The organism is Frigoriflavimonas asaccharolytica (genome assembly GCF_013294015.1).
In the GTDB taxonomy this organism is placed as follows: domain Bacteria; phylum Bacteroidota; class Bacteroidia; order Flavobacteriales; family Weeksellaceae; genus Frigoriflavimonas; species Frigoriflavimonas asaccharolytica.
In genome coordinates this window covers 1-46,010 of the sequence record NZ_JABSNO010000027.1, presented here as the reverse complement: position 1 = coordinate 46,010, position 46,010 = coordinate 1, and the positions used below count along the sequence as shown (strand labels likewise).

The 46,010-nt window shown below is 32.2% G+C and carries 42 protein-coding genes; 20 read left to right on the top strand and 22 right to left on the bottom strand.

What is annotated here, in order from left to right; genetic code table 11:
• Positions 1-564: 564 nt before the first annotated feature.
• The 16 genes from HNQ03_RS13990 to HNQ03_RS13915 form a co-directional block, all read right to left on the bottom strand.
• Entirely contained in the window at positions 565-1,245 is a 681-nt protein-coding gene (locus tag HNQ03_RS13990; RefSeq protein WP_173780318.1) for a type 1 glutamine amidotransferase domain-containing protein, read from the bottom strand.
• A gap of 482 nt (positions 1,246-1,727) precedes the next feature.
• Positions 1,728-2,888, bottom strand: a complete 1,161-nt coding sequence (locus HNQ03_RS13985; protein WP_173780317.1) for an iron-containing alcohol dehydrogenase — start codon at positions 2,886-2,888, stop codon at positions 1,728-1,730.
• Positions 2,889-2,907: 19 nt separating this feature from the next.
• Positions 2,908-3,903 (bottom strand): NADP-dependent oxidoreductase, encoded by a 996-nt coding sequence (locus HNQ03_RS13980; protein WP_173780316.1) that lies wholly within the window; start codon positions 3,901-3,903, stop codon positions 2,908-2,910.
• A 147-nt stretch (positions 3,904-4,050) separates the two neighbouring features.
• Positions 4,051-4,632, bottom strand: a complete 582-nt coding sequence (locus HNQ03_RS13975; protein WP_317170381.1) for a TetR/AcrR family transcriptional regulator — start codon at positions 4,630-4,632, stop codon at positions 4,051-4,053.
• 249 nt (positions 4,633-4,881) lie between these two features.
• Positions 4,882-5,745, bottom strand: coding sequence for a hypothetical protein (locus HNQ03_RS13970; RefSeq protein ID WP_173780315.1), 864 nt, complete (start codon positions 5,743-5,745; stop codon positions 4,882-4,884).
• A complete protein-coding gene (locus tag HNQ03_RS13965) occupies positions 5,745-6,572 on the bottom strand; it encodes a HipA family kinase (protein WP_173780314.1) in 828 nt (275 codons plus the stop codon). Before HNQ03_RS13965 ends, HNQ03_RS13970 begins: the two co-directional genes overlap by 1 nt.
• 90 nt (positions 6,573-6,662) lie before the next feature.
• Positions 6,663-7,175 carry a hypothetical protein gene (locus tag HNQ03_RS13960; RefSeq protein ID WP_173780313.1) on the bottom strand — a complete coding sequence of 171 codons (513 nt, stop codon included), beginning with the start codon at positions 7,173-7,175 and terminating at the stop codon, positions 6,663-6,665.
• Positions 7,147-7,401: a hypothetical protein gene (locus HNQ03_RS13955; protein WP_173780312.1), complete on the bottom strand. Its 255-nt coding sequence runs from the start codon at positions 7,399-7,401 to the stop codon at positions 7,147-7,149. The genes HNQ03_RS13960 and HNQ03_RS13955 overlap by 29 nt, the downstream gene beginning before the upstream one ends.
• A gap of 21 nt (positions 7,402-7,422) precedes the next feature.
• A complete protein-coding gene (locus tag HNQ03_RS13950) occupies positions 7,423-7,905 on the bottom strand; it encodes a hypothetical protein (RefSeq protein WP_173780311.1) in 483 nt (160 codons plus the stop codon).
• 301 nt (positions 7,906-8,206) lie between these two features.
• Positions 8,207-8,506: a hypothetical protein gene (locus tag HNQ03_RS13945; protein WP_173780310.1), complete on the bottom strand. Its 300-nt coding sequence runs from the start codon at positions 8,504-8,506 to the stop codon at positions 8,207-8,209.
• A gap of 74 nt (positions 8,507-8,580) precedes the next feature.
• Positions 8,581-9,660: a phosphomethylpyrimidine synthase ThiC gene (locus HNQ03_RS13940; protein ID WP_173780309.1), complete on the bottom strand. Its 1,080-nt coding sequence runs from the start codon at positions 9,658-9,660 to the stop codon at positions 8,581-8,583.
• 11 nt (positions 9,661-9,671) lie between these two features.
• A complete protein-coding gene (locus tag HNQ03_RS13935) occupies positions 9,672-10,970 on the bottom strand; it encodes an SIR2 family protein (protein ID WP_173780308.1) in 1,299 nt (432 codons plus the stop codon).
• A gap of 15 nt (positions 10,971-10,985) precedes the next feature.
• Complete coding sequence (locus tag HNQ03_RS13930; RefSeq protein ID WP_173780307.1) at positions 10,986-12,380, bottom strand: restriction endonuclease subunit S; 1,395 nt, start codon at positions 12,378-12,380, stop codon at positions 10,986-10,988.
• Positions 12,373-13,992: an HsdM family class I SAM-dependent methyltransferase gene (locus HNQ03_RS13925; protein ID WP_173780306.1), complete on the bottom strand. Its 1,620-nt coding sequence runs from the start codon at positions 13,990-13,992 to the stop codon at positions 12,373-12,375. Before HNQ03_RS13925 ends, HNQ03_RS13930 begins: the two co-directional genes overlap by 8 nt.
• A gap of 291 nt (positions 13,993-14,283) precedes the next feature.
• The gene (locus HNQ03_RS13920) at positions 14,284-14,589 is read right to left on the bottom strand and encodes a GIY-YIG nuclease family protein (protein WP_173780305.1); all 306 of its coding nucleotides are present in this window, start codon (positions 14,587-14,589) and stop codon (positions 14,284-14,286) included.
• Positions 14,590-14,698: 109 nt separating this feature from the next.
• The gene (locus HNQ03_RS13915) at positions 14,699-17,773 is read right to left on the bottom strand and encodes a type I restriction endonuclease subunit R (RefSeq protein ID WP_173780304.1); all 3,075 of its coding nucleotides are present in this window, start codon (positions 17,771-17,773) and stop codon (positions 14,699-14,701) included.
• A 585-nt stretch (positions 17,774-18,358) separates the two neighbouring features.
• On the opposite strand from HNQ03_RS13915, the gene HNQ03_RS13910 reads away from it, so the two are divergent.
• Positions 18,359-19,000: a DUF6266 family protein gene (locus HNQ03_RS13910; RefSeq protein ID WP_173780303.1), complete on the top strand. Its 642-nt coding sequence runs from the start codon at positions 18,359-18,361 to the stop codon at positions 18,998-19,000.
• 73 nt (positions 19,001-19,073) lie between these two features.
• Here the strand turns inward: HNQ03_RS13910 and HNQ03_RS13905 are convergent, their stop codons facing one another.
• The 3 genes from HNQ03_RS13905 to HNQ03_RS13895 form a co-directional block, all read right to left on the bottom strand.
• Positions 19,074-19,334: a helix-turn-helix domain-containing protein gene (locus HNQ03_RS13905; protein WP_173780302.1), complete on the bottom strand. Its 261-nt coding sequence runs from the start codon at positions 19,332-19,334 to the stop codon at positions 19,074-19,076.
• A gap of 783 nt (positions 19,335-20,117) precedes the next feature.
• Positions 20,118-20,369, bottom strand: a complete 252-nt coding sequence (locus HNQ03_RS13900) for an AraC family transcriptional regulator (RefSeq protein ID WP_173780301.1) — start codon at positions 20,367-20,369, stop codon at positions 20,118-20,120.
• Positions 20,370-20,489: 120 nt separating this feature from the next.
• Entirely contained in the window at positions 20,490-21,134 is a 645-nt protein-coding gene (locus tag HNQ03_RS13895; protein WP_173780300.1) for an SOS response-associated peptidase, read from the bottom strand.
• 660 nt (positions 21,135-21,794) lie between these two features.
• Here HNQ03_RS13895 and tssD point away from each other — a divergent pair.
• The 11 genes from tssD (at position 21,795) to HNQ03_RS13840 (ending at position 34,377) form a co-directional block, all read left to right on the top strand.
• Positions 21,795-22,202, top strand: a complete 408-nt coding sequence (tssD, locus tag HNQ03_RS13890; RefSeq protein WP_173780299.1) for a type VI secretion system tube protein TssD — start codon at positions 21,795-21,797, stop codon at positions 22,200-22,202.
• A 253-nt stretch (positions 22,203-22,455) separates the two neighbouring features.
• Positions 22,456-24,417 (top strand): type VI secretion system Vgr family protein, encoded by a 1,962-nt coding sequence (locus HNQ03_RS13885; protein WP_173780298.1) that lies wholly within the window; start codon positions 22,456-22,458, stop codon positions 24,415-24,417.
• 11 nt (positions 24,418-24,428) lie between these two features.
• Positions 24,429-26,594, top strand: a complete 2,166-nt coding sequence (locus tag HNQ03_RS13880) for a hypothetical protein (protein WP_173780297.1) — start codon at positions 24,429-24,431, stop codon at positions 26,592-26,594.
• Positions 26,549-27,487: a hypothetical protein gene (locus tag HNQ03_RS13875; protein WP_173780296.1), complete on the top strand. Its 939-nt coding sequence runs from the start codon at positions 26,549-26,551 to the stop codon at positions 27,485-27,487. The genes HNQ03_RS13880 and HNQ03_RS13875 overlap by 46 nt, the downstream gene beginning before the upstream one ends.
• A 259-nt stretch (positions 27,488-27,746) precedes the next feature.
• A complete protein-coding gene (locus HNQ03_RS13870) occupies positions 27,747-28,403 on the top strand; it encodes a phage baseplate assembly protein V (RefSeq protein WP_226927524.1) in 657 nt (218 codons plus the stop codon).
• An 11-nt stretch (positions 28,404-28,414) separates the two neighbouring features.
• Complete coding sequence (locus HNQ03_RS13865) at positions 28,415-28,618, top strand: hypothetical protein (RefSeq protein ID WP_173780295.1); 204 nt, start codon at positions 28,415-28,417, stop codon at positions 28,616-28,618.
• 138 nt (positions 28,619-28,756) lie between these two features.
• Positions 28,757-29,983 carry a hypothetical protein gene (locus HNQ03_RS13860; protein WP_173780294.1) on the top strand — a complete coding sequence of 409 codons (1,227 nt, stop codon included), beginning with the start codon at positions 28,757-28,759 and terminating at the stop codon, positions 29,981-29,983.
• On the top strand, positions 29,964-30,332 hold the full coding sequence (locus HNQ03_RS13855; RefSeq protein WP_173780293.1) for a hypothetical protein: 369 nt from the start codon (positions 29,964-29,966) through the stop codon (positions 30,330-30,332). Before HNQ03_RS13860 ends, HNQ03_RS13855 begins: the two co-directional genes overlap by 20 nt.
• A 145-nt stretch (positions 30,333-30,477) precedes the next feature.
• The gene (locus tag HNQ03_RS13850; protein WP_173780292.1) at positions 30,478-31,368 is read left to right on the top strand and encodes a hypothetical protein; all 891 of its coding nucleotides are present in this window, start codon (positions 30,478-30,480) and stop codon (positions 31,366-31,368) included.
• A gap of 428 nt (positions 31,369-31,796) precedes the next feature.
• Positions 31,797-33,704, top strand: coding sequence for a polymorphic toxin type 23 domain-containing protein (locus HNQ03_RS13845; protein WP_173780291.1), 1,908 nt, complete (start codon positions 31,797-31,799; stop codon positions 33,702-33,704).
• A 100-nt stretch (positions 33,705-33,804) separates the two neighbouring features.
• Complete coding sequence (locus HNQ03_RS13840) at positions 33,805-34,377, top strand: hypothetical protein (RefSeq protein WP_173780290.1); 573 nt, start codon at positions 33,805-33,807, stop codon at positions 34,375-34,377.
• A gap of 130 nt (positions 34,378-34,507) precedes the next feature.
• Here the strand turns inward: HNQ03_RS13840 and HNQ03_RS13835 are convergent, their stop codons facing one another.
• Positions 34,508-37,564, bottom strand: a complete 3,057-nt coding sequence (locus HNQ03_RS13835) for a DNA polymerase III subunit alpha (protein ID WP_173780289.1) — start codon at positions 37,562-37,564, stop codon at positions 34,508-34,510.
• A gap of 6 nt (positions 37,565-37,570) precedes the next feature.
• Positions 37,571-38,716, bottom strand: a complete 1,146-nt coding sequence (gene dinB, locus HNQ03_RS13830) for a DNA polymerase IV (protein WP_173780288.1) — start codon at positions 38,714-38,716, stop codon at positions 37,571-37,573.
• 147 nt (positions 38,717-38,863) lie between these two features.
• Between dinB and HNQ03_RS13825 the strand changes: the two genes are divergently transcribed.
• Complete coding sequence (locus HNQ03_RS13825) at positions 38,864-39,607, top strand: XRE family transcriptional regulator (RefSeq protein ID WP_173780287.1); 744 nt, start codon at positions 38,864-38,866, stop codon at positions 39,605-39,607.
• A gap of 567 nt (positions 39,608-40,174) precedes the next feature.
• On the opposite strand, the gene HNQ03_RS13820 is transcribed toward HNQ03_RS13825, so the two are convergent.
• Positions 40,175-40,696, bottom strand: a complete 522-nt coding sequence (locus HNQ03_RS13820; RefSeq protein ID WP_173780286.1) for a 3'-5' exonuclease family protein — start codon at positions 40,694-40,696, stop codon at positions 40,175-40,177.
• A 610-nt stretch (positions 40,697-41,306) separates the two neighbouring features.
• Between HNQ03_RS13820 and HNQ03_RS13815 the strand changes: the two genes are divergently transcribed.
• The 7 genes from HNQ03_RS13815 to HNQ03_RS13785 all read left to right on the top strand — a co-directional run bounded on the left by HNQ03_RS13815 (position 41,307) and on the right by HNQ03_RS13785 (position 45,791).
• Positions 41,307-41,477 (top strand): hypothetical protein, encoded by a 171-nt coding sequence (locus tag HNQ03_RS13815; protein WP_173780285.1) that lies wholly within the window; start codon positions 41,307-41,309, stop codon positions 41,475-41,477.
• Between the two features lie 209 nt (positions 41,478-41,686).
• Positions 41,687-42,073, top strand: coding sequence for a hypothetical protein (locus HNQ03_RS13810; protein ID WP_173780284.1), 387 nt, complete (start codon positions 41,687-41,689; stop codon positions 42,071-42,073).
• Between the two features lie 366 nt (positions 42,074-42,439).
• Positions 42,440-43,261, top strand: a complete 822-nt coding sequence (locus HNQ03_RS13805) for a DUF1269 domain-containing protein (RefSeq protein WP_173780283.1) — start codon at positions 42,440-42,442, stop codon at positions 43,259-43,261.
• A 34-nt stretch (positions 43,262-43,295) separates the two neighbouring features.
• Positions 43,296-44,006 (top strand): 2,3-bisphosphoglycerate-dependent phosphoglycerate mutase, encoded by a 711-nt coding sequence (locus HNQ03_RS13800; protein ID WP_173780282.1) that lies wholly within the window; start codon positions 43,296-43,298, stop codon positions 44,004-44,006.
• Between the two features lie 11 nt (positions 44,007-44,017).
• Positions 44,018-44,563, top strand: a complete 546-nt coding sequence (locus HNQ03_RS13795; protein ID WP_173780281.1) for a hypothetical protein — start codon at positions 44,018-44,020, stop codon at positions 44,561-44,563.
• A gap of 192 nt (positions 44,564-44,755) precedes the next feature.
• Complete coding sequence (locus HNQ03_RS13790; RefSeq protein ID WP_173780280.1) at positions 44,756-45,256, top strand: Dps family protein; 501 nt, start codon at positions 44,756-44,758, stop codon at positions 45,254-45,256.
• Between the two features lie 76 nt (positions 45,257-45,332).
• Positions 45,333-45,791, top strand: coding sequence for a TspO/MBR family protein (locus tag HNQ03_RS13785; protein ID WP_173780279.1), 459 nt, complete (start codon positions 45,333-45,335; stop codon positions 45,789-45,791).
• Positions 45,792-46,010 lie beyond the last annotated feature (219 nt).

Sequence of the window (46,010 nt, the reverse complement as noted above, 5' to 3'; positions counted from 1 at the left end):
TACATAAAGATACGTTTTCTTGCAGATATAAACAAACTTTATAACTTCTAAATAACTATTAATCAGTTGTTTAAATAGTTTTTAATGGCTGACTACATATAAATTTACAATTTTATAAATGTTTTTTTAACCACAAAAGAAACAAAAGCAGAAGCTTAAATAAGGCTCCTTAAAGTTAAAATAAGGCTTATAAATTCTTATTTTACCTTTAAAAAGATTTTTGAATTCCTTTACGCTGCAAAACACTTTTGTTCCTTTTACTTCATTTTTTTTATTAATTTTTCAATGGATTCAGTGAATCTTCGATTTGTGGTTTAATAAAATCGTTATTAAATTTTTAACCACAAAAGGAACAAAAGCAGAAGCTTAAGTAAGGCTACTCAAAGTTAAAACCATGCATAAAACTCTCATTTTCGCTTTAAAGAGACCTTAAGTTTTCCTTTTCACAGTAAAAAACTTTTGTTCCTTTTGTGGTTAAAAAATAAGCCATCAAATAGAAAATGTTCCGAAGCACAATTACCTCGGAACATTTCTATTTAAAGAATTGTGAATAATAGCTTCAAATTATTTTTGAAGTTGATTCAATAACATTTCAGCTACTTTCTCAGAAGATGCAGGATTTTGACCTGTAATCAATAGACCATCTTCTACAGCATAAGTCTCGAAATCTCCTTTTTTACTGTAAATTCCACCATTGGCTTTTAGCATATCTTCTACTAAAAATGGAACGACATCCGTTAACTGTACCAATGCTTCTTCAGAGTTGGTGAAACCAGTTACTTTTTTACCTTTTACTAATGGTTCTCCATCAGTATTTTTCACCATTTTCAATGCAGCTGGTGCATGGCAAACAAAAGATACCGGTTTATTAGCGTTGTAAAAACTTTGAATCAAATCTGCAGAAACTTCACTTTCCGCTAGATCCCAAAGTGGACCGTGACCACCTGGATAAAATACTGCGTCGTAATCTTCAGATTTAACGTCTGCAAGAACGTGAGTTTTGCTCAATTTTTCTTGAAGTTCAGCATCTGCTTTAAATCTTTTCGTCGCTTCTGTTTGATTTTCTGGTTTGTCACTTGTTGGGTCAATTGGTGGTTGTCCACCTTTTGGCGAAGCTAAAATTACATCAACGCCTTTATCTACTAAATAATAGTAAGGTGCTGCAAATTCTTCTACCCAAAATCCTGTTTTTTCGCCAGTGTTTCCTAATTCATCGTGTGATGTTAATACAAATAATACTTTCATAATGTTTTTTTAATTTTTTTAATTTTAATCTCTAAATTCTTAGAGCTTGTTTAAGTTTTTTACGAATAATTTTTTAACCACAAAAGGAACAAAAGCTGAAGCTTAAATACATCTTTTTAAAGATAAAATAAGCTGAGTTCTTATTTTTCCCTTTTTTGATTGGTTTTATGTAGGTCCATTTTTAATAATAACATTGCTAAATTAACACAATGTTGTCATTGACTTCGTCGAATCTTCGATTTCCGTAGGAAACCTAACGAAGTGGTTCGACGAAGTCAATCTAAATGCATTGTCAGACAGGACGCTAGATTCCTACGGAATGACAAAAAATAGTGTCAAAAACTTATTATGATAAATTACGGATACCTAATAATTTACAATTTTATAAATCTGGTTTAAAGATTTCCAACTTCCGTCTTCCAACTTCAGTCTTCCGTCTCCCAACTTCCATCTCCCAACTCCCGACCTCCGTCTTCCAACTCCTAATAACTCATCTCAATAATTTTCTGAGCATCGCTTGGTTTTAGTGATTTGTGCTCGCCTAATCCTTCCCAACCTCTTTCTGTAAAACGTTTAGCAACGTTGCTTCCAGTTCCTTCATAATCTTTTGTGTAGTCAGATAATTTAATATCAATACCTAAAGATTTAAAGAATTCGTCGGTTTTTTCTATTCCAGCGTTTGCTTTGTCTTCTAAAGATCCCTCTGTAACATTCCATACGCGTTCTGCATACTGTGCTAATTTTTCTTTCTTTGTTTCAAAGTTGTAACGGTAATGATTTCCCGCCAAAATAGCCAAAGTTCTTGCGTGGTCTATGCCATACATTGCCGTCAATTCATGGCCCATCATGTGAACTGCCCAATCTCCTGGTACACCTTGTTGGATTAATCCGTTCAGTGCCATCGTACAACTCCACATAAAGTTAGACGCTGCTTGGTAATCTGTAGGATCTTTCATAATGGCAGGTGCAACTTCTACCAAAGTTTGCATAATGCTTTCTGCAAAACGATCTTGCAACAATGCTCCAATTGGATAAGTCATGTATTGTTCCATCACGTGGGTAAATGCATCTGCAATTCCGTTTGCCAATTGTCTTTGTGGTATAGATTTAATCACTTCTGGATCTAAAATTGAAAATACAGGGAACATTCCCGGTCCACCAAAAGCCAATTTCTCTTGCGTTTCTGCTCTCGTGATTACAGAACCAGAATTCATTTCAGAACCTGTAGCTGGTAATGTTAGAACTGTTGCAAAAGGCAATCCTTTGGTTATTGGTTTTTTATCTGTTAAAATATTCCATGGTGTTTCACCTTCATGAAGCGCTGCAGCAGATAAAAACTTAGTGCCATCTATTACAGAACCACCACCAACAGCTAGCAAATAATCAATCTTTTCTTCTTTAATGATTTTCAGCGCGTCTAATAAAACGCTGTATTCTGGATTGGCAGGAATACCGCCAAATTCTAAAACTGTGAAATCTGCAAGAGCCGTTTTCACTTGTTCGTAAATTCCATTTTTCTTAATACTTCCACCACCGTAAAGCATTAATACTTTAGAATTAGCTGGAATCTCTGTTGCCAAATTTTCTATCTGACCTTTACCAAACAAAATTTTTGTTGGATTTCTGTATGTGAAATTATTCATCTTATTATCTATATTTAAATTATATTTTTACGATCATTTTTCCAGTATTCTTCCCTGAAAATAAGTCGATAAAAGCTTGAGGAATTTGATCAAAACCTTCTACAATTGTTTCTGAAGATTTCAGTTTTCCTTCAGCTAACCATTGCGCTAATTGCTTCACGGCTTCTGGAAATTTCTCTGCGTAGTTGCTCACGATAAAGCCTTGCATCAATACACTTTTCTTAATTAAAAAACCCTCCACTCTTGGGCCTGTTGGAACCTCTGTTTCGTTATAAGTAGAAATGGCTCCACATACGATAACTCTACCAAATCTATTAATATTGGTATGTGCAGCATCAGAAATATCTCCACCTACATTATCATAATAAACATCTACTCCATTTGGACAAGCTTCTGCGATAGCTTTTGTCATATTTTCTGTCGTGTTGTAATTGATGGCGTCATCATAGCCGAATTCAGATTTTAGAAATTCTACTTTTTCATCTGTACCAGCTATTCCCACTACTCTACAACCTAATATTTTCCCAATTTGTCCTACCACGCTTCCTACTGCACCAGCTGCACCAGAAACTAAAATGGTTTCACCTTTTTGCGGTTTTCCTATTTCCGTTAGACCTAAGTAAGCCGTTAAGCCTGTCATTCCCAGAATTCCTAAATAATTAGAAAGTGGCGCTATTTGATCATCTACTTTTGTTAAATGCTCTGGATTCACGCTTTGCAACTCTTTCCACTCTAGCGAACCAGATACAAAGTCGCCTACTTTAAATTGATCGTTCTTAGATTCTGTTACTTCTGCTACTACGCCAGAACTCATGGCTTTTTGCAATTCAAAAGGTGGAACATAAGATTTTGCATCGCTCATTCTGCCGCGTAAATAAGGATCTACAGAAACAAATTTCGTTTTCAATAGCACTTCACCATCCTTCATTTGGGGCATTTCCACTTCTTCAAATTTAAAATCTGAAAGCTGTGGTTTCCCAACTGGCCGACTATTTAATGTGATTACTTTATTCATTATATTATTATTTATAATTAAATTACTATTTGATTTTTACTTTTATTATTTTTAGTTCGCATCTATATACTTTGTACATTGTACTTTATACAAGATACACCGCACTTCACAATAACTAAACGTTCATTCTTTTTTTTAATTAAAAAATTAGGTTTTTATCGCATCCCAAGCTACTTGAAACATATTTGCTTTCATAGTTTCATCTATTGTGAAGATCCCACGTTGTTGCATTTCTAATAAAAAGGATAGCGGATAAATGGTGTGTGCGTACAAGGCATAAATTGACAAAGGTTTTATTATCCCTTCCGATTTTCCTTTTTCCCAAAGATCCAAAAGCGGCTGCAAATTTTTAAGCCCTTCTATTCTGATGGCTTCATCTATCATCGGACTTGTATCGCATTGCGATAGAAAGTTGGCTTCACTGATGGTATTCAATTTATAGTGCGCAATATTGTTCCAGATAATCTCAAAGCCTTTTTTCACCGACATAGATGCCTCGTAATTGGTAAAAGCAAAATCGCTATAAGATTTTTTAACTTCTAGATACAAGGTATTGATGAGGTCTTGTTTATTTTCAAAATAAAGGTAAATAGTAGCTGGAGCAACACCCGCCAATTTGGCAATTTTTGCCATGGGTGCGTTATGAAAACCATGATTGTTCACCAAGGTTAAGGTGGCTTGCAACAAGGCTGCTTTTTTATCTACTATTTTTACTTTTTTATCCATCATGCTATACGCTCTCCGTTTTCAGAGTACAAAGATATAAAAAAGAATGAACGTTCATTTATAAATATGGGAATATTATAAATTGCAGGGGGAATTTTTAAAATGGGGAGCTTGGAAGCTGCTTATAAGGGTTCTAAGAATAAAATTATAAGAATTGGGAAGCAGATGTAGAAGGTCTTTATTTTGAATAAAGAAGATCTTTATAAAATTTACAAGATATTGATATTTCAATAAATTTTAAAAAATACAATTTTAATAATTCTCTTGCAGGAATTTCCGCGCATCAGTTTTATCAACTATTTCAGCAACTTGTTCTACTTCTTCAGAAGATATTAATTTAAAGGTAGATACGTCTTTCATTTCTTCCCAGAATTTATGTGCTGGAGTTTTGTATAAAGGTTCATCAGCTATTAAAAAGAATTTATTATTATTTAAATTCTTATCATATTTCTGACTTAGTAATGCAATTAAGGTAACATAATGAGAGACGTTTTTTTCTAGCGTTTGTACAGTATGATCTAACGAAAGGGATTTTGCCCCAACAAAAGATCCGTTTAAACCTAAACAATCCATTTCGTAATTAAAATAAATACTCTTTAAAACAGAATTATCTATTGTGATTTCAGTATGAATTCTATTTCTTACTTTACTTATCAGTCGATCTTGTACGTTTTGTTCTAATAAAGAAATTGATTTAATATCTTGAAAAACTTCATTCTTTCCACCGATATTTTTTTCTATCAATAAAGAATACAATTTTGAAAACTTCAAATCATCAAAATCATCATTTAGTGCAGAAGCTTTTGAAAATTGTAAAATTCCATTAGCATAAACATTTAAGTAATTGATATAGTCTTCCGTTATAAATGATTCAAACGTAAATAAATTACTTTTTTGAGTTTCACTGTTCAACTGTTTTAAATAAGTTGATAATTGTTTAATTACAAAATCAACAGAGTTTTCTTTATCACCAAGAAGTTTTTTTGCAATATTTTTCTTGTGTTCAGATACTTTTAACCAATATTTATTACCTCTACAGACGAGTAAGCCAATAGATAAAGAATCGCCAACGATGGTATTGGTCGAAAGTTTTAGTATGGTGTAATAGGTTTTCATTATGTTGTCTTTTCTAAATAATCTGCAAATACTTTTTTATTTCTTTCTTCATTGAAGAGAAAGTACTGTAAATTGATTGCGTCTTGCTCGCTAAAGTTCCATTCTTTTGGAATATAGCTTATTATTTCATCGAAATATTTCTCACATTTAGAGATGCAAAGGTAGAAATAATCTTTATCTTCATTATCCCAATTTCTATTTTTATGTTTATATTTTTTGAAACTAAGTGCTAAATCCGTTACCAAAAGGTTTTCGTTGGCTATTGGCATAAAGTCTTCAGGTTTTAAATCCTGATATTTCATCGTACTAAAGATATAACAATGATCTATTGGAACAATATTAAATTTTTCATATTCGTTCTCCAAAAATATGAGATTTAAATTAGTTGGTTTACGATCGTCATTTTCCACCCAGATGTCGAAAAGTCCGATTTTAAATAAATCGTTAAAATCAACGAAAACTTTTTCATCGAACTTATTATTTATTTTAAAAAATGCAGTACCATCAAATGCACTCTGTAACCAACTACTTCCGAAAATTGGTTTCTGATAATAAGATGATTTGTGATGACTTTTTGAATATTCCGGCAATAACAAATCAGGCGAGAAATCTAAAATTGCAATGTCTGGCGTTTTTAAATCCCATAATTTTAGAAAGCAATTTGCTATAAGTTCATTTATAATATCTGTAGCAGGATTTAGTGCCTTACTATTTTTTGCTAAATAGGCTTCGTAGTTTTCCGCAATTACTTTTATAGGGCTATTTCCTGTGGTACGAATTTCTTCGCCACAGGAAATAACTTTGTAATGTAGGATTTTTTGCAACATATCTACAAAATATTAATGAGTCATTTTTAATTAAAAATCATACTTAAAGTAATGAAATATTTTTTTTCAATTATAAATTAATAATTAGAATTAATTTGTATAAGTTTCTAATTCAGAAATTTCTTTAGAAACTGTATCCAAAATTAATTTTCTTTTTTCTTCAAAATCTTTAGAATTTATAAATGTTCTTCGTAAGTAAATTCTAACCATAACGACATTCATATTCATTAAAGAGAATTCTTTATTTACATTTTCCCACTTCGCATCAAATTTATATTCTTCTTTATTTTTTTGTGCAATTAGTAAACATTTTAAATCTGAATCTTTAAATGTTTTATTTTGATAAATATCTGCTGTCGCATAAATATCTTGAGAAATAAGTGTTTTTAACTTTACGTCAACAGATTTTTTTATTATTTCTATTTGCTCAAATTCATTAAAAGGCGCTGTAGTAAGAATAATTTTTGCTTGGTAAACTCTTTTAAATAATTTTCTATCTAATAATTCATACAAAACATCCTTTTCAACTTGATCTTTAATAACTTCTTTTTTAATTGTGTAGCGTAAAAAAATTTCATCTCCATTTTTTATATAAAAACTCATTAAATCCTTTCAATTCGTTTTTGTTTTCACTATTTAATTTATTATTACAGGTGATTTGTAGTTTTTTTAGAAAATCTATTTGTCTTTTATTTTTTTCAGAGTGGTACAACTCTTTTACAATGAGACAATTTGAATTTAAAAATCGCTTTTCTATTTCTAATATAGTAGATTCACATTTTTGAATCAATATATTTATGTCAGCTGGAAATTCTTCTTTATAATTCATATTATTTTATATATAATTTTTTTACACAAACAACCGCTTCGGCTTATCTAAATAAAAAGACTTCCAACCTTCATTTTTAATCTCATCATGCCATTGGTTTTGTATTAATACACTGCTACTAAATATATCATTCATCCCCTTTTTCCAAGAACTCCAAATACGTTCATCTATTCGTCTTTTAGAATACCAATAATACTCTTCTGAACAGAGATTAAAATAATCATTGATTTTAAATGTAATAAAAGCTTTGGTAAATTCTCCAAACTTTTCATTGTTTGCAGCATTATTAAATTGTTCTTCTTCTTCCGCAGATAAATTTATTACAAATTGCAAAAGATCATTAAGTTTGTCATATCTGCTATTAAACTCAATAAAAAGTTGCTTTTGCAAATTATCATTGCTCAATTCCCTTGTCAATTTATTATGACGATAAGCCAACCACGAAGCAACAATTGCTAAAATTATTGCTCCAAAACTCTTTGTGACATTTAGAAATTCTTCCATCGTATATTTTATATTGGATAAATATTATTTTATTGAAATAAGCTCATTAATAATATCATTTTTAAACTTACTAAAGATTCTTTTATGGTAGTTTTCATTATTTAATTCAATTCCGAAAATCAAGCGATACTGTTCTTCTTTCGAAATATCTAAATTAGGAAACTTTTTTTCTTAGAGAATATTAAGATAATTGATAGAGAATTTATATGGAAGATCAATAATATCTTAAAATTCTTTATCACTTTTACAAACTTTCTCCTATCATGTAATACCACCAAATAAAATACTTTGAAATTAATTTTTATTTAATTATTTCGATTTGATGTGAAAAATGGGAAAGTAGCATTCTTTCTAGAAGTTGATATGCTCTCAAATTTGCAAAATCACTTCCACCACTATGGAATACGAATTCTAAAATACCCTTTGGATCATCTATTTTATATTCAAAATAAAATTGATTTCGATATTGATCTCCTTTGTGAGAAATCAATTTTTTTGTAGCGTCATATTCCCATGTTGTAATTTCATTTGAATTAATTTTATCATTGATATCATTTTTTAGCTGCTGTGGATTTTTTGTAGAAAGTTTTAAGTTGGTCATGTTTATCATTTTTGATTAGGAAGTATTTTTCGATATTTGGCATTATATGTATTGATTTAATATTGATTCATTTTTTAATAAATTATTTTTAAAGGACAGACATGAGAACACCTGCTACAACCAGCAGTGTTTTTATCGTAGATACAAGTTTGATTATCTACTCTATTTTCAACAATCATCTTATCATATGAGGCATCATTAACCTTATCGATATTTAGAATGTGAGCTGCAATTTTTGAAGCTTTTATTGCTTCAACGGATGATTCTGTAGAGGGAATCTTCCCTGTATGTTCTTCTCTCGTTACCGATGTAATAATATCTACACAACCTAACATTCCGAGAATTGAGGCGCCAATTACACTTGAAATGTGATCCTGTCCAATCGCAATATCGGTAGGTATTGGACCTAAAGGCATAATAGGAAAATTCATTTCATTATAATATTTAGAAACTTTTTTTAAGGTTTCTATCCTACTATGACCTGGACCTTCAATTATGACACAAACACCTTTTTCAGAGATGTATTCTCCTATCTTTTTTTGAATTCTAAATTCTTCAATTTGGCAAGCATCTAAACTATCAAAAATATTTGCAGAGCGGAAGGAAGCTCCTATACTTATAGTTGCACTATGTTTTAGACATAGTTTAATAATTTCATCTAAAATTTCAATATAAATATTTTCAACAGGCTTTCTTTTTAACAAATCTTTAACGACTATTGCTCCACCTCTTGAAGTAATTGGAACAAGACGGCTTCTTGATAATTCAATTAGATTTGAAGTGGGTGTTGGGTGAATTGTAATAAATCCAACACCCGCTTCTAATTGCTCCTCGACTTTTTCTAATAGCCCGATCTTCGAAATTGAATCGTTTAAAATCTTTACTTGATAAATTGGTAAAGTACTAACAACCGTATTCTCAAAACTATTTATAATTTCTTTATACAATTGATTTTTTGAAGAATAAAGACTTAAATCGGAAATAATCTCAGGTTGGTAAAACTCTTCCAAATTCATTATTGTCTCGAGTTTTTTTATCTGTTTACCAATATCTTTTTGAGAGGTACAACCTGTAAGAACTGAAACGATAGTTTTATGATCTCTACCTACCTTTGTTACACCATTTTTGAATTTTAAATTAGCTGTTCGGTTCAATTTTTTATCGATTAAAATTGTTTATTCAAAATGTTTATCAAATCTAACATCTCAATCTTTCCTGCCTTTAATTTCATATCATATGCAGAATCCAAACTATCAATTTTATCAATCAATTTCCATGTTTTGGATTTTTTATTTTTGAAGAATGGGATAACCACGCAGCCCATTTCCTGAGCTACCTTAATTTCCGCACAAGTTCCCATACCTCCGTCAAATGCTACAACAACCTGCGATGCTTTCATTAACGGTTTTCTAAAATTTTTTAGTTGTGGTAATAGACTAGAATCATTTGCAAACTTTGAATTTGCAGCGTAAGGATTAGGAAAATATTTTATCCTATTTTGATAATCTATTTTTTTTTTTATACAGCGAGTAGTAAATTTGGATACAACAGTTCTCATAATACCTTGTGATTGACCATCAATAAGAATTAAATTACCTTTGACAATATATTTTATCAACAATTTTAAGTCATCAATTTTTTCATGTGTATGGCTTCCTGTTATAAAAACGCTATTGCCTCTAGATTTTAAAGCAATTTTTTTAAGCAGTGTAGAAAAATCGTCATGATCCTTATAAAGTACCGGAAAAATATTATATCGTTCTAAATTATTGCACCACAACTTAAATTTTTGATCACTTTTATCTTTTAATAATATGTAATGTTTTATCTTGTTTTTATCTGACTTTAAACGTCGTACTTCTGTTAAAATATTTTGAATGTTTGGATCTCCGTAATTATAGCCCATAAAAACAAAAGAATTCTGAAGCAAGTCAACTTTAAGTCGTTGTACTATCGTTGGTTTACGAATGAAAAAATCCTCGTAATCCGATTGAGTTATAACGATGTCTTTTATATTTCGCTTTATACTGCCATGAATTTTTATAATTTCGATTTTATCTTTCGCTTCAACAAAAGTAAAAACCTCTTTATCAGATATTTTCAGTTCGTAATTATTTCTGAATGTTTTTTCAAGTAAATCATCATAATTGGTTGTCCAGATTGTTTTAATATTAGTAATTTTAAATATATCATGATAATGATTCGGCTTTTTATTCGAAAAGTCATCATTGATAGCGCCATACAGATCTTTTTTAGATTTCTTATTCACATAATATTGCGCTAACGAAGGTAAATCATCTGTATCTTCAACTTTGTCAATGCCAATTTCTTTCACAAATTTTTCGATCAAACCTTTCCAATCGGGTAAACCTGAAGGGACTGAAATACCTGAACCAATAAAGTATACTCCTTTATTGTTATAGAGTGAATGAGAAAATACATCTGTGAATTCGTCTTGTGTCATTATACTTTGAATTTATTAAACTTTTTTATATACCCCTCTCTCCTCCGCAACCAAACCCAAAACCTCACCATCACTTTCACCAACTTTCACCTGCCCATTCATCAACATCGGTAATAGCCAATCCCGCAATGAAGCGAGTTCTTGGTTTTGTTTGAGATTGTTTTTTATTTTTTCAAATGATGTAACCACTTGATTAGAATACTTTTTTAAAATTTCATTATCTGGAATTATTACATCTAGATTTTTGATTTTATCTTGTGAAAGATTATCTCTTGCAGAACCTGTACTTAAGTTTATTAAATATTGGTACATGTCATCTAAAACAAATTTTGTATAGTGAAAAAATTCTTTTTCTTTTGGCATAACTGCACAGACTGCTTGATTTGTTGTTGCTTCAAAGGAAATGATACTTGTTTTTCCTGCTGTTGCTCCATACATTGCCATTAATATTGTATTTGCTGGAAAATATTTAGCGCTTGAGTTTTTCAGTGCAGCTTCAGTTATGAAGTTTTTAGTGGAAATAATAAAGGGACTATTAAGTTCGCCGCTATTAACCCAAGGAATTTTACCATTCTCATAATATTCTTTTGTTGTAGATTTTGGCGTTCCACCAGAGCCAGTCTGTGCTATTTCTGATATCTTTTTCACTTCCCACCCTTTCGGAATCTCTCTTTTCAAAACTGCATTATAAACCATTTCTCCGCCAGAAGATTTGTAGCCTCGACTACGCTCGGCTACCAATCGACTACGCTCGGCTACCAATTGACTACGCTCGGCTACCGTTCCGTTTTGATTTTGTGTTCCCTGAGCGTAGTCGAAAGGTTTACCCTGAGCGAAGTCGAAGGGGAAATCAAACTGCACAAACCAATAATCATAAAGCGTTTTTGCCATTTGCTCTAATTCAATATTGATTTTATTATTCAACTCAATCTTATCGTCTAAAGCAGACAGTACAGCAGCGATTTTGAGTTGGTTTTCTATTGTAGGTAAAGTAATAGGATACTTATACAGAGAAATAAGATCGACTCCAGTTTGTCCGCCAGTTCTTGCCGATAATTTATCTACATATTTAAATACTTCATCTTGTTTTAAAAAATAATATAAATAATCGTTTAATATATTATTTAGTGGTTTAGCTTTAAGTAGGGCTACATTGTAAGCACCTTCCATTCCTCTAAAGATTTGAAAAATTGGCGGCCCATATCTTCCAATCATTATATCATCTTTTACAAAAAATTTTGTAGTTGAATTCTCATGAATGTAAGTCGGAAATGCATTTGTTTTAAAATCACGAGTCTGTACCAACCGCACATAATTTGTCAATTTTATATTAGAAAATGTTGATTTTGGTGGCTGATTACCTCCAATAAATTGACAAACCTCTGCAATAGTTAATTTAGCATTATTCATACAATAATCCTTTTAATTGTTTCTGAATTTTTTGATCAAGCGTATTTCCTTCTGCAAAAAGACCTGCCAAATTATTTTCAAAAGTCTGCATTTTATTTCCAAATTCTTCCGCTGTTATTTCTATATATTCAATTTTCACTTCAAAATATTGCCCTGCAGAAAAAGAATAATTCTTGGCTTCAATCTCTTCTTTACTTACCACAACAGACAAATCTTCTATCGCTTCCTTTTGATTAAATGTAGAAATAATTTTATCTTCTTCCGCTGTGCTTAAAACTGTTCGTTGGTTTTTGCCTTCTTTTATGGTATCGCCCAATTTAGAAGCATCCATCAAAACTATATGTTGGTTGTCGGTTTTCTTGTCTAAAAACAGAACAGAAACATTAGTTCCAGTGCTTGCAAAAATATTACTTGGCATACTTACCACACCACGCAGCCAACCATTGGTAATCAATCTTTCGCGGATCTTTTTTTCAATTCCCTTCTGCGCAGTGATAAATCCGGTGGGAACAACAATAGCTGCTTTTCCGTTTTCACTTAAAGTATGCATAATATGCTGAATGAACAATAGATAAATCTCCATTTTATCTTTATCTTTTGCTTTGATTTTAGGAATTCCCGCAAAAAATCTTTGTTTAAATATATCTTTCCCCAAATCTCCGTGAAAATCTGAAAAATCTAACTTAAAAGGCGGATTAGAAACAATGTAATCAAACTTTGAATCTAAATAAGACGGTTGCGCAATGGTATTGGTTTTAATGATATTTGGGATAGAATGCGTGAGATTGTTCAACACCAAATTCAACCTCAACATATTGCTGGATTTCTGGGAAATATCTTCGGAATAAATGGTGCAATTTTCTTCGCCAATTTCGTGGGCAAGACTCATCAACAATGTTCCCGAACCTGCACTTGGATCATAGCATTTCACGCCTTTCACCGGATTTGGCACCATAATCTTCGCCATTATTCTCGCAACTGCGTGTGGTGTGTAATATTCTGCATATTTTCCACCAGAATCGGTATTGTAATCTTTAATTAAATATTCGAAAATAGTCGCAAAAAAATCATATTTCTGCTTAAACATTTCTTCAAAACTAAATTCAAATAATTTGTTGATCAACGCTTTACAAAAAGCATCGCGTTGCGAACTGTCGGAAATAAAGTTGCTTAATTCATCAAACAAAATATCTTTTGCTCCGGTAGAAGATTTTACAGAAAATACATCTGCATTTTCTATACTTATTTGCCGAAGTGTATCATCAAATAATTTTGCAAAGTCGCCACTGTTTTGTGCACCGTGCAAATGCGACATCAAATGTTCTGGCTGCAATCTTGGAATATTGGGATCTAATGAAGCCAACAAAAATTGATATTCTCCTTCTGGCAAATCTTTCAATGCCTGAGAAAAATTCTTTTCATCGTTTACCAATGAAGGTTTTTCTAATTTTACGGCATATCGAAATTTATCATTCAAGAATTTGTAAAGAAAAACCTGGGTGATGATTTTAAATTCGTTGCCATCATTTCCCAAACCGTAGTTGGCGCAAACACTTTTTAAACCATCAATTAATTGTTTGGTTTTGGTGATGAAATTAATATCGTCTGTCATTTATATTTTTATATTTAATTATATTTATCATATCCGGCTTCTGCTGGCTTCGACTACGCTCAGCTACCAGTAGAAGACTTTCCATTTTTCGCTGCGGTGACTGAGCGCAGTCGAAGTTCCTTTGGCTTCGGCTTCGCTCAGCCACCAATAGAAGACTTTCCATTTTTCGCCGCGGTGACTGAGCGCAGTCGAAGGCACATTCTCTGGCTTAGGCTTCGCTCAGCTACCAGTAGAAGACTTTCCATTTTTCGCCGCGGTGACTGAGCGCAGTCGAAGGCATCGCAGTCGAGGTCACTTTTTATTTTTATAATGAGATTCATTCATGCACTCTGCTGCTTTCTTTAATTCTTCATCCCAGCCATTCATCAATGCTTCTTTCTTTTTTCTACTCCATCCTTGAATTTGTTTTTCTCTAAAAAAAGCTTCATCAATTCTTGGATATTCCTCGTAATAAATCAATTTTACAGGCAAGTGCTTTCTTGTATGGTTAGCACCTTCACCAGCTTGGTGTTGCTGAAGTCGTGTATCCAGATCTATGGTGCTTCCTGTGTAATAAGAACCATCAGAGCATAGCAATATGTATGTATAGCCTTTCATTTATTATTCATTTTTCTTACGGTGACTGAGCGCAGCCGAAGTCCCGTTCTATTGCTTCGACTTCGCTCAGCCTCCGTGGATACTTTGGTGACTGAGCGCAGCCGAAGTCTTATTGATATTGATATTGTTGCAAATATTCCGTTGCAATCAGATTATTAATGGTTTCTGTGGTAGGATAATCCAACGGAATATTTTCATTGGTTTTAAATTCTTTTACCACCAACTGCATCAGATAGCGTTTAAAATACGCCTCATTATTTCGCAAATCATCTTGATTGATCAGTTTTTCATCCACCTGATTTTTCACTTGCATCAACGCACGATGAAGTTGCGATTCTTTAGCATTTAAAGTTTGCTTCTCGGTCAATCGTTTGTGAATACGAGAATATTTTTCGTCGTTTTCATATTTGGCTTTTAGTAAAGCATTTTTGCGGTTGAGTTCTTTGGCTTTATCGTAGATTTTTTGCAACAAATGCATATTTGCTATCATATCTTCTTGGGTAACTTCGCTCAAATTTTTCTTTTTAAAAAGCCGTTCCAGTTCTTCACGCAGAGTTACAAAGTGCAAATCCTTTTGATCAAAATTATGTTGTAAAGATTCTCTGGCTTTTCTTAAAATATTTTTAAATTCATCTGCAAGAACAAGTTCGCTTTCATCAATTTTTATAAATTGAAAAATAATATCTTCTAAAGCCGTATTCAATAGGTTTTTAGAATTTTCTGCATTGCCAATACTTTCTACAAAATTGAGATTATCTACCCGATTTTGAGCAATAAGCAATAAACCATTTAGCACATTAAAATCTTCAATTCCATGCAATGCATCATAGCCATTTACCGCAATAATGTTTTTGAGTTCTTTTGCAGTTCTTAAGGCTTTTATTAAACGTAAAAGTTCTGTTTTATCTGTTAATTGCTCAATCTGCTGCGAGAAAAGTTCTCTATTTTCTGTATTGTAATGAAATAAGGTTTCTTTAATTTCTTTTAATTCGTCTTTTATTTCCTGCTCGGTTTTAAAAAGGTAAGAATACATTTCCATCTCATTGCCCAACTGATTCTGTAATTCATCAAAATACATTTTGTTGGTGCGGTCAAATGCTTTAGAAATATCTGCGAAATCTACCACATAACCGTATTTGTAATCTTTGTACGGACGATTAACCCGCGTTAAAGTTTGCAGTAAATTATGATCTTGAATAACTCTGGCTAAATATAATTTTTTTAACCTTTTAGAATCAAAACCAGTGAGCAACATATTGTAAACAAAAAGCAAATCTACCTTTGATTTTTTGTAAGCACTAATCAAATCTTTGCGTATTGTTTTATCATTTTCATCGTGAAGAATGAGTGCTGCCGTTAATTTTGGTTTTTCGTCTTTGCCATATTTCGGTCGAGATTCTGCAACCATCAGCAAACTTGCATCGGTTTCCTGTTCGCCATATTGCTCTTCAAACAAGCGGAATAATTCTTTTGCTTGTGGCGCAGAATCACAAACGACCATTCCACCTAAAGAAGTATCTTGATTATCTCGCCTGAACTGAATTAAATCTTTGGTAATATAGTCTAAAAGTGGTTCTGCAAATTTAGGATCTGCATAAATTTCTTTTGCAGTAACATCACCTTTCAGCACTTTAATTTTATTCATCACTTCCTTCATCTGAAATTTGAAACTTCCTTCAATTTCTTCCCGAATTAAGCGTAAAGTATAGCCATCTGCAATAGAACTGTTATAATAATATTTATGAAAATAATTTCCAAAAAGCATTTTGGAATCGTAATCTTTTGCAACTTCACGCAGTAATGGTGTTCCCGTTAATGCAATGATAACGGCATTTCTATCAGAATTAATGAGATTGGCTAAATAGTTTCCTTTCGGATTATAACTTCGGTGTGCTTCATCTAAAAAGAAAACACGCTGTGTATTAATATCATAATCTAATCGTTCAGTAGAAGTGGCATCTTCGCTAAATTTCTGGATATTAACCACTGTAATTTCTGGTACACCACTATCATTGTGAAGTGCGCCAACAATTTTTAAATCCTTTACAAAATCTTGTCGGGAATTTACTTTATTCACCTTTAAACCTCGATTAGAAAATTCGCCCGATGCTTGAATTAATAAATCCAAACGATCTACAATGAAATAGAATTTAGGGATGATCTGCTTTTTAGCAAAATAATCTGTTAAATGTTTAACATTAAAATAAGCCAGGGCGGTTTTTCCCGAACCTTGTGTATGCCAAATAATTCCTTTGTTCTGACCTTGTTCTAATTTTGTAGCGATAGCAATGGTAGCAAATATCTGCGGATAACGCATAATATGCTTTTGGTATTTCACTTTTCCTACTTGATCTTCTTGCACATAAGCAATCGCATATTGCAAAATAAATTGCAACCTTTCTTTACTTAGAAGTGAAGTTAAAATTCTATTGGTTGGCGTATCAATTTGTTTATTTACAATAAATTCTGGATTGTGTTTGATGACCAAAATATTATTATCCTTCAAAACCAAATTCTCTGTTTCCTCTGATAAAATCTTTAAAGTTTGAGTGACTGGATATTCTAAATCTTCTCTAAAATAATTGAAATTTACTTCATCGTAAGAAGGCGTTCCGTAAAATGCACCAAATATAGGATCTACAATTCCATCCTCATATTCCATATTATTGGAAAAAATAAGAAGTTGCGAAATATTTACAAATCTGCGGAAATTTTTATTTTTAAATCTTGTATTAATTCTATTTCTCTCCGCAATAACTCCTTCTTTATTATGCGGTTTCTTAACCTCAATAAAAGCAAGCGGTAAACCATTAATTAAAATGGTAATGTCTGGACGAAATTCTTCATCACCAGATTTGCAGGTGAGTTCTGTAGTAACATGAAATTTATTATTACTGAAATTCTCAAAATCGATTAATTTTATACCTGAAGTTGAAACCAATCTTTCATAAAAGGTTTTACCGAGATCTTCATAATCTAATTCTAAATTGATTTCATCCAATAGACGTTTGGCCTCATCTTCTTCAATGCCATTTATTCTACAAATTTGATGCAAAAAAATTGAAGGAAAAATATTATTCTCCTCTATCCTATTCTGATCTTTCAGCGAAATATATTCATACCCCAACTTCATCAAATGCAAAAGCGCAGGGATTTTGACACGGGAATCTTCAGTAAATTTCATTCAATGTGCGACTAATGTTTTAAAATTCAATATTTGATAGAGCCAATTTACAACAATAAAAAAAACAAGCATTACGGTTTCCCGTAAAAACAGTAAATAAAGTGAAATTTTCAATAAAATAGCTTTCCTAATCCCACCACCTTCCTCCCACCTTCGTTCGAGATTGCTTCGACAATCCTTTCCAAAAACCCCATTGTTTGGGGAGAAACCCGAAGATCTATCGAAGAATCCCGAAACAAAGCCTAAAATTTTAAAGGGTGAAAGCAGACAAAGCTGGACATCCATAGACAAAAAGCGCCACCGCTGGAAAATAGAAACCTAAGCTAGACCAACGAAGACAACAACAGACCAGCGCCACAAAAATAGGATGCCAAGGGAATTGTAAAGATGAAAATAGACAAGCAATGCCGCCAAAAGAAATGCGCTGAAATGACAAGATTTGCAAGCTGATAAACAGACAAATTTATGCTAAATAAGGACAGAGATAGAAAGTTTAGGAAGATGTAGTACACAGACTATCAGGTATTTGCATTTGATAAAAAGAGCTTCTATATTTGATCCCAGTTAACAATTTAAATTTTTTTTATGGCAACAATTAAGAAAGGAATCCTTGGTGGATTCAGTGGAACCGTAGGTACGGTAGTAGGCGCTTCTTGGCGCGGAATGGATATCATCCGAAGCAAACCAAAGGCTTCTGGTGGCAACCCAACAGCTCGGCAATTGCTGCAGCGGCAGAAATTTGCAATGGCAATTCGTTTTCAAAATTCTTTGCGAAAAATGCAAAGCCGTTTGTATGGCGAAAATGCCGGCGTGAAATCTCGGGTCAACCTTGCAGCCAGTTATTTGCTGAAGGAAGTAATTGCAGAGCAAAACGGACAAGCTGTTTTGATGATGGACAAAGTAATCGTAACGAAAGGTACGCTTACTGGGTTTCAAAATCTTGCGGTGGCTGTAGCAGCTGGGCAAACCTTGGATTTTACCTGGCAAGATAACAGCAACCAGGCATTGGCAAAGGAGACGGATATTTTTTGTACCGCAGTGTATGAAGAAGAATCTGGTGAGTTTGCTCTAAACGAAGGGCCAGAACAGCGGGATGCAAGTGCTGCTTCTGTGGTATTGCCTGCTATTTGGGTAGGGAAAACGCTGCATGTGTATGCATTTTTTCAAACGGTGGAACAAGATGCTGCTTGCAATTCCTATTATCTTGGCACGGTGATCTTGCAATAGCATTATCAATCTACTGACCAAGCACAAAAAAACCGCAGTATTTTTTTTACTGCGGTTTTTTTAGTTTTTGAAACTAGTCTTCGGAATAATCATTGCGTTCCATTAGCTTTTTTATAATCTCTGGATTGTAATATACTTTGCTGCCAATTGAGGTGTAGGGTAATTTGCCGCTACTTCTCCACCGCTGCAATGTTCTGGGGGTAACATTCAGCATTTTTGCCATATCAGAATTATCGTAATAGAAAGGGATTGTTTTCTTTTTCTCCTCTATTTCTTGCGTTGGTTTCTTTCTAAAAGTAAGTCGATTATTATCCATATTTCCGTCATTCATCATGATGCTGTTGTCTTCTTGTGTTTTTATAAAACGGCTGCTAAAAATTTTAAATTTAATAAAGCCGAACTCAATTTGATAGATACAATAATTTGCATTGGGCTAAAAATTTGTAAAACAGAAGATTAGCATCATTTGTTGAAGTCAAAAATAAACAATTGTTTTTCAGTAAACTAAAAGTTTTCCCCTATTGAAGGGATTTTAGCCCTAAAAGTTTTCCACAATCGCGCCAAAGCACGGTAAATACAAGACTTTTTATTGTACTTATGTTAAAAGCCCATGAATAACACATTGTCAATTAAACAAAAATACCAAAATGTCTTCTAGCAAAGGCTTGAACATTAAACAGCTTGATCCAAATTTAAATATAATAAAGGCAGAAGTGTAAGGAAGAAAAATAAAAAGATTGATATTTTCCCTATTTACCGAAATCTTTTGCTTGCAAAACCTTGGAAAAAGAAGGTACAATTGCATAAAATAGAACCTCTCGCTAAAAAAAAGGCTTGAAAAGAGCTTCTTACAAAGTGAAAATATTGTTTGAGAAGCAACCATTTTTATACCTTAAAAATAATGCTGCTTATTTTATTAAGTTGAATTTTCTTTGCTTTAGATCACCTATTTATAATGAAATTGTATATCGTTTTGAGAAATTTAAATATAGATGCGTTTTGAATTAACACCTTGGAGATAAAAAATGCAAAATTTTTTGGCTTATTTTAGAAATTGTTAATGATTATTAATTTCGCAACCAGACAATGCTGCTCATTTTTGTATAAAACATTTTCATCACCTATTTTTTATTAAATTGATGCTCGTCCAATGGCAACTGCAGGTAAATATTGCTTCGTTTAAACTTTGTATTTTATCAATTTTGATCGTATCTATTATATCTGAAATACTGCCTTTTAAGGTAAATTTTAATTCGTGAAAGTGATAATCGTTTACTTTACTTTCGACAATTTCAAAACCGTAGGAAATCAAAAGATTTACTAAGGATTCTACTGGTTTGCAAACTTCAATCTGATCTACTTTCATCATATTTCACTAGTAATTGAGCTGTTAAATTATTTTTAATGCTAACGATCACAAACTTGAAAAGTAAAATTCTACTCAACAAAACGGTTTTATTTTTTAAAAAAAAGTGGTGAAATTGAGGCTTTAAAACAAAGTTGCAGATTTTTCTCTATCTAGATTGATCGCTAGCAAAGCTGGATTGTAATTTGGAAAAGCAAACTCTTCTACAGATCTTTCTGACAACCAAGATTCTGAGGCTTTTTGCGTTAATACCAAAGGCATTCTATCTTTTGTATTGTGAATTTCGGACATCAATTCGTTGGCATTGGAGGTAACGATGGAAAAACTCGTGAGGATCTCGTTGGTGTTTTTATCTGTCCAGATATTGTAAATGCCTCCCAAAGCAAATGCTTGATTTCCATTATCCAATTGTATGAAGTATTTTTCTTTGTTTTTACCTTTGGAATCTAGCCATTTCCATTCATAAAAACCATTGACTAAAACAAGGCATCTGTTGGATATTGAATTTTTGAAACTCGGTTTTTCTGATAGCGTATCTATTCTGGCATTTAAAGTCATTTTTTGAGGACTTCTATCTTTTGCCCAAGATGGAATTAATCCCCAATCTCCCAAGATTGCCTCTTCCCTATTTTCATCAATGATTATAGGCATTTTGGGTTGAGAAAAACCATTTAGAAAATCTGAACCCTTGAATTCTGCATTCATTTCTACCCCAAAAGAATCTTTGATTTCTTTCTTAGTCAAATTGTTGGAAACGTAGTAGCACATAGCATTAGTAAAGTTTAATCGTTTTTAGTAAGATATCCACAACACCTTTTTGTATTGATGCGTTCTATCTCATTTTAAACTTGTGAAGTTAATAATTTTCCGTAAAACTTGATGCATCTATTCTTTGCGTAATCGATTATAATTCTCCTCGTTTTGTACTATCGACGAAGGAAGGTTTTCTTTGATCAATAATAAGATAACGTGTTGAATATTGAGAATTAAAAAGCTAGAATAATGAGTATTGATAACTTGTATTTCTATAATAAGCGATTACGCTTTTACTGCAATTTGAGGATGATTTTGTAGGAAGTTTAGTAGGATAAACACCGTTATGAACGAAAATTCACATAGACCAAAAACATTATATTTATCTAATAACAGCTTTGCTTTCAATTAATTAGCATTATTTTTTCTTAACCGATGAAAAAAAATTTAGAAACTCTAAAATCCCAAATTGCGCAAATCACCACTTTTTGCAAATATCTGTAAATTAATATATTACAATAAATTCCATCAAACTTTTTAGATTTTTTTGGCGAAGAATGCCTAATATTTTCAATTTTTGTAGTAGAACTACTACAAAGATTCTAGAAAATGTGTTTTATCTTTGAAATATCAAATCAGATAAACAATTTAACTAACAACAAAAACTTAGAAATTATGGCAGCTAACAATTCAAGAGGAGTTTTGAAATTCAACGGAGGATCAGAACAAAAAGTGTTAAAACTTAACTACAGTGTATCAAGATCAACAGACGTTTCTGGTCGTGTAGCTTCAGATCCAAGTAATGCTTTAATTAAAATTACGATTGAAGCAACAGAAGATGCGCACGTATTAGAAAGTTTATTAAACGGAAAATACAAACCAACAACTGGTGAAATTACCTTTAATAAATCTCATGAAGAAGGAACTTTGATCGCTTTGAAATGGAACAACGGATACGTAATCCAACATGAAGTAGCATTTGACGCAATTGACCAAGACAATATGTTGATTTCTTTCGTGGTAAGTGCAGAGCAAATTGATTACGGTACATCAGCTTACGAAGGAGTTTGGCCAGGGAAATAAGGAGTAAAATTCTTATTAATTCAAGGTTAATTTAATCTAAAAAATTCCCAATGGAGTTGCGATTTGCAGGTTTCGTTGGGATTTTTTGGTTTATTTGAAAAATTATCAATCGATTTTCAAAATTTAATCTTTATTTTTGAGAAACGAGATTCGAGAATTTATGATTTCTCTTTAGTAAATTCAATCATCAATCATCAATCATCAACCATCCACAATCAACAATCAACCATCTTTCATCATCAAAAATAAAATTATGGCAACAGCAAACGGCACAAAACCTACTTTTCAACCAGATAATAGTGCGAGTTCTATTTCTGCCAGTCAGGTTTTCGGGATCAATAGATTGGTGAAATTACTCATCGTGATAGAAGGTAAAGTAATCAAACATTACAAACACTTTAAACTAAGCCAAAATAGCAGCAAACACCACCGTTTTGAGATGATTTTGGCGCATGATTCTTTAGGTAACAGAGAGAATCACAATTTGGAATCTTCCAATGAATTTTTAGGTAAAAGAATTACCATCGTTCAAAAATATAAAGATATTCCAGATAGTCCGGAGAGAACTTTTGTAGGAGTAATCACAGAAGTGAGCTACACGCAGGAGCAAAGCGGTTTAGGAAATATTGTACTTTCAGGTTACAGTCCCACAATTTTGTTGGATGCTGCGCCACATACCCAAAGTTTTGGCGGCAAACAATCTGTGAATATGAGCATCATTGCCAATCAACTCATCAAAGAAGGCATCAAAGCTGGCTACTACGATATTCGCGTAGATGCCAATGATTATTCTGAAATTATTTACAGCGCGCAATACAACGAAACGCACTACAACTACCTCGCAAGAATGGCAGAAGCGTATGGCGAGCAGTTTTATTATGATGGCGAAGTTTTGCATTTTGGCAAATTGCCACCACAAAATCAAGCCTTAAAATTGGTCTATGGCAGCAATGTGAACGATATTAAAATCGAAATAAAAGCCGTGCATACAAAGCCTCAATTTTACGGCTACAACAGCAGTCAGCACGCAAAACTAACTTCTGGAACCACACCCGCAAAACACAAAAGTGATTTAGCGAGCATCGCCTACAAAAAAAATGATTCTGAAAGCGGAATTTTCCGCACACCAGCTTTACAAATAGCCCCAATCCGCGCCACCACAGACAAAGATGTGGTGAATTCTCAAATGAGTGCAGCCGGAAGCAAAGCCGTGGAGGTTTTGAATGTGAGCGGAACTACGAGCATTCCATTTTTGTATCCAGGTTGCGTGGTAGATCTGGAAATGCGCAAAGAAGACAGCAACAAAACGAGTTATTTCACCAGATTAATGATTGTAGAAACCACGCATGATGTGGATACTTTGGGACATTATGCAGGAACTTTCAAAGCGATTGCAAGTGATACAGGTTTTCTACCAACGCCGGAATTTACACAACCAATTGCCCAACCACAAATGGCAACGGTAATCTCGAACTCAGATCCGCAAGGTCAAGGCAGAATCACGGTAAAATTTGATTGGCAATTGCATGACACGACAGATTTCATAAGAATGATGAGTCCCGATGCAGGTGGAACAGACCAAGTTTCCCAAAACCGTGGTTATGTTGCCATCCCAGAAGTTGGCGATCAGGTGATGGTTGGTTTTGTACATAATCATCCGGATCGTCCTTTTGTAATGGGTGGCATGTTTCATGGGAAAGTTGGTTTGGGTGGTGGCGCGAGCAATCGTGTGAAATCCATCATGACGAGAAGTGGACATAAAGTAATTTTCACGGAAGATGAAAGCATTATCATCACAGATAAATCTGGAAATGAGATACATTTAGATACCACTGGAAGCAATATCAATATTACAGCACCGGAAACAATGACGCTGAATTGCAAGAATATGAACATCAATGTGGGTGAGAATATGACTACGAATGTGGGAATGAATGCCAGTGAAATGATTGGAATGAATAACAGTCAAAATATAGGTATGAATTCTACGCAGAATATTGGAGCAATGAAAATGACTTCTGTGATGGGCGATGCAAGTATGTTTATTACCGGAAAACTAATGGAAATGATTGAAGGTGATGTGCATAGTGAGACGAAGATGGAGAGAAATGAAGTGAGTGAAGGCAAAGTAACGGTACAAACTAAAGAAAATTATGAGCATCATTCTGATAAAGAAGTAAAAAATAGCAGTGCTGAAAAAGGGAATAATTATTAAATATTTTAATAATGAGTAGAACACGAATAGTTAAAGGAAGCGTTACAAAAATTGTTGGAAAGAGCTATAAAATATACTCGAAAGAAAATATTGAAAATTATTCTGCAAAAAAGATAATTCAAGTTGGGAAAGAAGGTGGTGTTTTGTATGGAGAGCCAGAAACACCACCTGAAATTCCTATAGTCTATGGTGAGGCACCAATATTAAAAGGAGAAGTAATTTTTTGTAATGGTTTCCATAGTGGAACTGGAGGTGCAATAGATGCAGCTTTTAACGTAACTGTAGGAATGGAAGAAAAACCATGGTATCTATCAGATGGGGAAAATACGCATCACAAATCTGGAGAAGATAATTCAGATCTTCATCCATCCGATTTAGATAAAGATATTATGAATTCTTCCGATATTTTGGAAGCTGAAGGAAAGCCACAGGAAGAATATGTTTTGGGATTTGATTGGAAAAAAATTCCTATTACCGGTGGCGCTACAATAAAGAAGAAAGACACATCCTATAAGGAAGCGCTCAAAAAATTTAAAGGATATTGGAATGATTATAGAAATTTTGGGGAAACTGCAGACTTATATACAACATATTTCAATGCGGAAAAAAGAGACAGTTATATAAATGGTTCTCACGGTATGGGTTCGCCTGCTTGGGAAAGAGAGTGCCACGCCATAACACTTGGATATCATTGGGCAGTAAAAAACTGGAAATTAAAAACAAAAGAAGAAGTAGAGAAGGAGAAAGAAAAAAATCCCAATGCAGAGAGCTATTCTCCAGCATATCGTCCACTTACATTTGTAGGGCATAGCGAGGGAGCTGCTGTAGCTGTTGGTGCATGTATTGGCGCAATGTATTATGCCGCTGAGAGAGGTTGGGAGGAAATGGCAGTGAATCTAGTATTATTGGGAATCCACCAACCAGTTTCTTTATGGTCTGAAGAAAAATATGATAAAAACCGAGAACAAGTTGGTAAATATATGACTGACTATAACACCTATAAATGGTTTAAAACTGAAGTTTTGGAAGTTGGCGGCAATTCTCCTCGAATATTACAAGAAATTTATAATACAGCTACCAAAGTAGAACATGCTATAACACCTTTTGCACCAGCATTAGCACATGTATATACCCAAGATAGAAACAAGCATAAGTATGGTATTGATGAATGGACTGCACAAATATTAGGAACAGACGGATGGAACAAACTTAAAAAAAGAGCTGTGCAATTTACTTTTTCTAATGATAGAGCAGACACTGTGATGATTGATGGGGACATTCCGGGAATAGCAAATGCCAATGGTAGTGAAGATGATTCTACCTTATTTGGTTGGAAAAATTGGACTGTATTCAGCATGAAAGGTGGTTTAACACCAAATAGTGATTATACAATAAACATAACTGGCTATGACAAAGGATGTCTGAATACCAGAATTTTAGTAAATAAGCAAAACCCTGAAAATGTAACTTACTTAAAAACCACCTATTCTAGTTGGTGTGAAGAATTTTGCAAATATCATGAAATATTTAAGAAAAAAGCAGTTGGTTATGAAATAAAATATAAAGAAGAATGGGAAACTGGTGAAGTCTATATAAAGGAAGAAAATATTCTATTATTTGCAGATAAAGCAATGGAGTATGCAAAAGTGGCAGATTCTCATACGGAAATGATGGCAAGGTATGTGTGGATGCACCATGTAGAATTGGAAGCACACTTTGCACCGGTAGGGTATATAAACCGCCCAGAGATCTTTAATCTACCAGATGGTAAAACCCGAAACCCAGATTGGCCTATGGAAAATGGTCGTACTATTTGGGACAGAATATTGAAAGCAAGCGAGGATAATGATAGATTATTTTATCGAGTTGATTATGATATTAAATATTTTAATCGAATTTATAATGATAAATCAAAAGATAGTATTTCAGAAGATTATAAAAAAATTCAAAATGAATTCAAATTCAAAAAGGAGTTTGAAGCAAATTATGTAAAAAATCTGGGAGCAACTAGATTAATTAACCCAAAAATAGCATTCAATACCGAAGTAGAAAAATGGGTAAATATCGCAAAATTAGAACTTAACCGCCAGGACGAAGAAGCAAGGAAAGAAAAACGAAAATTAGAAAGAGAATGGGAAAAAGCAACAAATCCATGGCCAGTTGGTCCAAAATATTAAATACGAAATGTAGTTTTTTAATTATAATATTAATCTTATTATGCTCTTGTGAGAAGAAGGAAAAAAATGATAAGTACGGACATATTCCGTTTCTTCATCAATTAAAAGAAACGAAGAATTATCAAGTGGTAGAAATTGTGAAAGGAAGCGAACCTTTGTGGGACAGTATAAATAAAGAATTCATTATTACAGGTGGAATTTACTATAAGTACAATAAAGGTGGAAAATTTAAAGACTCAATGAATAGATACAGTTTGTTTGATCTCAATGATAGTTTTACATATAGAGGAGACCAATATAATTTTTGGTTAGAAAATGGTGATAGAATTAAAAGATATTTTATTGATATAACTCCAGATGTCCCACCAAAAGATGCTGATACGATGTTATACAGAAAGAAACATATTGAATTTTATAACAAAGCATCTATTGTTAAATATAGCAGTGTGAATCTCTATTATTTTTATAAAAATGAATGGTATAGAATGAGTAGGTGGCGACATGGTTGGATAAATAAAAACTACCCCGAAAAACTGTCACCACTACGTTTAATATCTATGCGATTAAACCCTAATCCGCCAGATTATGTAAAACAATTTTATGTACCAAGAAAAAAAGTAGGTTCCATAAGCGATGCAATTGGCGCACCCAAAGACTTTACTTTGGGAACTTACATTATCAGGGTAGGTCTTCCCGGTGGAGATTCATTGGTTTATCGGCGTTTTGGAGATGGATTGGGAAATCTCTCCACCTTTTACCAAAGACCAACATCCGAAGGTGGAAATGATAGCATTATATTTATAGAACAAGATTATCATAACAATAAAATGATAGATGGCGGTACCTATTTCAGCCATGGTGGTCTATTTATGATAAGGCCAAAAAAGAAATGAAGAAATTTTTATTTATACTATTGGCAATCATTTTAGAAATATTTGCCACGTTCCTATTGTTTTTACATTTAGCATATTCCACTCCTTCAAAATCAGGCCCAGGTAGCGTTATGGAAGGTTTTGGAGGTTTATTTTTAGTCCTTGTAGAGTTAGTAGCGTTTAATATATTTTACATAATAGTTATTGTAGTCTTATACCGTTTCATTTTTTATAAAAAGCAAATGAAATAGACCATTTTAAGCGTATATACCGGGAGTCAATGATTGAAATTGGCACAGACCAAGTTTCTCAAAACCGTGGTTATGTAGCAATTCCCGAAGTTGGCGATCAAGTGATGGTTGGTTTTGTACATAATCATCCGGATCGTCCTTTTGTAATGGGTGGCATGTTTCATGGGAAAGTTGGTTTGGGTGGTGGCGCGAGCAATCGTGTGAAATCTATCCAAACCCGAAGTGGACACCGCATTATTTTTACAGAAGATGAAAGCATCATTATCACAGATAAATCTGGAAATGAAATTCACTTGGATACCACAGGAAGCAATATTAATATTACTGCACCAGAAACAATGACTCTGAATTGCAAGAATATGAATATCAATGTGGGTGAGAATATGACTACGAATGTGGGAATGAATGCCAGTGAAATGATTGGAATGAATAACAGTCAAAATATAGGTATGAATTCTACACAGAATATTGGAGCTATGAAAATGACTTCTGTTATGGGCGATGCAAGTATGTTTATTACAGGAAAACTAATGGAAATGATTGAAGGTGATGTGCATAGTGAGACGAAGATGGAGAGGAATGAAGTGAGTGAAGGCAAAGTAACGGTACAAACTAAAGAAAATTATGAGCATCATTCTGATAAAGAAGTAAAAAATAGCAGTGCTGAAAAAGGGAATAATTATTAAATATTTTAATAATGAGCAGAACACGAATAGTTAAAGGAAACGTAACAAAAATTGTAGGGAAAAGTTATAAAATATATTCGAAGGAAAATATTGAGAATTATTCCGCAAAAAAGATAATTCAAGTTGGGAAAGAAGGTGGTGTTTTGTATGAAGAGCCAGAAACACCACCTGAAACGCCCTATAATGATGAACCAGATTTTGATATTGAACTATAATTAATTGAAGATGACTTTGTACCACTTGGAATTCCAAATTATAAAGGTGAACCAGAAAATGACAAAATTAAATTTAAATTAATTATAACAGGTAACGGCGTTAATCAATGGGATTTAAATATAAAATCTGGAGATATATTGATCTACGAATTATTTTCCAGTTCTAGAGAAATAGAAGAAGTTGTAATAATAAGTAAAAGGCAGAAAGTTTCACCATCAAATTCTGAAGAACCAATATCCCCAATTAAAAGATTTTGGCCACAAGGAGAATATATTGTTTCATGGGATGGTTTTGATATCAATAACATTTACGATAGCGCATTAATGAAAAGTGAAAACGGGCTCAATGTAAGCGTTACTGGTCAGGCAGAATTCAAGAAAAAAAGTTTTGCAATAGAAAAACCTATAAAGTTTACGCATAAAAAGGTAGATTGGGTAGATGTAAAAATAGATGGTAATAATTTAAAAATTGAAACCACTTTGCGAGTCAATTTAAAAGATGGTGGCGAAGAGGGGTTGGACTGCAGAACCAGAGACATTGATCCAGATCCAAAAATTCGAGTTCCTTTGAAGGAATGTGATTGGGACAAGATACCATCTACCTCGATAATCGCTGGCAAACCAATTATCAAAACGAGAACAAAAAGTTTTGCAGATCTTGAAAAATTAGCGATTGATGGGCTTAATTATCATTGGGGGAGAAATAAAAACCATGCAGAAGCAAAAGATGTGAAAATTGCAGATGATTCCTATGAAGTTTTTATTAATACAGTAAATACTACAGAAAAAACGATGGATGATGTTGACTTATTATATAACACAAACTATTTCTGGGGAAGGTCTAATAACCCTGGTTGTGTAAGTGGATTTAAGTCTTTTTTAGCAAACCTTGCACAATATATACCTTACGTTCCGTTAAGTGAAACAATATACTATAACATAGGATATGTAAATAATGTTTATAAAGCAGAGTCACATTTTTTATTTAAAGAATCATGGTTTTATATTGATAATGTACCTTTATATAAAAATGGAAAAAGCAAAGTGGATATGGAATATGCATATACTTGTGCTCACGAAATAGGGCATACTTTATTACGATCTTATTCTGAAGGTGGAGGTGGTAGTGCTGATTATTCATATAAGCATAAAGGAAGTTCTGGATATTCTGATACAAAGCCTTTAAGTGAAGGAGGCGTTAGTTATCCAACAGAAGGAGGAGAGATAGATTTAATGAAATATTATAATAATTCTCCTCGAAATTTTCTTGATTATGATTATGAAAGAATTGTTGCAGAGGATAAAGATGTTCTTGGATTGATATGGCTAACTAAATTAAAAACATATGAAAATCAATATTTTTAAACTAAACATGGTTTTTTTATTTTTTGTGGGATGTACACCATCTTTAAAAAATAATTATTCTGGTTATATTTATTATAAGGATAAACCTTTAAAAAAAATTAAGATTGTAGAATCTAGTTCGAATAATTATACATATACTAATGATGAAGGATATTTTTATCTAAAAAGGAGAAGTACAAAATTTGTAAATGAACTAATAATTCAACACGGCATAGAAATCGATACTGTTAATTTAGCCAGTAAATCAGGTGCAGACAGCAAAATTAATTTCCTTTTTCTTACCTCCAAAATAGATACTCTTGATTTGTATAGAGAACGCATTTTTAAAAAGCAAAGTTCTAATAATTGAAGGAATTTTAGAGTAGAAAAAGTGGTGATTGATTGTTTAAATTATCATTGGGGGAGAAATAAACCATGCAGAAGCAAAAGATGTAAAAATTGCAGATGATTCCTATGAAGTTTTCATTAATACAGTAAATACTACAGAAAAAACGATGGATGATGTAAGTCTTGTTTATAACACAAATGGTAAATGGATGCGTTCTGGAAATCCAGGTACAGCAACGCTAAACCCTATTTCTTGGATAGGGAATTTAGTTTCGAGAGAAGCAATTTGTTATAATGTGGGATATATAAAATTTTCTAATGGATGGGGATTTACTTATGATTACAATGAAGACATTAAATTTAAATTTACATCTGCTCACGAAATAGGTCATGAAATATTAAAATCTTATGATATTACTGCATATTCGTATGGACACAAAGGAAGCGTACATGTTATAACTCAAAGTATGAAAGATAATTCAAGTTCGTATTCAACATCTGGCGAAATAGATATTATGCCATATTATCCAAATGATCCCCCATTGGCTTTATATGACAAATATGCTGCAGCAGAAAAAGATGTTTTAGGTTTAATATGGCTTAGTAAAATTAAAATATTGAGTATGTTACTTGTCTTTATATTAATTAATTCCTGTAAGAATAATAATTCAAAAAAAATCAATAGAGAGATCGTCGATTATTATAATGGAATTGTAGTAGATCAAAATCATATTCCAATTGAAGGCGTAAAAGTAATGTTACATGGTGAAAAAATCGATAATCAAATAAATGGAAATTTAGAAATACTAACTACTATCACTAACAAAAAAGGATATTTTGCAATAAAAGATAGTACAATTGAGTCCCAGCACATTTTAAGAGTGCAATCAGAATCCAGAAAACTAATTTTTGCTAAAAAAGGATATTTAATAGATACTGTATCTACAAAAACCAGTTCCTCAAATTATAAACCAAGCTTTGATGCTTTTGATGGATTATATTTCATTTTTAAGATTCCTGATACAATGACTTTACGTAAAGTTCAACTTTCTAAATAAAACGTAACGCATGATTTAATTATAAATGAAGTATTCTAATGCGTTACTGGTCAGGCAGAATTCAAGAAAAAAAGTTTTGCAATTGAAAAACCCATAAAGTTTACGCATAAAAACGTAGATTGGGTAGATGTAAAAATAGATGGTAATAATTTTAAAATTGAAACCACTTTGCGCGTAAATTTAAAAGATGGTGGCGAAAATGGGTTGGACTGCAGAAAAAGATGTTTTAGGTCTGATATGGCTTACCAAAATTGAAATTAAATGAAGAAAAATATTGTTTTTTTATTAGTTTGCTCTATCGTGCTTTCTTGTGTAAATGATGTTAGGAGAATATTTATGGAGAATCGTATATTTGATCGAGCAGACTTTGATAAAGTAGTGAAATATAGCAGTGCTGTAAAAAGGAATAATTATTAAAAAATTATATAATGAGTAGAACACGAATAGTAAAAGGAAATATAACAAAGATTGTAGGAAAGAGCTATAAAATATACTCGAAAGAAAATATTGAAAATTATTCTGCAAAAAAGATAATTCAAGTTGGGAAAGAAGGTGGTGTTTTGTATGGAGAACCAGAAAAATTTGTTCCAAAAGAAGCAGAAATAATTGAGAGTGAATACAAACTAGAAAGTCTTTATGTTCATAATCATATAAAATCTGTGGCAAATGAAATGGTACAAAAATTCAATGCTGATAATTCTGGAATAATATATTCATTATACAAAGATATTGCAGAGGGAAAAATTGTCAATCCATCCATAAAGGTTACAAAATCTTTACATTCATCTAAGGCGAAATATGATGAAAAAACAGATGAAATTTTAGTCTGGGAAGGACAACTTACCAATATAGAAAACAGCAACGATCGGAAAATAAAATTAATCTCTTGGCTTACCGAAGCATACGGTAATTACATTGATTTTAAGGTGAGAGATAAATTATCAATTAAAGATAATTTGGATGTTTATGATTACGACCTCTTCCAATTTGATGCGGCGGGAGAATCTAACGTCGAAATTGGTACATTAGAATCTCCTACTTTTAATGGTGCTTTAAATATTAATTTTCCTAAAATGGAAAGTGAAGAAGTAATGGGAAATTCACACCCAGAATATAGAAGAGATTCTAAAGCGAGAGGAGGACCAAATGCGGGAGATTATGATGAAATGTATTTTCCTGATCCACCTAATCCTCCACCTACAAATGGCGGACCAGGAGATCCACCGTTTAATATTGGTTTAAAATTTAGTTTCAGCTTGGGTGGCGGTTTTTCTGCGAGTTTGTATGCAGGTATTTCCAAACAAATAAAAGTAGGAAATGATTTTGGATTGATGCCAAGTTTTACTGCAGCGGCAACCTATTATGGAAACGGAACACCGGGAACTTCCCCATTAAGCCCTAATTTATTTACATTAAGTGGCACACCATCTCTTACTTTAGGCTACAAAACAGGAAATTCTATGAATATGAATTTATTTAATGATTTTTCTGGATCTGGTGTTAATAATCCTTATGAATATGCTTTTACGCTAGGGCAAGTTGGAGTTTTAAGTTCTGGAAGAGTAACCAGTGAGTATGATATAGATGGGAATAGAATCAAAGATCCCTATAATTCTCACGATAGACCAAACCGCAATCAGATTTTAGGTGCAGCATCTATAAAAATAGGAAATTTTATGATTTCTTCTTACAATGATATTTATAAACTGCCTTTGTTTTTGGGTATGGATTCTGATCAATATTGGTCTGCAGGTGTAAATATGAAAGCCAGAATAAGTGATAATATAGATATGGCGTATGCTTTTGATCTGTATTATGGGAAATCTAATAATAAAAACACATATAATTTGGATAAAAATATAGGCGGACAAAATTATGATACCCAACGTTTGTTTGATGTTTTACTAAACCGTGGACAAGAAAGTTTTTCATTCACAGATGCCAATGGAAACTTCAATAAAACCACGAAGGTTGGATATGGTACATTTTGGCCTTCCAACGCTATGCACAATGCAATACCGTTTCCTGATATACCAGAAAGACCAAAAGAACCTATCAAAGACGACTTTAAAGATGATGAAAAATTTAAATTAAGTGTTCTAAAGTACAAGAAAGATTTAGGGAAATATAATCTTGATATGATTAATTATGAAGAAACCAGCTTACTAAAATTTAGTCCAACATTCCACCATTTATTTGTGGTTTATAAAGAAGGTTCTAAAGAAGTTGATTTGGAAAGGTTAAATACCTATATGAATGCACCTTTATCAAATAAAAAGTTACAAGATTTAAAAATAGATTTGGATCCTCAAATAAATAATATAAATGATAAATAAAGCGATTATATACATTGTATGTTTTATTTTTATTGGTTGTAAAAGTCAAAAAATCAGCAGTAATAATAGTGGTGATTTAGATTCTTTTAAAAAGTATTTAATGGATCGAAAAATAGATATAGACACCTTAAATACTGCTAAAAATGGCAATTATACTGCATATTATTTAGAGTTTTTAGACTACGAATTAAAACAAAAACTTAAGAAAAACACCCATTTAAAGATAAACGAAGTTTATGCTTACTACAGAAATAATGGAACAGTAAGTTTTAGTGTTTTTTCTGACGAAGGAAATGAGTGCGTTGCAACGCAAGATATTGGTGGAGAATATTTATCTATTCCCAACGATGGTAAAATAAAAATAATAAAACCTATCAAAGCTACGTTTTTTAGATTTTTTGAAGTTGATAATGAAATTTTAAAAGTGAAAAAATGGTACAACAGTCCTTCTAAAGAATGGTACGAAGATCAGAATGGAGTTATAGAAAATGATATTATACATTACACTACCTATTACTTCAGTAAAAAATATAAGTATGAAAAAAAATTGCTTGCAACTACTAATAAAATGAATGAAAAAATAGTATACCAACCAAATTTAAAAGCAGTAAAATATAAAAACGACAACAATACTTATTTTATTATCACTGGAGAATTTAATGTAAAAAAATAGCGATGCAGGGAAACGAATCAAGTTTCCCCTAATCGTGGTTATCTTCCAATTCTCAAAGTTGGCTATTAATTCCCTAACATTGAGTTACAAGAATAAGAAGTTTAATGTGTAGGATATTGCAAAAAATAAATTATTGCACCATTTTCTGCCGTGGCAAACCAATATCTTTTTCAGAAGGATAAGGCGATCTAGACGTCATGCTCACATCTTCTTTGATATTTTTGTGCACATCAAAAGATTTTTCTGTGGTGCTAGAATATCTAGGATCTGGAATAAAGGGCATTTTTGCCATTTTTAAAATTGTGAGCGTAGGAAAATGAAAATCTACTTCTACCAATCCCAATAGCAAATAACAACCACCACCTTGAAAAGGATAGGTTTTGAGATTATCTGGAAAATGTGCAGTATCAAAATATTCGCCTTCTGCATCTATCCAAGTGCCAAAAAACATGGTACCTTTTTTGGTAGGTACATGTTTTCTAGAGATAAGATAAGCCAACATTTTCACCTGCCTTTTGTGGTTTTTTGCTAAATCTTTTGCCATCACGCTGCCTCTATATTTGGTTTCTAAAAGATCAAACGGCGTACAAGAAACGGTGAACCCTAGAATCTCTATTTCATCAAAAGCATCTTCGAATTTATTTCTATTCAATTGCGGTAGATGATATTCTTTGATAGGCTCATCTAGCAATGAAAGCATTTTTAATTCTGGTTTGTAGGTAGACATTATCAACCTAGATTGTATTAAAAGCTCATTTTTTTGCTTGCCTGTAAACCTAAATGCACCAATGAAAATTAATATTTGCAAACTTTCTACACCAATTGGTACTCTTTTTATAAAATTTTCTAATGAAATATAATCACCATTTTTTTTCCTCTCTTCTATGATGAATTGCTCCAATCTTCCTTCTATTTTTTCAATATGCATCAAACCCAAATACACTTTTTTGCCATAAACGGTGGTTTCATATTCACTTTTGTTCACGCAAGGATTTTGTATCAATCCGCCAGACATTTTTGCTTCATGCACATAGACTTCTGTTCTATAAAAACCGCCTTGATTATTAATAACAGCAACCATAAATTCTATAGGATAGTAGACTTTTAAATACAAACTTTGGTAACTTTCTACCGCATAAGATGCAGAGTGAGATTTGCAAAAAGAATAGCCGGCAAAAGATTCTATCTGCCGATAAACTTCTTGTGAAAGTTGCTCTGGATGTCCTAAATTTTTGCAAGATTTAAAAAAATCATCTTTAATTTTTTGCAGTGCTTCCAAAGATCTTCCTTTCCCACTCATTGCTCTTCTCAAGATATCTCCGTCTGCCGCCGTTAAGCCACCAAAATGAAGGGCAATTTTTATCACATCTTCTTGGTAGACCATCACACCATACGTTTCGCCAAGTTGCTCTTCAAAAACTTTATGAAAATATTCAAATTGTGTTGGGTTGTTGTGCCGGAAGATATATTCCTTCATCATTCCACTTTTTGCTACACCTGGTCTTATAATGGAAGATGCAGCGACTAAAATTTTGTAATCTTCACATTTCAAGCGTCTTAAAAGTCCTCTCATGGCGGGACTTTCTATATAAAAACAGCCAATTGTTTTTCCTTTTCCTAAATTTTCATTTACGATGGCTTCATTTTTAGATAGACTCAAATCTCGGATATCTACCTCAATATTTCTATTTTTTTTGATGAGGTTTACAGCATCATTAATGCTTCCTATTCCTCGTTGCGAGAGAATATCAAATTTATCAAAGCCAATATCTTCCGCAACATGCATATCAAACTGAACGATGGGGAAACCTTTTGGTGGCATTTCTAAAGCCGTAAAATTGGTGATGGGTTCTTCCGAAATGATGATTCCACAAGAATGCATGCTTCTCTGGTTTGGAAATTTCTCTAGCAATAGACCATATTTATGAATGGTTTTTACTAAAGAATTTTCTTCATGTTCAGCAATTGGTTTTGTAGCCAGAGCATCCAATTCTTCCTTTGGCAAGCCGAAAACTTTTCCCAATTCCCGAAAGATAGATCTGTATTTGAATTCTACATTGGTACCACAAAAAGCTACATGCTCTTTTCCATATTTATCAAAAATATATTGCAAAATGGTATCTCTATCTTGCCAACTCCAATCGATATCAAAATCTGGTGGACTTTTTCGGTTTACATTTAAAAATCTTTCAAAATAAAGATCCAATTCTATGGGGCAAATATTGGTGATTCCCAAACAATAACTGATGATGCTATTTGCGCCAGAACCACGGCCAACATGCATTAAACCTATGCTATTGCTGTATTGCACTATATCCCAAGTAATGAGAAAATAGCCACAAAAAGAGAGGTCTTTAATTACTTTTAGTTCTTTTTCTACTCTTTCCAAAGCCACCAAATCATCTTTTGGATATATTTTTTCTAAACCTTCCAAAGCTAATTTTTTTAAAAGTTTGAAATCATTTTCAGTATTATCTGTAAAGTTTTTCTTGTTTTTTGGCGTAGAAAAATCAAATTGATAATTACAGGTTTCAAAAATTTGTTGGGTATTTTCTATAATCTGGTTGTAAAATTTAAAATAAAAAACAACTTCTGCTTCTGGTTTCAAAGTTTCGGTATTTTTGCAAATATCAAAATCCCTCAGTTGTGATAAAAGCACATTGTTATCTATCGCTCTTAATATTTTGTGAAGGTTGAATTGGTTTTTTGTTCGGAAAGTGACTGGACTTAAAATAAGCATTTTGTGAAATAAATTTTTCCACTTTACACTGATGAGTTGGTTGATTTGCTCTGGTTTTACCCCAATAAATTCGTGATCTGAAAGCTTTTCTGGTACATTTTCTATAGGATAAATTACATACACATTTTCAAAATCTGGATTTTGTTTTGGTAAGGGTAAATTTTCACAATTTACTTTGGTTAGCAGTTTATTTATTTCGGCAATTCCTGTAGCATTTTTGGCTAAGGTAATGTAATACAATTCGTTATCATTGCGAATATCTACACCTACCAAAGGTTTTATATTATTTTCTAAACACAATTTATAAAATTCATAAATACCTGTAATGGTATTAATATCCGTAAGTGCGAGGGTTTTTATGTTTAAATAGACCGCTTGCTTCACCAAATCCTCTATGGAAATGGTGCCGTAGCGTAAACTGTGGAAAGAATGGCAGTTGAGAAACATACTATTTTAATTTATTAAATATCCAGACGCTTTGCCCACAGCATTTTTTCCAAATCTGGTCTTAATTTTATCCATCGTTTGGTATAAATTGATGAGTTCTTCGGTATCTTCAAAAAGATCCATTTGATGATTGCCATGTACCAAACCAGAAAACTTAATCCCGATAAGCCTTATTCTCATTCTTCGGGTATATAATTTGTGAAACAATCCGAAAGCATATTTCAGCAAAGTGTGGTCTGCTGCTGTATAAGAGATTTTGCATTGTTTGGTTTCGGTATCAAAATTGGCATATCTAATTTTCACCGTAACGGTAGATGTCAACCATTTTTCATTTCTCAATTGAAAAGAAAGTTGCTCTACCATACCAGAAATTAAATTTTTGATGGCTTCTATATCAATAGTATCATTAGAAAATGTATGATCTGATGAAATAGATTTCCGCTCGGAATAAGGAATTACAGGATTTTCGTCTATTCCATTGGCTTTTTTCCAAAGTTCGTTTCCGTTTTTGCCAATTAATTGCTGCAAAACATCTTTGGGCATTTCTGAAAGCGTTTTGATGGTTCTAATTCCTAATCTGGAAAGCAATTGAAAGGTAACATTTCCCACCATAGGAATTTTTTTTATAGAAAGTGGATTCAAAAATTGCTGAACATTTTGGTCTTGAATTTCTAATCTTCCGATGGGTTTTGCTTCACCAGTACCAATTTTAGAAACTGTTTTGTTAGAAGAAACGGCAAAACTTATGGGCAAACCTGTATTTTTAATCACAGATTCAGAAATTTCGTTGGTCCATTTGTAGCAGCCAAAAAAATGATCCATGCCAGAGAGATCTAAATAAAATTCGTCTATACTGGCTTTTTCCATCAATGGTGCTTTTTCTTTGATAATTTCTGTAACTTCTTGCGACATTTTGGAATACAAATCCATATCTCCTTTTATTACTTTTGCATCTGGGCAAAGTCTTAAAGCCATTTTTATGGGCATTGCAGATCTTACCCCAAAATACCTGCTTTCATAAGAGCAAGATGCTACCACACCTCTATCTCCGCCACCTATTATTACAGGTATTCCTATCAATTTTGAATTTAAATTTCTTTCGCAAGAGACAAAAAAAGTATCTAAATCTAGATGGGCAATTGTTCTTTTCATTGGTGAATTTTCTATGATTTTGTAGGTGTTTTGTTTTCGCTAATCATTATTCTTCTAAAAATAAAATTTATAGGATGCGATTTGTTGGGAACAAATGTATCAAGATATTAAATAACTTTATTATATTTGTTGATACAAATTATCCCAATGTCAATACTATCAGAAAACATAAGATACTTAAGAGCTCAATTAAATTTGTCTCAAAGAAGTATATCAGAAATTCTTGTAATTACCAGAAGTAGGTATGCAAAATATGAAGATGCAGTTTCAGAACCGCCTTTAGAGATACTTTCAAAGATTTCTAGATATTTCAATGTGAGTATAGATTTATTAATCTCTATAGATTTGAGAAAATATCCTTTAGAAAAAATATTAAATCTACCAGATAATAGAATTGTACTCCCAATAATTGTAGACAGCACCGGCGAAAATAAGATTGAAATAATACCACACAAAGCACAAATGGGATACCTCAATAGTTACAATGATCCTGAATATATTGAAGGTCTGCAAAATATTTCTTTACCGTTCTTAAGAAATGGAAAATTCCGGGCATTTCCTGCAGAAGGAGATTCTATGCCGCCTTACAAGGATGGTACTTTCATTGTGGGAAAATATATAGATGATGTTAATTTTATGACAGTGGGGAAAACCTATATTTTTGTATCCAGAGACCAAGGAATTGTGTACAAAAGATACAATAGCAAATCTGCCTCTGGACTTATTGTAAGTTCCGACAATTCATTTTATCAACCTTATGAAATTTTGCTCACAGATGTGTATGAAATTTGGGAATTTGCTTGCAGCATCAACACTGTAGAATTGGAAAAAGAAAGTTTGGATTTGAAAGAATTAAGAAATATATTATCTGATTTTATTTCGTCGAAATGAAGAATTTTAGACGATTTTATAAAATATTTTTAAGAAAATCGCTAATCATTACTTTCCGATACAGGAAATAAATATGTTTCCTTTTTTATACGGCTTTAGCTCAAAAAAACAGTACAAAAGTAGTACAAGCTGATGTGCTCCAACATGTTTTTAACGATAAATTTCGTCAGCATTTCGTCCTCGCAAAGCACCATGAATAAAGGGTCTCTTGCTTTTTTGAAGTTTTAATTTTGCTTATTTTGTACACATCGAAAACGATAACATTATATATTTCAGCAATTTAACACCCGATTTGAAATGTTGGAAAAACTTCCTTTTTTCTGAAATTTCATAATTTTGCATGTAAAATTAGGTGTAGATCATCGGAAAATTTCCGATGATCTACGTAATATCTTACAAATCTAAAAAGTATCAATCCTTGTTTTCGTCATCAAAATCTTATAATAATTCTTCATACGAAATAGCTTGGTTTTTTTCTCTTCTTCCCTCTTATTTTTAGGTTCTTCAACATCTTGTCCTAAAGTATTTAATTTCTCTTGTATTTTCAATGCAAATTGATTGCACCAGTTATTTTAGGCTTATTTTTAATTCGAGTTCGTTTTTCATTAATAGTAATACTTCCGCATTTCCCCTTGCATCATCAACAGGATTATGTGTATGGCTTGTTTTCCTCAAGTGTTTCCATTTAGCAAATGTGTCTTTTTCAATTCCGCAATACAAATCAGAAAGTCTACGCGAAGTCCAGCCAAAAGGATTTTCTCCAATAAAATGATGAAAATACCAGCAAATAAACATCCAGTCAAAACCATTATTATCACTTATAAAAATAGGTCTTCCTTTAGAGTTTTCGATAACCCAATCTTTAAATGCAATCATAATTTCTTTCGGGTCATTAAAACTCTTAGTTTCTTCTCTCGAAAAGCCAGAAATTGCCAAAGATTCCGGAATAAATTTATCAGAGATAGGTTTTAGTTTTCCGTAAAAAGTTTTATCAAGTTTTTCATCGACTAAGACAGCTCCGAAACAAATCATTGAATAATCTCCAGGAATTGGTCCATCAGACTCAATATCTACCATTATATAACTCATATTTTTTTTTAAATAATCCTGTTTTTGGGGAAGATTACATTGGGAGTAATAATTTCAGGATTTCAGTTTAGCATATCACAAATTTACTACTTCATTTATATTTCTCCCCAAGTTTTGAGACTAATCCTCTACTTACGATTATAGATGAAAAAAACTCTTAAATTACAGGAGAAACTGACTCAGGTCATTCTATCATAACTATCAAAGATTTAATTTTACGTTTTAAATGTTCACATCTATTAAAATTGCGAAATAAGCTGCATCATTTAAAAAAAACAATTTAATGAATTGATATTATTGGAGTATTCCTTGTTTGCTTAAAAATAAAAAATCAATAGGATATTTCTCTGATTATCTAAAATTTATTTGAGACAAAATTTGGGTTGAAGCGCTAAAGACTTATTGTTGATTGCTATAAATTTTACAAATTTCGACCAACATAATGAGTTTTTTTTCAATTTTATTCTAGTTTTAAAAAGAAGACTTAGACAGAGATAAATAATATAGTTCTCATTAATTGTGCTAAATGTGCAGCACTATTTTTTCAAAAAATTTCGAAATACATTACGCCTTGTGAGCTATAATTTTAATTAAAAAAAAACTATCCAGAATGAAAGATCTAAATAAAATACTTCAAGATATCACACTTATCACTGTTGATATTGAAAGTAAATATCCTGAATTGTATCAATTTTTGGATGAAAACCCATTAAGCATACCTAATTCTAAACATATTCATTTGGATAAGAAGATTATGGAAGATTATGGAAAATTATTTTAAAGCTTTACAGGAAATAAGGGATAATTATGTTAAAGAAGAAAATATTAAAAATGAAAAGTAATTTCGTTTACTTAATTTTTTATGACTTTGAACAAGAATATAAAAAAGGATTTAGATTTTAAGCATTAGTTTCGTTCTAAATGATCTACATCATTGGATGTAAGAAGGCATTTTCTAATCTTTGAAAAAATATAAAAAATTTATAAATTATGGATAAGCAGACTATATATAATGCAAATATGCATTTTGAACATAAAATATGGAATGGTGAACTTGATTTCTGGAAATTTGAATTAAAATTTTTTAATGAAAAACTAAGTGAACTCTCAACAAGATGGACTAATAAAAGTGTTTTATCTCAACTAGAGCATTTTCAAAATGAATTTATTCTTCACGGTGGTGTAATAGAGGATTTGGAAGAAATTATTGAGAAGCATGAAATTCGAATTTCCGCTCAAAGTATAATAGATGAAGTTCCTCTCGATATCCAATTAGTAAAAATGCATTTTGAATTTAGAAATCGTATGGAAACTCAAAGATCTATTTATCTAGAATTGAAGAAAGGATTTTTCAGGTTTCTAGAGGAATCTATGTAAAATTCATTTTTGAATATGATACACTATAAAAAGACCTTACGGATAGAAAACCCGTTAGGTCTTTTTTTTTAAAATATTTTACCATCCTGACCTAGGTCAGTGTGACACTTATCCTTTCTTTCTAAATTTGCTTTTTAAATATACAAACAAGTAAAAATTTTAAAATAATTACAATGAAAATACGAACACAAAATTTTTAGGTAGAGCAATAGTAAGATTGCTCATGCACCAATATTATAAAGATATACAAAATACCTTTCTACAAGAGCCTAGAATGTAGCAAAAATTGGACAAAAAAATGAGAGAATGGAGATCATAGCTATTCTGTGAAAGAGAAAAACAGTAACAAAAACATAAAAAAAAACAATGGCAAATATAATCGTTATTCCTTTTAAGGAAGAAACAAAAGCAATAACTGCTTTACACAAAATCAAAGAATTGGATGCGTACGGAGATATTACGCTTTACGAGCATATTATGATTCGTAAGGACGGTAAAAACCACTACGAAATATTGGATAATAAAACAGAAAACGAAGGCTGGAGAACATTTACAGGAATGGCTCTTGGTGGTCTTGTAGGAGCATTCGCAGGACCTATAGGTTTTGTCGTGGGTGTTTACACAGGTATTGCAGTAGGCGCTGTTTGGGATATAAACCACTTTGATTTTGAAAATAATTTTATTGAAAAAGTCAGTGATACAATGAATGTTGGAACCATAGCTATTATTGCTGAAGTGGCGGAAGATAGCTCTGTATTTATTGATGATGCACTGCAATCTTACAGTTCAGAAATTATAAGAAGCGAGGCGGGAATAGATTTCGATGATTATGTAGATGAACAGATAGAAGATTGGGAAGAAGAAATTGCAGATGAACGTCAAAAGTTGAAAAAGGCTACAGAAAATGAAAAGATTACAATTATAGCAAAAATTGCAGATTTAAAAGCAAAACGAAAAACTGAAATTGATAAGCTAGACAAAAAAACAAAATCTACCTTACATGAAATTAAAGATAAGACGAAATCCAGAATTAACAAATTAGAAACGCGTCTAAAATCTTATGAACATTCTATTTCTGATGTCTTTACAAAAGCGCATCAAAAGAGATTAAATAAGCGCATTAAAAGAGAACAAGAAAAACTGCACCAGTTATATATTGCCTTGGGCGAAGATATTGCTGATAAATAAGAAATTAGGCAATTGCGTTTAAAAAGAAGTAATAATGGGAAAGCTCATACTTGTACGACACGGAAAAAGCCTCTGGAATATAGAAAATATATTTACAGGATGGACAGATGTAGACCTTGCACCTCAAGGTATTGAAGAAGCCAAAATTGCTGGCGAACTAATTAGAGACAAAAACATTGCTATTGATATTTGTTTTTCATCCTATTTAAAAAGAGCTATTAAGACCGCTGCGATTATTTTAGAAACAGCAGATTTGATGCAAATAGACTTCATAAAAAGTTGGAAACTAAATGAACGAAATTATGGTGCTTGGCAAGGTAGAAACAAAGATGAAATAAGGCAAGAAGTTGGCGAAGATATTTTTTGGAATGTAAGACGAGGTTATACTGATGCAGCACCTGCATTACAAGAAGATGATAAACGATGTCCAAAATTTGAAGTAAAATATAAGATGGTGAATAGCGCAGATTTACCATTAACAGAATCTTTAGAAGACACAAAACAAAGGGCGGTTCAGTATTATTTTGAAGCTATTGTGCCAGAATTAGTACAAGGCAAAACGGTACTTGTTTCTGCGCACGGCAATTCAATTAGAGCATTAATGACACAAATTTTAGATATTCCACCTGCCGAAATTTCAACAGTTGAAGTACAAACAGGAATTTTAAATATTTATGATTTTGATAATTGCATGATTTTAAAATCAAATTACAAAATAGAACAAAAAATAGATTTAACACTTTAAAACAACCAATAATGAAAACAATGATTCGCAAATTTCAAAACAAATTTTTAGCGGTAGTTACTTTACACACTTTATCCTTAACCACAATGATGCTTATGTTAGGAACTCTTTTGGTAGGCTGTGGTGATTCCTCAAAAAAAGATGCAACAAACGTTAAAGAAGACACCCATCAATTAAATCAAGATGTTAAGCAAGGTGCAAAGGACACCAATGATGAAATTAAAACTGCAGTAAATTCTGATTGGGAAAAATTTAAAACCAATTCTGAAATTGCTATAAAAGATTCAGAAAAACAAATTCAAGAGCTTCGTATAAAAATTGACCAGGCCAATAAAAATGATAAAGAGAAATTGACCAAACAATTGGATAAACTAGAAGAAAAAAACAAAGAACTTAAAGAAAAATTAGCTTTAAGAGGAAAAGCTTTCAAAGAAGATATGATTGAATTTAACGCATCTGCGAAAGAGAATGAAAAAGAATTTGAAAGAGAATTTAAACACGATACGGATGAATTAGGAACCGCGATAAAAGATTTTTTCAAAAATAACGTAAACTAAATTTATGTAAAGCAGTGATAATTTATATAGAATTCTGTTCTGAAAAAATTAATTTATTTATCCGAAATAGCCCTACAACTTTGCACCGCACAACTCAGATACAGAGTGAAAATAATCAGCAAACTGACCCAAGTCATAACGAAATTTAAAAGACCTTGATAATTTTGCGCAAGTATTAAAAAAAGAAATATTATGAAAACCTCAAAAAAGAACACCAAAGAAACAACCAATATTGGAATTTCTGCAGAAAACAGACAAGCTGTAGCAGATCAATTATCCAAAATATTGGCTGATGAATTTGTACTTTATTCAAAAACCTTAAATTTCCATTGGAATGTAGAAGGACCAGACTTTCATCCAGTTCACCTTTTTCTGGAAACCTTGTATAAAGAGCAACAAGAAATTATAGATACCGTAGCAGAAAAAATACGTTCTATAGGTCACTACGTACCAGCAAGTTTAAAAAAATATTCACAATTAACTCATCTTAGCGAGGAAATGAAAGAGGGCAACAATAGCCAAAGAATATTTGCTGAATTATTAGAAGATCACGAAAGCATTATATTTTTTATCCGAGAAAATATAAAAGCAATGGATGACAAATATAAAGCACAAGGAATAAGTGATTACATAACTGGTCTGATGGGAAAACATGAAAAAACTGCCTGGATGTTGCGTTCTCACTTGAAATAATGATTGCTCAATAGATAGAATAGGACAACCGTATCTTTGCAAGGATATTTTATTATTAAATTACAAATACTTTAAAATGCTAAACAGACTCATTATATTTTCAATACTAAATTTTGCTGCATTGGGCTTAGGTGGACTTTTAGCAGGCAAAGGTGCTACTTCTATTTGGTATGCAAGCCTTAGCAAAGCTCCATGGACACCACCTGGTTGGGTTTTTGGCGTAACATGGGTGTTAATAATGGTTTGTTTTAGTTTTTATCTCGCCTATTTGTGGCCATTAACCGAAAATAAGAGTACACTTATTGGTTTACTAATTATCCAATATGCATTGAACATTGCGTGGAATCCTGCTTTTTTCCGATATCACAATATTGCGATTGGTTTAATTATAATTCTAATGCTTACGCTTTTGGTCGGTTACATTCAGTTGTTATACTGGTCTAATTTAAAAACAAAATCCTTGCTACTACTACCCTATTTTATCTGGTTGATAATAGCGACATCACTTAATGCCTATGCATTTATTAAAAACTGAAAATGCTTTCAAAACATAAATCAATTGAATCTTATATAGTTTTGCAACCTACCTTATGTTAGGAAAGTTGATGATGTTTTTTACACAAATGAAAATTTAATATAAGTTTACAGTAAATGATATACTATAATACCCTTGAAAAACTGGACCACTATTTAAGTTGAAATTATTAACTTTAAATAGTCGGAAAAAACATGAGAAAAACGAGAAGAAAATTTG

Coding starts and splice junctions, on each gene's coding strand:
- HNQ03_RS13795 (WP_173780281.1), top strand. CDS start 44,018: ATGAAAACAATGATTCGCAAATTTCAAAACAAATTTTTAGCGGTAGTT.
- HNQ03_RS13855 (WP_173780293.1), top strand. CDS start 29,964: ATGAAAATCAATATTTTTAAACTAAACATGGTTTTTTTATTTTTTGTG.
- HNQ03_RS13910 (WP_173780303.1), top strand. CDS start 18,359: ATGGCAACAATTAAGAAAGGAATCCTTGGTGGATTCAGTGGAACCGTA.
- tssD (WP_173780299.1), top strand. CDS start 21,795: ATGGCAGCTAACAATTCAAGAGGAGTTTTGAAATTCAACGGAGGATCA.
- HNQ03_RS13805 (WP_173780283.1), top strand. CDS start 42,440: ATGGCAAATATAATCGTTATTCCTTTTAAGGAAGAAACAAAAGCAATA.
- HNQ03_RS13875 (WP_173780296.1), top strand. CDS start 26,549: ATGGGAAAAAGCAACAAATCCATGGCCAGTTGGTCCAAAATATTAAAT.
- HNQ03_RS13865 (WP_173780295.1), top strand. CDS start 28,415: ATGAGCAGAACACGAATAGTTAAAGGAAACGTAACAAAAATTGTAGGG.
- HNQ03_RS13945 (WP_173780310.1), bottom strand. CDS start 8,506: ATGACCAACTTAAAACTTTCTACAAAAAATCCACAGCAGCTAAAAAAT.
- HNQ03_RS13895 (WP_173780300.1), bottom strand. CDS start 21,134: ATGTGCTACTACGTTTCCAACAATTTGACTAAGAAAGAAATCAAAGAT.
- HNQ03_RS13835 (WP_173780289.1), bottom strand. CDS start 37,564: ATGTTTCTCAACTGCCATTCTTTCCACAGTTTACGCTACGGCACCATT.
- HNQ03_RS13815 (WP_173780285.1), top strand. CDS start 41,307: ATGAAAGATCTAAATAAAATACTTCAAGATATCACACTTATCACTGTT.
- HNQ03_RS13785 (WP_173780279.1), top strand. CDS start 45,333: ATGCTAAACAGACTCATTATATTTTCAATACTAAATTTTGCTGCATTG.
- HNQ03_RS13840 (WP_173780290.1), top strand. CDS start 33,805: ATGGATCGAAAAATAGATATAGACACCTTAAATACTGCTAAAAATGGC.
- HNQ03_RS13965 (WP_173780314.1), bottom strand. CDS start 6,572: ATGTTGCAAAAAATCCTACATTACAAAGTTATTTCCTGTGGCGAAGAA.
- HNQ03_RS13870 (WP_226927524.1), top strand. CDS start 27,747: ATGATTGAAATTGGCACAGACCAAGTTTCTCAAAACCGTGGTTATGTA.
- HNQ03_RS13925 (WP_173780306.1), bottom strand. CDS start 13,992: ATGACAGACGATATTAATTTCATCACCAAAACCAAACAATTAATTGAT.
- HNQ03_RS13915 (WP_173780304.1), bottom strand. CDS start 17,773: ATGAAATTTACTGAAGATTCCCGTGTCAAAATCCCTGCGCTTTTGCAT.
- HNQ03_RS13980 (WP_173780316.1), bottom strand. CDS start 3,903: ATGAATAAAGTAATCACATTAAATAGTCGGCCAGTTGGGAAACCACAG.
- HNQ03_RS13850 (WP_173780292.1), top strand. CDS start 30,478: ATGGATGATGTAAGTCTTGTTTATAACACAAATGGTAAATGGATGCGT.
- HNQ03_RS13920 (WP_173780305.1), bottom strand. CDS start 14,589: ATGAAAGGCTATACATACATATTGCTATGCTCTGATGGTTCTTATTAC.
- HNQ03_RS13905 (WP_173780302.1), bottom strand. CDS start 19,334: ATGATGAATGACGGAAATATGGATAATAATCGACTTACTTTTAGAAAG.
- HNQ03_RS13935 (WP_173780308.1), bottom strand. CDS start 10,970: ATGACACAAGACGAATTCACAGATGTATTTTCTCATTCACTCTATAAC.
- HNQ03_RS13960 (WP_173780313.1), bottom strand. CDS start 7,175: ATGAGTTTTTATATAAAAAATGGAGATGAAATTTTTTTACGCTACACA.
- HNQ03_RS13880 (WP_173780297.1), top strand. CDS start 24,429: ATGAGTAGAACACGAATAGTTAAAGGAAGCGTTACAAAAATTGTTGGA.
- HNQ03_RS13800 (WP_173780282.1), top strand. CDS start 43,296: ATGGGAAAGCTCATACTTGTACGACACGGAAAAAGCCTCTGGAATATA.
- dinB (WP_173780288.1), bottom strand. CDS start 38,716: ATGAAAAGAACAATTGCCCATCTAGATTTAGATACTTTTTTTGTCTCT.
- HNQ03_RS13985 (WP_173780317.1), bottom strand. CDS start 2,888: ATGAATAATTTCACATACAGAAATCCAACAAAAATTTTGTTTGGTAAA.
- HNQ03_RS13975 (WP_317170381.1), bottom strand. CDS start 4,632: ATGATGGATAAAAAAGTAAAAATAGTAGATAAAAAAGCAGCCTTGTTG.
- HNQ03_RS13825 (WP_173780287.1), top strand. CDS start 38,864: ATGTCAATACTATCAGAAAACATAAGATACTTAAGAGCTCAATTAAAT.
- HNQ03_RS13790 (WP_173780280.1), top strand. CDS start 44,756: ATGAAAACCTCAAAAAAGAACACCAAAGAAACAACCAATATTGGAATT.
- HNQ03_RS13885 (WP_173780298.1), top strand. CDS start 22,456: ATGGCAACAGCAAACGGCACAAAACCTACTTTTCAACCAGATAATAGT.
- HNQ03_RS13970 (WP_173780315.1), bottom strand. CDS start 5,745: ATGAAAACCTATTACACCATACTAAAACTTTCGACCAATACCATCGTT.
- HNQ03_RS13955 (WP_173780312.1), bottom strand. CDS start 7,401: ATGAATTATAAAGAAGAATTTCCAGCTGACATAAATATATTGATTCAA.
- HNQ03_RS13845 (WP_173780291.1), top strand. CDS start 31,797: ATGAGTAGAACACGAATAGTAAAAGGAAATATAACAAAGATTGTAGGA.
- HNQ03_RS13990 (WP_173780318.1), bottom strand. CDS start 1,245: ATGAAAGTATTATTTGTATTAACATCACACGATGAATTAGGAAACACT.
- HNQ03_RS13950 (WP_173780311.1), bottom strand. CDS start 7,905: ATGGAAGAATTTCTAAATGTCACAAAGAGTTTTGGAGCAATAATTTTA.
- HNQ03_RS13820 (WP_173780286.1), bottom strand. CDS start 40,696: ATGAGTTATATAATGGTAGATATTGAGTCTGATGGACCAATTCCTGGA.
- HNQ03_RS13930 (WP_173780307.1), bottom strand. CDS start 12,380: ATGAATAATGCTAAATTAACTATTGCAGAGGTTTGTCAATTTATTGGA.
- HNQ03_RS13810 (WP_173780284.1), top strand. CDS start 41,687: ATGGATAAGCAGACTATATATAATGCAAATATGCATTTTGAACATAAA.
- HNQ03_RS13900 (WP_173780301.1), bottom strand. CDS start 20,369: ATGATGAAAGTAGATCAGATTGAAGTTTGCAAACCAGTAGAATCCTTA.